General features: G+C 55.1%; 55 protein-coding genes and 1 tRNA gene (2 of these 56 running past the window's edge). 22 read left to right on the forward strand and 34 right to left on the reverse strand.

What is annotated here, in order from left to right; all coding sequences use genetic code 11:
• Together LH23_RS21825 and LH23_RS21830 are read left to right on the forward strand one after the other, a co-directional pair.
• Nucleotides 1-73 (forward strand) — tRNA-Lys (locus LH23_RS21825); it begins 3 nt to the left of the window's first position.
• 128 nt (nt 74-201) lie between these two features.
• Complete coding sequence (locus LH23_RS21830) at nt 202-564, forward strand: FlxA-like family protein (protein WP_039295769.1); 363 nt, start codon at nt 202-204, stop codon at nt 562-564.
• On the opposite strand, the gene LH23_RS21835 is transcribed toward LH23_RS21830, so the two are convergent.
• Complete coding sequence (locus tag LH23_RS21835) at nt 561-1,490, reverse strand: LysR family transcriptional regulator (protein ID WP_039295772.1); 930 nt, start codon at nt 1,488-1,490, stop codon at nt 561-563. The two genes, LH23_RS21830 and LH23_RS21835, sit on opposite strands and share 4 nt — an antisense overlap.
• Nucleotides 1,491-1,580: 90 nt before the next feature.
• On the opposite strand from LH23_RS21835, the gene LH23_RS21840 reads away from it, so the two are divergent.
• On the forward strand, nt 1,581-2,576 hold the full coding sequence (locus LH23_RS21840) for a bile acid:sodium symporter family protein (protein WP_039295775.1): 996 nt from the start codon (nt 1,581-1,583) through the stop codon (nt 2,574-2,576).
• Here the strand turns inward: LH23_RS21840 and LH23_RS21845 are convergent.
• The 3 genes from LH23_RS21845 to zipA all read right to left on the reverse strand — a co-directional run bounded on the left by LH23_RS21845 (nt 2,573) and on the right by zipA (nt 5,830).
• Complete coding sequence (locus LH23_RS21845; protein WP_039295779.1) at nt 2,573-2,788, reverse strand: DUF3820 family protein; 216 nt, start codon at nt 2,786-2,788, stop codon at nt 2,573-2,575. The two genes, LH23_RS21840 and LH23_RS21845, sit on opposite strands and share 4 nt — an antisense overlap.
• Complete coding sequence (ligA, locus tag LH23_RS21850) at nt 2,789-4,807, reverse strand: NAD-dependent DNA ligase LigA (RefSeq protein ID WP_039295782.1); 2,019 nt, start codon at nt 4,805-4,807, stop codon at nt 2,789-2,791.
• Between the two features lie 66 nt (nt 4,808-4,873).
• On the reverse strand, nt 4,874-5,830 hold the full coding sequence (gene zipA, locus LH23_RS21855) for a cell division protein ZipA (protein ID WP_039295785.1): 957 nt from the start codon (nt 5,828-5,830) through the stop codon (nt 4,874-4,876).
• Between the two features lie 232 nt (nt 5,831-6,062).
• Here zipA and cysZ point away from each other — a divergent pair, with 232 nt between their 5' ends.
• The 5 genes from cysZ to crr all read left to right on the forward strand — a co-directional run bounded on the left by cysZ (nt 6,063) and on the right by crr (nt 10,904).
• A complete protein-coding gene (gene cysZ, locus LH23_RS21860; RefSeq protein ID WP_039295788.1) occupies nt 6,063-6,824 on the forward strand; it encodes a sulfate transporter CysZ in 762 nt (253 codons plus the stop codon).
• A 160-nt stretch (nt 6,825-6,984) separates the two neighbouring features.
• Nucleotides 6,985-7,956 (forward strand): cysteine synthase A, encoded by a 972-nt coding sequence (gene cysK / locus LH23_RS21865; protein WP_008459590.1) that lies wholly within the window; start codon nt 6,985-6,987, stop codon nt 7,954-7,956.
• 371 nt (nt 7,957-8,327) lie between these two features.
• Nucleotides 8,328-8,585, forward strand: coding sequence for a phosphocarrier protein Hpr (ptsH, locus tag LH23_RS21870; protein ID WP_002913505.1), 258 nt, complete (start codon nt 8,328-8,330; stop codon nt 8,583-8,585).
• A gap of 44 nt (nt 8,586-8,629) precedes the next feature.
• Nucleotides 8,630-10,357, forward strand: coding sequence for a phosphoenolpyruvate-protein phosphotransferase PtsI (gene ptsI / locus LH23_RS21875; RefSeq protein WP_039295793.1), 1,728 nt, complete (start codon nt 8,630-8,632; stop codon nt 10,355-10,357).
• A 43-nt stretch (nt 10,358-10,400) separates the two neighbouring features.
• Nucleotides 10,401-10,904 carry a PTS glucose transporter subunit IIA gene (gene crr / locus LH23_RS21880; RefSeq protein WP_016537566.1) on the forward strand — a complete coding sequence of 168 codons (504 nt, stop codon included), beginning with the start codon at nt 10,401-10,403 and terminating at the stop codon, nt 10,902-10,904.
• A 51-nt stretch (nt 10,905-10,955) separates the two neighbouring features.
• Here the strand turns inward: crr and pdxK are convergent, their stop codons facing one another.
• Complete coding sequence (gene pdxK, locus LH23_RS21885; protein WP_039295798.1) at nt 10,956-11,807, reverse strand: pyridoxine/pyridoxal/pyridoxamine kinase; 852 nt, start codon at nt 11,805-11,807, stop codon at nt 10,956-10,958.
• A 448-nt stretch (nt 11,808-12,255) separates the two neighbouring features.
• Between pdxK and LH23_RS21895 the strand changes: the two genes are divergently transcribed.
• Nucleotides 12,256-13,467: an oxalate decarboxylase family bicupin gene (locus tag LH23_RS21895; protein ID WP_039295803.1), complete on the forward strand. Its 1,212-nt coding sequence runs from the start codon at nt 12,256-12,258 to the stop codon at nt 13,465-13,467.
• A 52-nt stretch (nt 13,468-13,519) separates the two neighbouring features.
• On the opposite strand, the gene cysM is transcribed toward LH23_RS21895, so the two are convergent.
• The 9 genes from cysM to LH23_RS21940 form a co-directional block, all read right to left on the reverse strand.
• On the reverse strand, nt 13,520-14,431 hold the full coding sequence (gene cysM, locus LH23_RS21900) for a cysteine synthase CysM (RefSeq protein ID WP_039295805.1): 912 nt from the start codon (nt 14,429-14,431) through the stop codon (nt 13,520-13,522).
• 70 nt (nt 14,432-14,501) lie between these two features.
• On the reverse strand, nt 14,502-15,587 hold the full coding sequence (cysA, locus tag LH23_RS21905; protein ID WP_039295808.1) for a sulfate/thiosulfate ABC transporter ATP-binding protein CysA: 1,086 nt from the start codon (nt 15,585-15,587) through the stop codon (nt 14,502-14,504).
• Nucleotides 15,577-16,452, reverse strand: a complete 876-nt coding sequence (gene cysW, locus LH23_RS21910; RefSeq protein ID WP_039295810.1) for a sulfate/thiosulfate ABC transporter permease CysW — start codon at nt 16,450-16,452, stop codon at nt 15,577-15,579. Before cysW ends, cysA begins: the two co-directional genes overlap by 11 nt.
• Nucleotides 16,452-17,285, reverse strand: coding sequence for a sulfate/thiosulfate ABC transporter permease CysT (gene cysT / locus LH23_RS21915; RefSeq protein WP_008459572.1), 834 nt, complete (start codon nt 17,283-17,285; stop codon nt 16,452-16,454). The genes cysW and cysT overlap by 1 nt, the downstream gene beginning before the upstream one ends.
• Complete coding sequence (locus tag LH23_RS21920; RefSeq protein WP_039295812.1) at nt 17,285-18,301, reverse strand: sulfate ABC transporter substrate-binding protein; 1,017 nt, start codon at nt 18,299-18,301, stop codon at nt 17,285-17,287. Before LH23_RS21920 ends, cysT begins: the two co-directional genes overlap by 1 nt.
• Before the next feature lie 157 nt (nt 18,302-18,458).
• Nucleotides 18,459-19,358 carry a Dyp-type peroxidase gene (locus LH23_RS21925; RefSeq protein ID WP_039295815.1) on the reverse strand — a complete coding sequence of 300 codons (900 nt, stop codon included), beginning with the start codon at nt 19,356-19,358 and terminating at the stop codon, nt 18,459-18,461.
• Between the two features lie 128 nt (nt 19,359-19,486).
• Complete coding sequence (locus LH23_RS21930; protein ID WP_039295817.1) at nt 19,487-20,062, reverse strand: RpoE-regulated lipoprotein; 576 nt, start codon at nt 20,060-20,062, stop codon at nt 19,487-19,489.
• 49 nt (nt 20,063-20,111) lie between these two features.
• On the reverse strand, nt 20,112-20,564 hold the full coding sequence (locus LH23_RS21935) for a DUF2919 domain-containing protein (protein ID WP_039295819.1): 453 nt from the start codon (nt 20,562-20,564) through the stop codon (nt 20,112-20,114).
• A gap of 20 nt (nt 20,565-20,584) precedes the next feature.
• Nucleotides 20,585-21,010: a GNAT family acetyltransferase gene (locus LH23_RS21940; RefSeq protein ID WP_008459564.1), complete on the reverse strand. Its 426-nt coding sequence runs from the start codon at nt 21,008-21,010 to the stop codon at nt 20,585-20,587.
• Nucleotides 21,011-21,226: 216 nt separating this feature from the next.
• Between LH23_RS21940 and amiA the strand changes: the two genes are divergently transcribed.
• Both amiA and hemF read left to right on the forward strand, forming a co-directional pair.
• On the forward strand, nt 21,227-22,099 hold the full coding sequence (gene amiA / locus LH23_RS21945) for an N-acetylmuramoyl-L-alanine amidase AmiA (RefSeq protein WP_039295821.1): 873 nt from the start codon (nt 21,227-21,229) through the stop codon (nt 22,097-22,099).
• 5 nt (nt 22,100-22,104) lie between these two features.
• Nucleotides 22,105-23,010 (forward strand): oxygen-dependent coproporphyrinogen oxidase, encoded by a 906-nt coding sequence (gene hemF / locus LH23_RS21950; protein WP_039295825.1) that lies wholly within the window; start codon nt 22,105-22,107, stop codon nt 23,008-23,010.
• A gap of 115 nt (nt 23,011-23,125) precedes the next feature.
• On the opposite strand, the gene maeB is transcribed toward hemF, so the two are convergent.
• Nucleotides 23,126-25,405 carry an NADP-dependent oxaloacetate-decarboxylating malate dehydrogenase gene (gene maeB, locus LH23_RS21955; protein WP_008459558.1) on the reverse strand — a complete coding sequence of 760 codons (2,280 nt, stop codon included), beginning with the start codon at nt 25,403-25,405 and terminating at the stop codon, nt 23,126-23,128.
• Between the two features lie 256 nt (nt 25,406-25,661).
• Here maeB and tal point away from each other — a divergent pair, with 256 nt between their 5' ends.
• Both tal and tkt read left to right on the forward strand, forming a co-directional pair.
• Nucleotides 25,662-26,612 carry a transaldolase gene (gene tal / locus LH23_RS21960; protein WP_039295828.1) on the forward strand — a complete coding sequence of 317 codons (951 nt, stop codon included), beginning with the start codon at nt 25,662-25,664 and terminating at the stop codon, nt 26,610-26,612.
• An 18-nt stretch (nt 26,613-26,630) separates the two neighbouring features.
• The gene (gene tkt / locus LH23_RS21965; RefSeq protein WP_039295830.1) at nt 26,631-28,631 is read left to right on the forward strand and encodes a transketolase; all 2,001 of its coding nucleotides are present in this window, start codon (nt 26,631-26,633) and stop codon (nt 28,629-28,631) included.
• A gap of 58 nt (nt 28,632-28,689) precedes the next feature.
• Here tkt and LH23_RS21970 read toward each other — a convergent pair whose 3' ends face one another.
• The 7 genes from LH23_RS21970 to napF all read right to left on the reverse strand — a co-directional run bounded on the left by LH23_RS21970 (nt 28,690) and on the right by napF (nt 35,146).
• Nucleotides 28,690-29,733, reverse strand: a complete 1,044-nt coding sequence (locus LH23_RS21970; RefSeq protein WP_039295833.1) for a DUF1176 domain-containing protein — start codon at nt 29,731-29,733, stop codon at nt 28,690-28,692.
• 143 nt (nt 29,734-29,876) lie between these two features.
• Entirely contained in the window at nt 29,877-30,452 is a 576-nt protein-coding gene (nudK, locus tag LH23_RS21975; RefSeq protein WP_039295836.1) for a GDP-mannose pyrophosphatase NudK, read from the reverse strand.
• A 324-nt stretch (nt 30,453-30,776) separates the two neighbouring features.
• A complete protein-coding gene (gene napC, locus LH23_RS24135; protein WP_008460173.1) occupies nt 30,777-31,379 on the reverse strand; it encodes a cytochrome c-type protein NapC in 603 nt (200 codons plus the stop codon).
• A gap of 3 nt (nt 31,380-31,382) precedes the next feature.
• The gene (gene napB / locus LH23_RS24140; protein ID WP_039295839.1) at nt 31,383-31,832 is read right to left on the reverse strand and encodes a nitrate reductase cytochrome c-type subunit; all 450 of its coding nucleotides are present in this window, start codon (nt 31,830-31,832) and stop codon (nt 31,383-31,385) included.
• Between the two features lie 86 nt (nt 31,833-31,918).
• A complete protein-coding gene (gene napA, locus LH23_RS21990) occupies nt 31,919-34,405 on the reverse strand; it encodes a nitrate reductase catalytic subunit NapA (RefSeq protein ID WP_039295841.1) in 2,487 nt (828 codons plus the stop codon).
• On the reverse strand, nt 34,402-34,665 hold the full coding sequence (gene napD / locus LH23_RS21995; protein ID WP_039295845.1) for a chaperone NapD: 264 nt from the start codon (nt 34,663-34,665) through the stop codon (nt 34,402-34,404). Before napD ends, napA begins: the two co-directional genes overlap by 4 nt.
• Nucleotides 34,655-35,146: a ferredoxin-type protein NapF gene (napF, locus tag LH23_RS22000; RefSeq protein WP_039295848.1), complete on the reverse strand. Its 492-nt coding sequence runs from the start codon at nt 35,144-35,146 to the stop codon at nt 34,655-34,657. The genes napD and napF overlap by 11 nt, the downstream gene beginning before the upstream one ends.
• 350 nt (nt 35,147-35,496) lie before the next feature.
• Between napF and narQ the strand changes: the two genes are divergently transcribed.
• The 3 genes from narQ to acrD all read left to right on the forward strand — a co-directional run bounded on the left by narQ (nt 35,497) and on the right by acrD (nt 41,127).
• Nucleotides 35,497-37,203 (forward strand): nitrate/nitrite two-component system sensor histidine kinase NarQ, encoded by a 1,707-nt coding sequence (gene narQ, locus LH23_RS22005; protein ID WP_039295851.1) that lies wholly within the window; start codon nt 35,497-35,499, stop codon nt 37,201-37,203.
• Between the two features lie 19 nt (nt 37,204-37,222).
• On the forward strand, nt 37,223-37,864 hold the full coding sequence (narP, locus tag LH23_RS22010; protein ID WP_039295855.1) for a nitrate/nitrite response regulator protein NarP: 642 nt from the start codon (nt 37,223-37,225) through the stop codon (nt 37,862-37,864).
• 152 nt (nt 37,865-38,016) lie between these two features.
• On the forward strand, nt 38,017-41,127 hold the full coding sequence (gene acrD, locus LH23_RS22015) for a multidrug efflux RND transporter permease AcrD (protein ID WP_039295858.1): 3,111 nt from the start codon (nt 38,017-38,019) through the stop codon (nt 41,125-41,127).
• 113 nt (nt 41,128-41,240) lie between these two features.
• Here acrD and ypfM read toward each other — a convergent pair whose 3' ends face one another.
• Nucleotides 41,241-41,300 (reverse strand): protein YpfM, encoded by a 60-nt coding sequence (gene ypfM / locus LH23_RS24145; protein WP_139827443.1) that lies wholly within the window; start codon nt 41,298-41,300, stop codon nt 41,241-41,243.
• Nucleotides 41,301-41,502: 202 nt separating this feature from the next.
• Between ypfM and LH23_RS22020 the strand changes: the two genes are divergently transcribed.
• The 3 genes from LH23_RS22020 to LH23_RS22030 are packed head-to-tail and all read left to right on the forward strand — an operon-like array spanning nt 41,503 to nt 43,207.
• The gene (locus tag LH23_RS22020; protein ID WP_039297079.1) at nt 41,503-41,859 is read left to right on the forward strand and encodes an ArsC family reductase; all 357 of its coding nucleotides are present in this window, start codon (nt 41,503-41,505) and stop codon (nt 41,857-41,859) included.
• A gap of 4 nt (nt 41,860-41,863) precedes the next feature.
• Nucleotides 41,864-42,991 (forward strand): succinyl-diaminopimelate desuccinylase, encoded by a 1,128-nt coding sequence (dapE, locus tag LH23_RS22025; protein WP_039295860.1) that lies wholly within the window; start codon nt 41,864-41,866, stop codon nt 42,989-42,991.
• 27 nt (nt 42,992-43,018) lie between these two features.
• Nucleotides 43,019-43,207, forward strand: a complete 189-nt coding sequence (locus LH23_RS22030) for a YpfN family protein (RefSeq protein WP_008460189.1) — start codon at nt 43,019-43,021, stop codon at nt 43,205-43,207.
• 42 nt (nt 43,208-43,249) lie between these two features.
• Here the strand turns inward: LH23_RS22030 and ypfH are convergent, their stop codons facing one another.
• From ypfH to dapA, 6 genes are all read right to left on the reverse strand, one after another.
• Nucleotides 43,250-43,945 (reverse strand): esterase, encoded by a 696-nt coding sequence (gene ypfH / locus LH23_RS22035; RefSeq protein ID WP_039295863.1) that lies wholly within the window; start codon nt 43,943-43,945, stop codon nt 43,250-43,252.
• Between the two features lie 72 nt (nt 43,946-44,017).
• Nucleotides 44,018-46,051: a tRNA(Met) cytidine acetyltransferase TmcA gene (locus tag LH23_RS22040; protein ID WP_419672596.1), complete on the reverse strand. Its 2,034-nt coding sequence runs from the start codon at nt 46,049-46,051 to the stop codon at nt 44,018-44,020.
• 3 nt (nt 46,052-46,054) lie between these two features.
• Complete coding sequence (locus LH23_RS22045; protein ID WP_039295866.1) at nt 46,055-46,933, reverse strand: neutral zinc metallopeptidase; 879 nt, start codon at nt 46,931-46,933, stop codon at nt 46,055-46,057.
• Nucleotides 46,934-47,197: 264 nt separating this feature from the next.
• Nucleotides 47,198-47,911: a phosphoribosylaminoimidazolesuccinocarboxamide synthase gene (purC, locus tag LH23_RS22050; RefSeq protein ID WP_008460193.1), complete on the reverse strand. Its 714-nt coding sequence runs from the start codon at nt 47,909-47,911 to the stop codon at nt 47,198-47,200.
• Nucleotides 47,912-48,129: 218 nt separating this feature from the next.
• Nucleotides 48,130-49,164: an outer membrane protein assembly factor BamC gene (gene bamC / locus LH23_RS22055; RefSeq protein WP_039295869.1), complete on the reverse strand. Its 1,035-nt coding sequence runs from the start codon at nt 49,162-49,164 to the stop codon at nt 48,130-48,132.
• Nucleotides 49,165-49,180: 16 nt separating this feature from the next.
• The gene (dapA, locus tag LH23_RS22060) at nt 49,181-50,059 is read right to left on the reverse strand and encodes a 4-hydroxy-tetrahydrodipicolinate synthase (RefSeq protein WP_038480336.1); all 879 of its coding nucleotides are present in this window, start codon (nt 50,057-50,059) and stop codon (nt 49,181-49,183) included.
• 146 nt (nt 50,060-50,205) lie between these two features.
• Here dapA and LH23_RS22065 point away from each other — a divergent pair, with 146 nt between their 5' ends.
• Both LH23_RS22065 and bcp read left to right on the forward strand, forming a co-directional pair.
• Entirely contained in the window at nt 50,206-50,760 is a 555-nt protein-coding gene (locus LH23_RS22065; RefSeq protein WP_008460196.1) for a glycine cleavage system transcriptional repressor, read from the forward strand.
• Between the two features lie 15 nt (nt 50,761-50,775).
• A complete protein-coding gene (gene bcp / locus LH23_RS22070) occupies nt 50,776-51,246 on the forward strand; it encodes a thioredoxin-dependent thiol peroxidase (RefSeq protein ID WP_039295873.1) in 471 nt (156 codons plus the stop codon).
• 79 nt (nt 51,247-51,325) lie between these two features.
• Here bcp and LH23_RS22075 read toward each other — a convergent pair whose 3' ends face one another.
• From LH23_RS22075 to LH23_RS22095, 5 genes are all read right to left on the reverse strand, one after another.
• Nucleotides 51,326-52,192 (reverse strand): NmrA family NAD(P)-binding protein, encoded by an 867-nt coding sequence (locus tag LH23_RS22075; protein WP_039295875.1) that lies wholly within the window; start codon nt 52,190-52,192, stop codon nt 51,326-51,328.
• A gap of 58 nt (nt 52,193-52,250) precedes the next feature.
• On the reverse strand, nt 52,251-53,012 hold the full coding sequence (locus tag LH23_RS22080; protein WP_197062498.1) for an SDR family oxidoreductase: 762 nt from the start codon (nt 53,010-53,012) through the stop codon (nt 52,251-52,253).
• An 11-nt stretch (nt 53,013-53,023) separates the two neighbouring features.
• Nucleotides 53,024-53,626, reverse strand: coding sequence for a TetR/AcrR family transcriptional regulator (locus LH23_RS22085; RefSeq protein WP_039295877.1), 603 nt, complete (start codon nt 53,624-53,626; stop codon nt 53,024-53,026).
• A gap of 135 nt (nt 53,627-53,761) precedes the next feature.
• Nucleotides 53,762-55,174: an MATE family efflux transporter gene (locus tag LH23_RS22090; protein WP_197062499.1), complete on the reverse strand. Its 1,413-nt coding sequence runs from the start codon at nt 55,172-55,174 to the stop codon at nt 53,762-53,764.
• 328 nt (nt 55,175-55,502) lie between these two features.
• A complete protein-coding gene (locus tag LH23_RS22095; protein ID WP_039295879.1) occupies nt 55,503-56,579 on the reverse strand; it encodes an AI-2E family transporter in 1,077 nt (358 codons plus the stop codon).
• 202 nt (nt 56,580-56,781) lie between these two features.
• Between LH23_RS22095 and bepA the strand changes: the two genes are divergently transcribed.
• Nucleotides 56,782-56,986 carry the beginning of a beta-barrel assembly-enhancing protease gene (bepA, locus tag LH23_RS22100; protein WP_039295882.1) on the forward strand. 1,259 nt of this gene lie beyond the right edge of the window, so 205 of the gene's 1,464 nt are visible here — the first part of the coding sequence; the start codon lies at nt 56,782-56,784; the stop codon falls past the right edge of the window.

Consider the following 56,986-nt stretch of genomic DNA (forward strand, 5'->3'; position numbering starts at 1 on the left):
TCGTTAGCTCAGTTGGTAGAGCAGTTGACTTTTAATCAATTGGTCGCAGGTTCGAATCCTGCACGACCCACCAATGTAGAAAGGCGCCCTAAAGGCGCCTTTTTGCTATCTGCAATATCTGAAAATCCCATCGTCAAAAAATTATCAACTTCCCCGCTGCCAGGCCGATAACTCCCTTACCATTCCATCAAAGGAGTTATGATGACAACAATATCCAGCAATGCTCTGCAGGGCTCTCAGTTGACAACCAGTACGTCGACAGGCTCTTCTGCTTCCGGCAGCACTGATAACAGCACAGCCGCGCAGATTGCCCAAATCAGCAAAAAAATTACTCAGTTGACGGAGAAACTGAAAGAAGTTTCCGGCACGCCAGATCGCTCTGCTGAAGAGAAGAAAAAACAAGTCGAGATCATTCAGGCCGAAATTAAAATGCTGCAGGCCCAATTGGCACAGCTTCAGCGCAAACAGGCAGAAGAAGCCCAGCAGAAGCAGGAACAACAGCAGATCAAGGCCACTGGCGTAAACAACCCTTCCGACGACCACCAGATTGATATTTATATCTAGTCGTCCTTAAATAGCGGATCGCCAATACGGGCCAGGGTTAACAGCCTGGCCTGCTCCCGCACCTCCTGCCAGATAGCTTCCGCCGCACGGGAAAGCGATCGGTTCTTCCTTCTGACCAACATTAACTGTCGGTTTATGACCGGCGTTAATCGCTTGACCACCAGCGGTCTTCCTTCGGGCAACGGCAACGCCAGCGCGGGCAACACGCTTAAACCTATCCCCGCTTCTACCATCGGGTACAGCGTTGCGGGGTGGCCAATCTGTTGGACAACATTCACCTCGATCCCCTGCCGGACAAAAGCCTCATCAATCAATGGGCGGCTGCCCGAGGCATAATCTTGCAGCACCAGCTTTTGCCCCTGTAGAACATGCCAGTCAATCTGCTCCATCTTCGCGAACGGATGATCGCTGCGGCAAAGCAGCAGAAAAGGCTCAGACAACACCGTTTCACACTCCAGATCGCTGGCCTGCACCGGATCGATAACTACGCCAAAATCAACTTCGCCCTGGCGGATGCTCTGCAAAACCCACTGCTGCGAAGCGTCATGCAGCATAAATCGAATATTCGGATAAGCCTCCGCGCTGGCTGCGATAGATTGCGGCATAAGGTGCGCGGATAGCGTCTGGCTGGCAGCCACGCGAACCGTGCCGCTAAGCTGATGGCCGACCACGCGCGTATCCAGCAGCGTTGTGGTCAGCTCTTCAAGCAGCCGTTCCAGGCGAGGAGCCAGCAACTCTCCCGCAGGCGTGAGCACCACTTCCCGCGTGGTACGGTCAAGCAGCTTAACGCCCAGCTCGGCCTCCAGCTCCTTCAGGCTGTGACTGACGGCCGACTGGCTCAGCCCAATGCTCTCCCCTGCCCGGCTGAAACTGCCGGCATGGGCCACGGCGACAAACACACGAAGCTGACGCAGGGAATAATTCATCTATTTTCTTCATTAATGCATTTAATAAATCAATTTTATTTCTGAAATCAGCGGAAACACAATAGCGCCCTTCACCTTTGAGGAATCGCTATGAAATTGCTCCGCATTGTCGACCCCTTTACGTTAACGCTGGTTTGTACCGTCCTGCTAGCTTCTTTCTTCCCGGCACAAGGGAGCTTTGTCGGCTTCTTTGAAGGGCTGACCACCGCCGCCATTGCGCTGTTGTTCTTTATGCATGGCGCAAAACTGTCTCGCGAGGCGGTAATTTCCGGCGGCAGTCACTGGCGGCTGCATCTGTGGGTAATGTGCAGCACGTTCGTCCTGTTCCCGGTACTTGGCGTGTTATTTAGCTGGTGGAAACCGGTCAATGTCAGCCCTGAGCTTTACAGCGGGTTCCTTTATCTCTGCATTTTGCCCGCCACGGTACAATCCGCCATCGCTTTTACCTCTATTGCCGGCGGCAACGTGGCGGCGGCCATTTGTTCGGCCTCTGCCTCAAGTCTTCTGGGTATTTTTCTTTCGCCGTTACTGGTCGGCCTGGTGATGCACGTTCAGGGGGCAAGCGGCAGCCTGCATCAGGTGGGCAGTATTATGCTGCAACTCCTGGTCCCGTTCGTAGCTGGACATCTGATGCGGCCCTGGATTGGCGCCTGGGTGGCGAAAAACAAAAAATGGATCGGCAAAACTGACCAGACCTCGATTCTTCTGGTGGTCTATTCCGCCTTCAGTGAAGCCGTGACGCACGGCATCTGGCATAAAGTTGGGGCGGGTTCGTTGCTGTTTATCGTGATATCCAGCCTTGTGCTGCTGGCGGTTGTGATCACAGTGAATATTTTTGTGGCGCGGCGCTTTGGCTTTAGCAAAGCGGATGAAATTACGATTGTTTTCTGCGGGTCGAAAAAGAGCCTGGCCAACGGGATCCCGATGGCTAACATTCTGTTTCCGGTGGCTGCCGTAGGAATGATGGTGCTGCCGCTGATGATTTTCCACCAGATCCAGCTGATGGTGTGCGCCGGTATGGCCCGACGCTACCAAAGAAAAGCGGCTGCAGCCGGGGAAAAACAGGCCGCAGCCATCAGAACTTAGTGCCGCTTGAGGGGCCGGACAAGGTTGTCCAGCCCTTCCACTTTAATCAGTAGCGTCAGGGCCATCAGCTCACCGAGATGACCCGCGGGGAATTCACCTTTGCGGGAAAACCACAGTAAATACTCCTCCGGTAAATCAATCAGCATCCGGCCTTTGTATTTACCAAACGGCATGGCCGTGTTGGCTATCTCAATGAGCTGTTCTTTGTCCATTTAGTCACCCAGCAAACGAATCATTTCCGCCTCGTCGATCACCTGGATGCCCAGCTCCTGCGCTTTAACAAGCTTGGAGCCGGCCGCTTCCCCGGCAATGACCAGATCGGTTTTTTTCGACACGCTTCCAGCCACTTTTGCACCGAGCGCGGTCAGCCGGTCTTTGGCTTCGTCACGGGAAAGAATGCTCAGCGAGCCGGTGAGCACCACGGTTTTACCGGCAAACGGGCTGTCAATTTCTTCGGCTTTGACAACCACAGGCGCGGGCCAGTGAACCCCGGCCTCTTCGGTAAGCTGGCGGATAACATCCCGATTGCTCTCTTCAGCAAAGAAGTTAAAGGTATGTGTCGCCACAACAATGCCGACATCCGGCACTTTTTGCAGCTCCTCAATGCTGGCAGAGATAAGCGCATCCAGCGTGCCGAAGTGCGCGGCCAGCCCTGCGGCGGTGGCCTCTCCGACTTCGCGAATACCTAAGGCATACAGGAAACGTGCAAACGTTGTCTCTTTGGCTTTTTCCAGCGCATCAACAACGTTTTGTGCCGATTTAGGCCCCATGCGATCCAGCCCGGTGAGCTTACCCGCCGTCAGCTTAAACAGATCTGCCGGAGTGTGGACGTACTCTTTTTCCACCAGTTGATCGATGATTTTGTCGCCCATGCCATCAACGTCCAGTGCCCGGCGGGACACAAAGTGCTTCAACGCCTCTTTGCGCTGGGCGCCACAGATCAGGCCACCGGTACAGCGGGCGACGGCTTCGCCTTCCACACGCTCAACGTCTGACCCGCAAACCGGGCACTGCGTTGGGAAGATAATTTCCTGAGTGTCTTCCGGGCGTTCCGACTCCACTACGCCAACAACCTGCGGGATAACATCCCCGGCGCGACGGATGACGACTCTGTCACCAATACGTAGGCCAAGACGCTCTATTTCATCGGCATTGTGCAACGTCGCGTTGCTCACCAGCACCCCGGCAACCTGCACCGGCTCAAGACGAGCGACAGGCGTAATTGCGCCAGTACGCCCTACCTGAAATTCCACGTCACGCACTGTGGTCATCTGTTCCTGTGCCGGGAATTTAAACGCAACGGCCCAGCGTGGAGCTCTCGCCACAAAGCCTAGCGTTTCCTGCAGTGCAAGCGAATCGACTTTAATAACCACGCCATCAATATCAAAACCCAGAGTTGGGCGATCGGCCTCTACCTGGTGATAAAACGCCAGTACCTCTTCCGGCGTGTTGCACAGGCGGATGCGGTCGCTGACCGGCAATCCCCAAGCTTTGAACTGTTGTAAACGCGCCATGTGACTGGCGGGCAGTTCCCCCCCCTCCAGCAACCCCACACCGTAGCAGAAGAAGGTCAGCGGGCGTTTAGCAGTAATGCGGGGATCTAACTGACGCAGCGAGCCTGCCGCCGCATTGCGCGGGTTGGCAAACACTTTCCCGCCAGTGCGGCGAGCTTCTTCGTTGATTTTTTCGAAGCCAGCCTGCGGCAAGAAAACTTCGCCACGCACTTCAAGGCGACGAGGAATATTGTCCCCGTGAAGTTTGAGCGGTATCGCGCGGATAGTCCGGACGTTAGATGTGATATTTTCACCGGTTGTACCGTCGCCGCGCGTTGCAGCCCGCACAAGAATCCCATCCTCATACAGCAGGCTTACCGCCAGGCCATCCAGTTTTAATTCACAGCAAAACGTCAAAGCATCGCTGCTTTTGAGCCTGTCCAGCACGCGTTTGTTAAACGCCAGATAGCTTGCTTCATCAAAAACGTTATCGAGGGACAGCATCGGCACTTCATGCCGCACTTGAGTAAACTCACTCAGCGGAGCAGCCCCAACTCGCTGGGTCGGTGAATCCTGGGTAATCAGTTCCGGATGCGCTTCTTCAAGCGCACGGAGTTCGCGCATCAGCCTGTCGTATTCCGCATCGGGAATTTCGGGATTATCCTGCACATGGTACAGATATTCATGATGGCGAAGCGTGGTTCGCAGGTGGTTAAGTTGTTGTTCGATTGAGTCCATATCGCACCATCAATGATAAAAAACCCCCGACAGGCGGGGGTTTAGGGGGAAGATTCAGGCCAAGATTCAGGCGTTGGCTTCAACAACCTCACGGATCCTGTCCTGGTACTCGCGCAGCTTTTGCGGAGTCATCATGCGACGCTGATCGTCGAGCACTACGCCGCCGACTTCATCGGCGATGTGCTGCGCGGACTGCAGCATCAGCTTGAAGTTTTGCGCTGCATTGCCGTAGGAAGGCACCTGCATAAAGATGGTCACACCTGGCGTGGCGAAATCGGCCATATTTTCAGGATCAAAGGACCCTGGTTTAACCATATTCGCAAGGCTAAACAGAACCGGGCCGCTGCCATCCGGGCTGAGATGGCGGTGGAAAATATTCATTTCACCAAACTTGAAACCGGCCTGCTGAATGCTGTTCAACAGCAGCTCACCGTTTAACATCGTGCCAGCATGGGCAGCGACGTTCATCACGATCACCGTTTCTTTTTTCACCGGTGCAGGCTGCGGGGCTGGTTCAGCAACAACAGGCTCAGGCACAGGTTCTGCAGTGAATTGTGGCGCAGGCTGAACGGGTGCAGCCGGCTGCGGCTCAGGCACTGCTGCCGGAGCTGGTGCAGAAGGTGCCACAGGACGCACAGGTTCAACATGCTGAGGAACGGGCTCAACGTGGCGCGGGGTAACCGGCTCAGGCTGGCGCGGCTGCGGAGCAGGACGAGGTTCTGCTGACGCATACGGCGGCTCATAGTTGTGCTGGGGCGCCTGAGGCTGACGTGGCGAACTCGCTTCACGAGAGGCAGACTCTGGCACTGGCGCAGTACGACGCACGCGCACTTCACCGACGCCTTCCTCTTCCTCATCGTCCTCTTCTTCGTATTCGTCACGCTTCGACTTCATACGTTTCAAAGGGCGATCGCGGAACACGGACGAGCGTTCCTTACGACTGGTCCACAGACCGTGTACCAGTAAGGCTATTATGGCGATTGCGCCAACAATGATTAATATCAGACGCAAATCCTGCATCATTATATTCTCTGTTGTTCTAACACCTTGCCACCGCGGCAAACATTTACTCACTAAGAGTATTTGCCCATCTGCTCAAGTGCAAGTGCGAGCACGGTTTTCTCACCATAAAGATAGCGTAAGCGCACCTTTTTGCTGATTTTTCGACCAATTCCTGGCAAGTTTTTCTGAATGCAGTCAGTTATGATAGCGAGGCAGCTAACTGCATTGACCTGATAAGGAGTCTGCTCAGATTATGGTTTCATCTTCCGGAACCCCGCCGCGTAGTGGCGTGTATTATTTTTCCCAGGGCTGGAAACTGGTCCGCGAACCTGGCATCAAGCGTTTCGTTGTGCTGCCTCTGTTGGTCAATATCATCCTGCTTGGCGGCGCTTTTTGGTGGCTTTTCACGCGTCTTGATGTCTGGATCCCGTCGATGATGAGCCACGTACCGGACTGGCTACAATGGCTGAGTTACGTGCTTTGGCCACTGGTAACGCTCTCGGTGTTATTGGTGTTTGGTTACTTCTTTTCGACAATCGCAAACCTGATTGCCGCGCCGTTTAGCGGCCTGTTGGCAGAGCAGCTTGAAGCTCGCCTCACGGGCGCAACACCGCCGGATACAGGCGTGCTCGATATAATGAAAGATCTGCCGCGCATCATGAAGCGCGAGTGGCAAAAACTGGCCTGGTATCTGCCGCGCGCGCTAGTCCTGCTCCTGCTCTACTTTATTCCGGGTATCGGCCAAACCGTCGCCCCGGTCTTGTGGTTCTTATTCAGCGCATGGATGCTGGCCATTCAATACTGCGACTACCCTTTTGATAACCATAAAGTGCCATTCAAACAGATGCGTGTGGCGCTTCGCGAGAAAAAAGTTGTCAACATGCAGTTTGGCGCGCTGGTAAGCCTGTTCACGCTGATCCCTGTCCTGAACCTGTTTATCATGCCGGTTGCCGTCTGCGGTGCGACGGCCATGTGGGTGGACTGCTATCGGGAAAAACACGCCATGTGGAAATAACGACCTCAGGAAGGGAAAGACGCTTATGCCATTGCTTATTCCATGTTGCATTGGCTTATTTCCCTTCCACATATAGATATGCTATTTCCTTACTTCCGCATATTTCCTGAGCGGGTATGCTGGACCGGTATCCCAAAATTCAGACAGTTAAGGACGAGCCATGAGCAAAATTTATGAAGACAACTCCCTGACAATCGGCCACACGCCGCTGGTTCGCCTGAACCGTATCGGCAATGGACGCATTCTGGCTAAGGTGGAGTCCCGTAACCCAAGCTTTAGCGTCAAATGCCGTATTGGTGCCAACATGATTTGGGATGCCGAAAAACGCGGCGTGCTGAAACCTGGCGTGGAGTTAGTCGAACCTACCAGTGGCAACACCGGTATCGCTCTGGCCTACGTTGCGGCCGCGCGCGGCTACAAGCTGACGCTGACCATGCCGGAAACCATGAGCATCGAACGCCGTAAGCTGTTAAAAGCGCTGGGTGCAAATCTGGTGCTGACCGAAGGCGCTAAAGGCATGAAAGGCGCTATTCAGAAAGCTGAAGAAATCGTTGCCAGCGACCCGGCCAAATACCTGCTGCTCCAGCAGTTCAGCAATCCGGCAAACCCAGAAATTCACGAAAAAACCACTGGCCCGGAAATCTGGGAAGACACCGACGGTGAAGTGGATGTATTTATCGCCGGCGTCGGTACCGGTGGTACGCTGACGGGTGTCAGCCGCTACATCAAAAACACCAAAGGCAAAACCTCGCTAATTAGCGTGGCGGTGGAACCAACGGATTCTCCGGTGATTACTCAGGCGCTGGCGGGTGAAGAACTGAAGCCTGGTCCGCATAAAATTCAAGGGATCGGGGCCGGTTTTATCCCTGGCAACCTCGACCTTAAGCTTATCGACAAAGTGGTCACTATCAGCAACGACGACGCCATTGCGACCGCCCGCCGCCTGATGGATGAAGAAGGTATTCTCGCGGGTATCTCTTCCGGTGCCGCCGTTGCCGCCGCGCTGAAACTTCAGGAAGACGAAGCCTTTACCAATAAGAATATTGTGGTTATCCTTCCGTCCTCCGGGGAGCGCTATTTGAGTACTGCTTTGTTTGCCGATCTGTTCACTGAGAAAGAACTGCAACAGTAATGCCAGTATTTGATACATGCTTAAAAAAGCACCCGCGAGGGTGCTTTTTTGTGGCCTACATCAAACTTTCACCCTCATCGGCATTGCGCTTACCCCCGCAGGTCTGGTATTTAACCAGCAATTATTTTGATGCGCGAAATTAATCAAGCTGTGAGATGCACCTGCTGAATCGATTTAACGATTTGGTGCCTATCTGCTTTTCACGGCATAATGATGAAGAATCTGTGAAACGCTGTTGGCGTTTTTTTCACGATTCCCATGCATCCGGTGCCTCGTTCCTTTGATGATGGCGCTAACGATACAGGCTAAAGTGTGGCCGCCAGGCTAGACTTTAGTTCCACAACACTAAACCTATAAGTTGGGGAAATACAATGTTCCAGCAAGAAGTAACTATTACCGCTCCGAACGGTCTGCATACCCGCCCTGCTGCTCAGTTTGTTAAAGAAGCTAAAGGCTTCACTTCCGAAATCACTGTGACTTCCAACGGCAAAAGCGCCAGCGCTAAGAGCCTGTTCAAACTGCAAACTCTGGGCCTGACTCAGGGTACCGTAGTGACTCTCTCCGCCGAAGGTGAAGATGAGCAGAAAGCCGTTGAGCATTTAGTAAAACTGATGGCTGAACTCGAGTAAGTTCTGGGTTCTTCGTAAATATCAGTCACAAGTAAGGTAGGGTTATGATTTCAGGCATTTTAGCATCCCCGGGTATCGCTTTTGGCAAAGCACTTTTGCTGATAGAAGATGAAATTGTCATCGACCGGAAGAAAATTTCTGCCGACAAAGTTGAGCAGGAAGTTGAACGTTTCCTCAGCGGGCGCGCCAAAGCATCCGAGCAGTTAGAAGCGATCAAAATTAAAGCTGGCGAGACCTTCGGTGAAGAAAAGGAAGCTATCTTCGAAGGCCACATTATGTTGCTGGAAGACGAAGAGCTCGAGCAGGAAATCATAGCCCTTATCAAAGACAAGCTGGTCACGGCGGACGCCGCGGCGTACGAAGTGATTGAAGGCCAGGCAACGGCTCTGGAAGAGCTGGATGACGAATACCTGAAAGAGCGTGCGGCTGACGTGCGTGACATCGGTAAGCGTCTGCTGCAGAATATTCTCGGCCTGAACATTATCGATTTAAGCGCAATCAAGGATGAAGTTATCCTGGTTGCCAAAGATCTGACGCCGTCTGAAACCGCACAGCTGAACCTGAAAAAGGTGCTGGGTTTCATCACCGACATCGGCGGACGTACCTCCCACACCTCCATCATGGCGCGATCTCTTGAGCTGCCAGCGATTGTGGGCACCGGTAGCGTCACTTCCGACGTGAAAAACGACGACTATCTGATCCTCGACGCGGTTAACAACAAAGTTTACGTTAACCCAACCAACGAGCAGATCGAAGAGCTGCGCGCCGTTCAACAGCAGGTTGCCTCTGAGAAAGCAGAGCTGGCTAAGCTGAAAGATCTGCCGGCCATCACCCTCGACGGCCACCAGGTCGAAGTGTGTGCCAACATTGGTACCGTGCGTGACATCGACGGTGCTGAGCGTAACGGCGCCGAAGGTGTGGGTCTGTATCGTACCGAATTCCTGTTCATGGACCGTGACTCGCTGCCAACCGAAGAAGAGCAGTTTGCCGCGTACAAAGCCGTGGCTGAAGCCTGTGGCTCTCAGGCGGTTATCGTCCGTACCATGGACATCGGCGGCGACAAAGAGCTGCCGTACATGAACTTCCCTAAAGAAGAGAACCCGTTCCTGGGCTGGCGTGCTATTCGTATCGCCATGGATCGCAAAGAGATCCTGCGTGACCAGGTTCGTGCCATCCTGCGCGCCTCTGCATTTGGCAAGCTGCGCATTATGTTCCCGATGATCATCTCTGTTGAAGAAGTGCGCGCACTGAGAAAAGAGATTGAGATCTTCAAGCAGGAACTGCGTGACGAAGGCAAAGCGTTCGATGAATCTATCGAAATCGGCGTGATGGTCGAAACCCCTGCGGCCGCGACGATTGCTCGTCATCTGGCCAAAGAAGTCGATTTCTTCAGCATCGGCACCAACGATTTAACTCAGTACACCCTGGCAGTTGACCGCGGTAATGATATGATTTCACATCTTTACCAGCCGATGTCACCGTCCGTACTGACTCTGATTAAGCAAGTTATTGATGCTTCTCATGCAGAAGGTAAATGGACCGGTATGTGTGGTGAGCTTGCGGGCGACGAACGTGCTACACTTCTGTTGCTTGGGATGGGCCTGGACGAATTCAGTATGAGCGCCATTTCTATCCCACGCATCAAGAAGATTATTCGTAACACGAACTTCGAAGATGCGAAAGTGTTAGCAGAGCAGGCTCTTGCTCAACCGACAACGGACGAGTTAATGACGCTGGTTAACAAGTTCATTGAAGAAAAAACAATCTGCTAATTCACGAGATGCTGCCCAAATTACTGCTTAGGAGAGAAGGCTAATGGGGTTATTTAGTAAACTGTTCGGTGACAAAAGCAATAGCGACACCGGAACCATTGAGATCGTTGCTCCACTGTCTGGCGAAATCGTTAACATTGAAGACGTGCCGGACGTCGTGTTTGCTGAAAAAATCGTTGGTGATGGGATCGCTATCAAACCAACCGGCAACAAAATGGTTGCTCCGGTTGACGGCACCATCGGTAAAATCTTTGAAACCAACCATGCCTTCTCTATCGAATCCGATAGCGGCATTGAGCTGTTCGTTCACTTTGGTATCGACACCGTTGAGCTGAAAGGCGAAGGCTTCAAGCGCATCGCTGAAGAAGGCCAGCGCGTGAAGAAAGGCGACGTGGTTATTGAGTTCGACCTGCCGCTGCTGGAAGAGAAAGCCAAGTCTACCCTGACCCCGGTTGTTATCTCCAACATGGACGAAATCAAAGAGCTGATCAAACTGACAGGTAGCGTAACCGTGGGCGAAACCCCGGTGATCCGCATCAAGAAGTAAGATTCATGCAGAAAAAAGGCACCTCAGGGTGCCTTTTTTATTGGCTGCGATTCAGCGAGGAAGAATCAGTTCATCTGAGCGCTGCGCCTGAGTCCAGGTCATCACGTCAAACACCCGGTGCGCAGCTTCTCCTGCGGCAACCGCTACTGCCTTGCCCTCCAACATTCGGCTTACCAGCTCGGCGCAGAACAAATCCCCGGTGCCTTTCAGGTCGGTCACCACACGCGCATGGCTGGTCACATCAACCTCATCAGCGGTCACCGTCACCACGGAAATCGTCTCCGCGCTATTCCCCGGCGCGCTGGTTATCACCACCCAGCGCAGCGTTTCAGAGAGAAGGCTTCTGGCCGCGATCACCGCCTGTTCCAGCGTATCGCAGGGCATCCCGGTCAGAATATGCAGCTCAAAGAGATTGGGCGTGATCCCCTGCGCATGGGGCAACAGCGCCGTGCGATAAGCTTCAGGAATACCCGCCTTGACGTAAATACCGCTGTCGGTATCCCCCATTACCGGGTCGACAAGAATCAACAGCTCAGGATGGCTGTCGCGCCTCTGACGCAACCACTCCGCCAGCAGATGGATTTGCTCCGCACTGCCCATATAACCCGTCGTCACGGCCTTCAGTTCACGTAACGCATCCCGTTCTTCTAGCGCTTGCAGATAACCGCTAAACCAGTCAGCCGGGATCACACCGCCATAAAACGTATCGTAGTGTGGCGTGTTGCTGAATAACACCGTAGGAACGGCCATAACCCGCCAGCCATGCTGCTGGATCGCCGGGACCGCGATACTGTTCCCGACGCTGCCGTAAACGACCTGAGATTGTACCGCCACAATATCTGTCTGCAGCGCCCGGCCTGCATCGTGAAACAATACCGACTGTATATCGCTATCCTGACTCATTTTTTCCCCTTGCCCGCCAGACCGTTGAGGCCCGAATTGCTGAGCGGCCATTATAACCAGACCAGGGCTACACAACCACGATAAGTACGGTCGCTTTATTTCGACAATGACCCACATGCGGCTGCCATCATTCAGATTTATCGAATCAATGGCAAAAGTAATATTTTCTTTCCGTCGTTACACTTTGAAAATGTATCACCTGAATGATGAACGAAAACATTATTACCGATTAGTGCTGGATGCCTGAAAACTAATAACATCCACATAAACATTTCATCAACAATATCTTCATCATCGCTGGATAATATATCTTCAGCCCTCATTTTTAACATTATTGAATTCTGCCAGCCTTACAATTTCACCAGGTCAAATATCATAACCTCACCTATAACAAAAGTTCCCTCCGGAGGATAAACCTCACTCTGCATGAATAAAAGGAAGCGATTATATGAAAGATATATCCAGAAGAAGCTTCATGGCATTTGCCGCAGGCGGTACCGTCGTATTAGCGGCCGGGCAGGCCCATGCCCACGATGACAAAGTAAAATCTTACCCGGCAAGCGTGCGCGATCCTGGCCCTCACGACCCCATCCGGGAAGCCGAAAACCCTGATATCGTCAATCCCCCCTCTACCGACAGCGGCACACTGCCAAATCTGCGCTACTCCTTCAGTGACGCTCATGTCAGAAAAGGCACCGGCGGCTGGACAAGGCAGGTGACCAAACGTGAGTTGGGGATTTCAACCACCATCGCCGGGGTGGATATGCGCCTAAATGCCGGAGGCATCCGCGAACTTCACTGGCACAAAGAGGGGGAATGGGCTTATATGACCTACGGCAATGCGCGGGTAACGGCCTTCGACGCAAAGGGAGGCTGGTTTGTGGATGATATCGGCGTCGGTGATTTATGGTATTTCCCGCCGGGCATCCCTCACTCGATTCAAGGTATAGGGCCTGACGGCTGTGAATTTCTTTTGGCCTTCGACGACGGTGGATTTGATGAAGACAGCACGTTCCTGTTATCCGACTGGTTTAAACATATCCCCCCTGAGATATTAGCCAAAAATTTCCAGGTTCCCGTTTCTACATTTTCTAAACTGCCTTCACCTGCCGATGAATATATTTTCGCGGGTACGGTGCCAGGCAGCCTTGCCTCAGACAGTATTAATAGCGCGGCTAAATCAGAAATTAATTTCACCCACCATATGCTGGCGCAGGATCCGATTAAAGCCCCTGGCGGCACGGTCAGAATAACGGACTCATCTAATTTCCCGGTGTCGAAAACGATTGCCGCTGCCCTGGTAGAAATAGAACCCGGCGGACTGAGAGAGCTTCACTGGCATCCAAATAACGACGAATGGCAATACTATCTTGAAGGGGAAGGCAGAATGGGCGTGTTTGCCTCTTCGGGCCAGGCCAGAACCTTTGATTACCGCGCCGGTGATGTCGGCTACGTTCCCTTTGCGATGGGGCATTATATCGAGAATACCGGCACCACGACCCTGCGCTTCCTGGAACTGTTTAAAAGCGACTATTACGCGGATATTTCACTCAACCAGTGGCTGGCCAGCACGCCGCCTGAGCTGGTGAAGCAACATTTACAGCTGGATGATACCTTTATGAAGGCGTTGAGTCTGCATAAAAACCCAGTTGTGAAGTAAGCCTGCTCTCAGGAAAAGATCGCCTCAGGCGACCTTTTCCTGGCTTACAGTGTCAGATGCCCGCGCCCTGAACGTAGCTCTCTTCCCCGAACACGCCGGTAGAAAGATAGCGGTCTCCCCTGTCGCAAATAATAGCGACCACTACGGCCCCCGGGTTAGCTTTGGCTACGCGCAGCGCACCTGCCACCGCCCCGCCAGAGCTCACGCCGCAGAAAATCCCCTCTTCCATCGCCAGGCGGCGCATAGTCTGCTCGGCTTCCGTCTGCGCCATGTCGATGACTTCATCCACCAGCGTCGGGTTGAATATCTTCGGCAACCACTCTTCAGGCCAGCGGCGGATCCCCGGAATGCTGCTGCCCTCTTCCGGCTGCAGCCCGACAATTCTCACCGGCTTGCTTTGCTCGCGCATAAAGCGACTGACGCCGGTAATCGTGCCCGTCGTGCCCATGCTGGACACAAAATGCGTGATACGCCCTTCGGTCTGCCGCCAGATCTCCGGCCCGGTTGTCGTGTAATGCGCCAGCGGGTTATCCGGGTTATTAAACTGATCGAGGATTTTGCCTTCGCCTCGGTCGGCCATTTGCTGAGCCAGTTCACGCGCGCCTTCCATGCCCTGAGCTTTGCTGACCAGAATCAGCTCCGCGCCGTAAGCCTGCATCGCCGCCTTGCGCTCCATGCTCATGTTGTCCGGCATCAGCAGCTTAATGCGGTAGCCTTTGAGCGCAGAGATCATCGCCAGTGCGATACCGGTGTTGCCGCTGGTTGCCTCAATCAGCGTATCACCGGGTTGAATTTCTCCACGCTTTTCCGCCTGAACAATCATCGACAGCGCTGCGCGGTCTTTTACCGAGCCAGCGGGGTTGTTGCCCTCGAGCTTGACCCAAATTTCGCTGCCGTTAGTCAGCCCGCTGCGCTGCAGCCGGACCAGAGGAGTATTGCCAATTGTGCTTTCTAAAGTGATCACTTGCCTGCCCGCAATAAATGAAAAAGCGGCCTCGGTGGGCCGCTAGTGCGTGTCCTGTCGGGGTAAATTATCAGGCGGACTGCGCCAGGTCTACACCCTGAATACGGTTAACCCCTTCGTACAGGCGCGCGTTTTGTAGCCCCACAAACAGGCGCTCGCCGCGCTGTGGAATTTGCTGCTCTTTCAGAACCACCGTCAGCGGTTCGTCATACCAGCCTAGCGGCTGCACAACTAACTGCATGTAATGCCCGCGCGGGCTAACTTCCAGCACCTGCACGGGCAGCGGTGAATCAAGGTTCGTGCGGCGACTAACGTCCACTTCCCACGGACGCAGGAACAAATCAACGTCACCCTGATGGACCGGAGTGAACCCCAGTGGCCAGCGGTGCGCGCCAACGTGAAACTGGCTCCCACGAATCACGCCTTTCAGGCGGTTAACCTCGCCGAGGAACTCCAGCACGAAGCGAGTCGCGGGCTCACGCCAGACCTGCTCAGGCGTATCGACCTGCTCAATATTACCCTGGCTCATCACCACCACGCGGTCGGCGACTTCCATCGCCTCTTCCTGGTCGTGCGTCACAAACACGCTGGTGAACTTTAACTCTTCATGCAGCTCACGCAGCCAGCGGCGCAGCTCTTTACGAACCTGAGCATCAAGCGCCCCAAACGGTTCATCCAGCAGCAGGATTTGCGGCTCCACCGCCAGCGCACGCGCCAGGGCAACGCGCTGCTTCTGGCCGCCGGACAACTGTGCCGGGTAGCGATCGGCCAGATGGGAAAGCTGCACCATCTCCAGCAGTTTCGTCACTTTCTGTTTGATCTCGGCGGCAGAAGGCCGTTCGCGACGCGGCAGCACCGTTAAACCAAAGGCGATATTGTCGAATACCGACATATGGCGGAACAGCGCATAGTGCTGAAACACAAAACCGACTTTACGGTCGCGGGCATGCATCCGACTCACGTCGGTGCCGTGGAAGCTGATGCGGCCGCTGTTCTGGTGCTCCAGCCCGGCAATAATACGCAGCAGCGTGGTTTTACCGGAACCGGATGGCCCAAGTAGCGCCACCATCTGACCAGAAGGGATATCCAGCGAGATATCGTTCAGCACCTGGGTGCGTCCAAATGACTTCTTAATATTGGCAATATCAATGCTCATGATTTTCCTCCTGCTTCAGGCGCTTTTCCTGATTATTCAGACGCCACTGCACCGCACTCTTTAAGAACAAGGTCAGAACTGCCATCAGGGTCAACAACGCCGCGGCGGTAAACGAACCGACGGTGTTGTAATCCTGCTGCAGTAACTCAATCTGTAACGGCAGCGAGAATGTCTCGCCGCGAATCGAACCGGATACCACCGAAACCGCACCAAACTCGCCTATAGCGCGGGCGTTGGTCAGCACCACGCCATAAAGCAGCGCCCAGCGAATATTGGGCAGCGTCACGCGGCGGAACATCTGCCAGCCAGAAGCACCCAGTAAAATCGCGGCTTCATCTTCCTGGCTGCCCTGGCTTAGCATCACCGGCACCAGCTCGCGCACCACAAACGGGCAGGTCACGAAGATCGTCACCAGCACCATGCCCGGCCAGGCAAACATAATCTGCAGGTTGTGGGCATCCAGGAACCCTGCCAGCGGGCCATTAGAGCCGTAAAACAGTAGATAAACCAGGCCCGCAACGACCGGGGAAACGGCAAACGGAATATCCAGCAGCGTCAGCAACAATTGGCGGCCGGGGAAGTTAAAACGCGTCACCAGCCAGGCCAGCAGCGTGCCGAACACCAGGTTTACCGGCACGGTAATCAGCGCAATCATCACCGTCAGCCAGATAGCGTGCAGCATGTCCGGGTCAGCGATATTTTGCAGCGCGGGCATCAACCCTTTAGAAAAAGCCTCAACAAAAATAGAAGCGACCGGCACCACCAGAATCAGGAAAGAGACCAGCACGCCGATAGCAATCAGCGCCCATTTTCCCCAGTTAATGCGGGAGCGGTTATAGTTTTTCAAAGCAGTGACGTCCGTCATCAGTGACCTACCACGCGTCGACCAAAGCGACTCTGCAACGTATTAATGGTGAACAGCAGCAGCAGCGACGCCGCCAGAATCACTGACGCAATGGCGCTGGCCGCCGGGTAATCAAACTCCTGCAGGCGCACGAAGATCATCAGCGAGGTGACTTCTGTCTTCCAGGCGATGTTTCCGGCAATAAAGATAACCGCGCCAAACTCCCCCAGACTGCGGGTGAAGGAGAGAGCCACGCCCGCCATCAGCGCCGGAGAAAGTTCCGGCAGTACTACGCGGCGGAAACTCTGCCAGCGAGTCGCGCCGAGCGTTTCAGCGGCCTCTTCGTATTCTGGCCCCAGCTCTTCCAGCACGGGCTGAACGGTACGCACCACAAACGGAATGCTGGTAAACGCCATCGCCACCGCGATACCCAGCCAGGTGTAGGTCACCTTAATGCCAAACTGCGCCAGCCACTCGCCGTACCAGCCGTTGACGGAAAACAGCCCGGCGAGGGTTAAACCCGCCACCGCAGTGGGCAGCGCAAAAGGTAAATCCATCAGCGCATCTAGCAGGCTGCGCCCCGGAAACTGGTAACGCGTCAGGATCCACGCCATTAGCAGGCCGAACACGCCGTTAAACACGGAAGCCAGCGCGGCGGAAAGCAGCGTGACTTTATAGGCGGCCACCACCTGCGGGTTAGTAATCACATCCCAGTACTGGGAGAACGACATTTGTGCCAGCTGCATCACCAGCGCGCTCAGCGGCAGCAGCAGGATCAGGCAAACAAACAGCAGGCTGGTGCCGAGGCTAAGCGTAAACCCCGGCAATACGCGTTTTGAACGACTGGCAAACATCAACTACGCCCCGCCGCTAACAGCTTGTCCAGCTCCCCGCCGGTAGCAAAATGCGTTTTCATCACTTCCGGCCAGTTGCCGAAGGCATCTTCCACACGGAACAGTTCGGTCTGCGGGAATTTATCTTTCAGCTTGTCCATTACCTGCGGGTTATTCACGCGGTAGTAGTAATCGGTAATGATGGTCTGCGCCTCAGGACTGTAGAGATAATTCAGGTAGGCTTTGGCCGCTTTTTCCGTGCCGTTTGCCTTCACGTTTTTATCCACCCAGGCAACCGGGAACTCAGCCAGGATGTTGACCTTCGGCACCACCACTTCATAGCCGTCTTTGGCGTACTGGTTACGGATGTTATTCACTTCTGACTCGAATGAAATCAGCACGTCGCCCAGCCCACGTTCGACAAAAGAGGTTGTCGCCCCGCGGCCGCCGGTATCAAACACTTCGACGTTTTTCAGGAATTGCGTCATGAACTGCTCGGTTTTGGCTTTATCGCCGCCGTCAGCTTTGTCTGCCGCGCCCCAGGCCGCCAGATAGGTATACCGGGCGTTACCGGAAGTTTTCGGATTCGGGAAAATGAGCTTCACGTCCGGGCGCACAAGGTCGCTCCAGTCGTGGATGTTCTTCGGGTTGCCCTTGCGCACCAGGAAAGCCATGGTGGAGTAGAAAGGCGAGCTGTTGTTCCCTAGGCGGCTCTGCCAGTCCGCCGGGATTAGGTTGCCTTTGTCGTGCAGGATCTGCACATCGGTCACCTGGTTATAAGTTACAACGTCAGCTTTTAAGCCCTGCAAAATGGCCAGCGCCTGTTTTGATGACCCGGCATGAGATTGTTTTATCGTCAGCTTGTCGCCGTTATTCTCCTGCGCCCACTGTTTTTCAAACGGCGGGTTAAGCGCGGCAAACAGCTCGCGGGACACATCATAAGAGCTATTCAGCAACTCTGTTGCGTGGGCAGAGCCTGCCAGCAGCAGAGAGACCGCAAGCGCGTTCCATACTTTTTTAACTGACCTGATTGCCATGCTTCGCCCTTATAAATGTGATGAATGCCATAAAGTCATGACAGTCAGTGTATTTATAACGAGCGATAAAGCTGTAACGCTTTTATATACCGTTTGGCGATTTACAAGAAGAAAGGGATATAAGAAAGCGGCGTAGCAAACGCTACGCCGGAGGGGATTACAGGCTCAGTAATTTATCGAGCGACGGCGCGAAGTAGTAGCCGCCGGTGACCGGCTTAGTGAAGCGCAGCATACCGTCACGCTTGCCGTCAGCGTCGCCAAACATGCTCAGCAGCTGCTGTTCAATGTTATGCAAACGCGCACAATAGGCGATGAAATAGAGACCGTGCACGCCGCTGGCGGTGCCGTAAGGCAGGCTCTGACGCACAATTTTCAGCCCCTTGCCGTCTTCTTTCAGATCGACCCGGCTCAGGTGAGAAGTGGCTGGCCGCGCGTCGCCGTCGATCTCTTCGTTTTCCTGTTTGGTACGGCCGAAGATCATCTCCTGGTCGTGCACGCTCAGGCGGTTAAGCTGCTTGAGGTTGTGTTCCCAGCGCTGAACCAGCACATAGCTGCCCCCGGCATCCACGCCTTCGTTGATCACCGCCACCTGGCGACGATTCTCTTCGCCCTGCGGGTTTTCGGTCCCGTCAACGAAGCCGCTGAGATCGCGCTCTTCTACCCAGCGGAAGCCGTGAATCTCTTCTTCAATTTTCAGCGCATCGCCAAACGCGGCCAGCGCGGCCTGAGCCACGGAGAAGTTCACGTCATGGCGCAGAGAAAGAATGTGGATCATCACATCGTGCTGGGTTGCGGGCGCCAGGCCTTTGCCTAATGGCGTAAAGTTTTTCAGCTCTGCGGCACCTTCGCCTTTGCTGAGATCGCGCCACAGATCGTGCCCGAAGCCAACGGTCGCCCCCAGCATCGCGTCAGGAAATTGTTCCTGGAAAGCGTTCAACGCTTCAATAAAGGTTTTGCACCCTGCGCTAACCGCGCTGAAGTCGCCCTGCACAGTAGCTTCCAGCCAAACGGCGGCACGACAATGTTCCGGCAGAATGCCGCTTTGAACCCGAGACATGATTCCTCCTGAAAAAATGCCACCCAGGGTGGCATCATAGTTACGTACCACCGGAGGTGGCATTTATCGGGCTATTTTAACCTGATTCATTCACGCCGACTTGCGGCGGCGCAAACCCGGCGCAGATTTTATCGACGCCAGATAATTTTGTTAAGCTTCCATTTCTTCAGCGTATCATCCGACGGCATCAAGCCTTCCGGCCCGTGCCATTCACCTGTAAACAGATAGCTGATGTGCTGGCTGTCAGGTGCCTGACAGATAACAGCTTCCGCATCATCGCCGGTGCCTTTTTCGCAAACCCCAAACGCTTTCTGATAAAGCTCACTGAAAGGCGTACCAATTTTCACGCCGCTGGCGGTTTTGATGTCATCATCCATCACATACACGCGGCTCACTGTGCCTTTTTCACCGTTCACCTCCAGCTTCACGTCTTTGTCTTTCATCGCCTCAAAGTAACGCACGATAGTGCCGTTTTCGGTTTTCATGCCGCTGCGCAGGCGGTAATTGTCATTCAATCCCTCGCTCACGGCCTTCTCATCCATCGCGGTAGCTGAAGTCAGTTTCCCCACGCCCTGCTCGCTCACCTCAACGGAAGAGCCAAACCAGTTCCACGGATAAGCCGCAGACCAGTTAACGGAAGACAGCGTGGAGCATCCGCTCAGAACCAGCGGCAGGCCTAGCATCATCAGGCGCAGAGATTTCATTGATCATTCCTTTTCAAAAAATGGTAACGGCCTTTGGAGTCCGGGGATGTCAAAAAGTGCCGCTTAACTCGTTTTTCAGGGCGAAGTAATCCCGCAGCCGGCGGTTAGCCAGCAGCCACCAAAGCGCGAACAGATCGACAATCAGCAGAACAAGGGTGGTACCGGTCAGCGTTTCATCCCCGGCCAACAGCACCAGTTGCCACGCCAGCAGCCCAATCTGAGCCGCAATCAATATCCAGCGAAACGCCCGCCAGAACCGGGGCCAAAGGTGTCGACGCCCGCTAAGCAAAAAGGCCAGCGCAGCCGGAATACCGGGGATCAACCCCAGCCAGAAGTTATCGCGGTCGGGATAAAACAGGCCCAATAGCGCATCGCCTTGCTGACGAGAAGCCCCCGCCAGCACCAGCAAAACCCAGGTGCGGGCCTGTAACAACAACACCGCCCAGAACAGCAGCGGTGCTTTTAAGTTGCCCTGCGAATCATAATCAGCAGGCAAATACATGGCATGAACACATTTGAAAATTAATATTCCTGATCTTCTATCAGCCGTTTGCCGAGCAAAATAGTGTCCTGATGCTCGTAGTCGAGCTTTTCATAGAGGCCGATAACCAGATCGTTCTCTTCGCGCACCATTATGTGGATCTTCGGGCAGCCGCGGGCAATCAGCTTCTTTTCCAGCCGGTTCAGCAAGGCGTTAGCAATGCCACGGCCCCGAAACTCCGGGTGCACGCCCAGGTAATAGGCTGAACCTCGATGGCCGTCATACCCGCCCATCAACGAACCGACTATCTCACCGCCTACCTCAGCGACTAAAAACAGGTCTGCATCGTGATGCAGCTTACGTTCAATGTCCATTTCCGGGTCATTCCATGGGCGCAGTAAATCGCAGCGCTCCCAAAGGGTAATGACCTCTTCGAAATCTTCCTGGCGAAAAACGCGAATTTCCATGGTATTAGCCACCTTAAGCCGTAAAAGGTTGATTATGGCGTTAACCGTCCGTTAAGCCAATAACTGCCGCAAAAGCACGAAAAAAATGGCATAATCTCCGACCAGTCATGAAATGAAACGAATGGATATACATTTCTGACGCCAGAGTGTCGTTTGCATGAAGCCGATACGTTATAACTTCCCATCTGGACTCCATAAGATAAATAATTCATCCGCATGAGCAAAATTAAATCGCTAACGCAACTTACGACGCGCCGCCAGGTCCTGCTCACGGGTTTGGCAGCGTTGACGCTAACCGGTATGAACAAAGCGCTGGCAAAGGAAGAAGCCAAATCGCTGAAAACCACCAATTCCCACAGTAAAGTGGCCAAAAAATCCGGGGCAAAACGCATTGTTATGCTCGACCCGGGCCACGGTGGGATTGATACCGGTGCCATCGGCCACAACGGGTCGAAAGAAAAACACGTAGTGCTGGCTATTGCTAAAAACGTGCGCAGCATCCTGCGCAGCAACGGGATCGACGCCAGGCTGACACGCACCACGGACGAATTTATTCCGCTGTACGATCGCGTTGAGATAGCCCACCAGCACGGTGCAGATCTGTTTATGTCTATTCACGCGGATGGCTTCACCAGCCCAACCGCCGCAGGTGCTTCCGTATTCGCCCTGTCTAACCGCGGCGCAAGTAGCGCCATGGCGAAATATCTATCAGACAGAGAGAACGCCGCGGATGATGTAGCGGGCAGCAAAGTGAAAGACAAAGATCACTACCTGCAGCAGGTGCTGTTTGATCTGGTGCAGACCGACACGATTAAAAACAGCCTGACGCTCGGCTCGCATATCCTGAAGCAGATAAAGCCGGTGCATAAGCTGCACAGCCGCAACACGGAACAGGCAGCCTTCGTGGTGCTGAAGTCGCCGTCTATTCCGTCCGTGCTGGTTGAAACGTCGTTCATCACCAACCCGGGCGAAGAAAAATTGCTCGGCACCACCGCCTTCCGCCAGAAGATTGCCACCGCCATTGCCTCCGGCGTGATGAGCTATTTCAACTGGTTTGATAACCATAAAGTCCACGGTAAGAAGCGTTAATTTTTATGACTGAGCCCGATATCCACGCCGTAAAACAGTTCCTGCTCTCCCTGCAGGACAAGATATGCCAGCAGCTTTCCGCCCTTGATGGCGCTGTCTTCCAGGAAGACAACTGGCAGCGAGAAGGCGGCGGCGGCGGGCGCAGTCGGGTTTTGCGCGGCGGTGCGGTGTTCGAACAGGCTGGCGTTAACTTTTCTCACGTTCACGGCGACGCCATGCCGGCGTCGGCCACGGCCCACCGTCCGGAGCTGGCGGGCAGAAGCTTTCAGGCGATGGGCGTTTCGCTGGTGGTACACCCGAACAACCCTTATGTGCCAACCAGCCACGCCAACGTGCGCTTCTTTATTGCCGAAAAACCAGGTGCCGATCCGGTCTGGTGGTTTGGCGGCGGCTTTGACTTAACGCCTTATTACGGCTTCGAAGAAGATGCGGTGCACTGGCATCGCACAGCGCGCGACCTGTGCCAGCCGTTTGGTAACGACGTCTTCCCTCGTTATAAAAAGTGGTGTGACGACTACTTCTTTATCAAACACCGCAACGAGCAGCGCGGCATTGGCGGGCTGTTCTTCGACGATCTGAATAAGCCAGACTTTGACTACGGCTTCCGCTTTATTCAGGCCGTTGGGCAGGGGTATCTGGACGCCTATCTGCCGATTGTTGAACGCCGCAAAGATACTCCGTTCGGCGAGCGCGAGCGGGACTTCCAGCTCTACCGCCGTGGGCGTTATGTAGAATTTAATCTGGTGTGGGATCGCGGCACGCTGTTTGGCCTGCAAACCGGCGGGCGAACCGAATCGATTTTAATGTCGATGCCGCCGCTGGTGCGCTGGGAGTATGACTACCAGCCAGAAGAAGGCAGCCCGGAGGCTGCCCTGTATCGTGATTTCCTGCCGGTGAAGGAGTGGGTGTAGCTTTAGATTCTTTACCCTCACCCTAACCCTCTCCCTAAAAGGGAGAGGGAACAGATTCCGTACTGTGCTGCCTGTTGTTTTCCCCCTCGCCCCTCTGGGGTGAGGGGGCGTTCAGTCACAGCGGTGCGGTTTGCGCCTCCACAACCGCCAGCGCCACCATATTCACAATGCGGCGCACCGAAGCAATCGGCGTCAACACGTGAACCGGCTTCGCCACCCCCATCAGGACTGGCCCTACAGTCACCCCTTCAGAACTCGACACGCGCAGCAGGTTGTAGCTAATACGCGCCGCCTCAACGTTCGGCATGATCAGGATGTTGGCAGAGCCTTTCAGCGGGCTATCCGGCATACGCTCATGGCGAATACTTTCTACCAGCGCGGCATCCCCGTGCATCTCCCCGTCAATTTCCAGGTCAGGCGCACGCTCGCGCACCAGATCCAGCGTTTTGCGCATCTTGCAGGCCGCTTTGCTGTTGGAGGAACCGTAGTTGGAGTGGGACAGCAGCGCAACTTTCGGCTCAATGCCGAAGCGACGCACCGTTTCCGCCGCCAGCAGGGTGATTTCCGTCAGCTCTTCCGGCGTTGGGTCATCGTTCACATAGGTATCCGCGATAAAGGTGTTGCCGCTCGGCAGCAGCAGCGCGTTCATCGCCCCGGCAGCCTTCACGCCTTCACGGTAGCCAAACAGCTTCTCTACCACGTCAAAGTGCTCGTGATATTCGCCAATTGTCCCGCATATCAGCGCATCCGCTTCACCGCGATGCACCATGATCGCCCCGATCACCGTGGTGTTGCTGATCACCGCCCGCTGCGCCTGCTCCTGGGTAATCCCACGGCGCTTCATGATGTTGTAATACTCGTGCCAGTACTCTTTGAAACGCGGATCGGACTCGTTATTCACGATCTCAAAATCTTTGCCCGGCTGAATTTGCAGGCCCAGCTTTTTGATACGCATTTCGATAACGCTTGGGCGACCAATCAGGATAGGCTTCGCCAGCCCCAAAGTGATCAGCTCCTGCGTGGCATGCAGCACGCGGGCCTCTTCCCCTTCACTTAACACCACGCGCTTCGGCTCTTTGCGCGCCTGGGAGAAGATCGGCTTCATAAACAGGTTAGTTTTGTAGACAAACTCTTCCAGCTTCTCGCTGTAAGCATTGAAATCCTGAATCGGGCGCGTGGCCACGCCGGAGTCCATCGCCGCTTTAGCTACCGCAGGGGCAATTTTCACAATCAGGCGTGGGTCAAAAGGTTTAGGAATGATGTATTCCGGGCCGAACGTCAGTTCCTGCTCGCCGTAAGCAGAGGCCACCACGTCGCTTTGTTCAGCGTGAGCCAGCTCGGCTATCGCATGCACCGCAGCCAGCTTCATTTCTTCGTTAATAGCCGTCGCGCCCACGTCCAGCGCGCCACGGAAGATGAACGGGAAGCACAGCACGTTGTTCACCTGGTTCGGATAGTCCGACCGGCCGGTACAGATAATGGCTTCCGGACGCACTTCTTTCGCCAGCGGCGGCAGAATTTCCGGCTCAGGGTTAGCCAGCGCCAGAATCAGTGGCGCTTTGCCCATTTTCTTCACCATCTCCTGGGTTAGCACTTTCGGGCCGGAGCAGCCAAGGAAGATGTCCGCGCCTTCAATCACGTCGTCCAGCGTCCGCTTGCCGCTGTCCTCGACGGCATAGGCAGCTTTGGTTTCGGCCATGTTCTCTTCACGGCCTTTATAGATAACGCCCTTCGAGTCGCAAACCACGATGTTGTGTTTTTGCATTCCCAGCGCAACCAGCAGGTTCATACAGGCGATTGCCGAAGCCCCTGCGCCGGAAACCACCAGCCGCACATCGGTAATATTCTTTTCAACCACGCGCAGGCCGTTCAGCACCGCGGCGGTACAAATAATCGCGGTGCCGTGCTGGTCATCGTGGAACACTGGAATGTTCATGCGCTCGCGCAGCTTCTGCTCGATATAGAAGCACTCAGGCGCTTTGATATCTTCCAGGTTGATGCCGCCAAAGGTTGGCTCCAGCGCGGCTACCACGTCGATAAGCTTGTCCGGATCCATCTCATCAATTTCGATATCGAAGACGTCGATACCGGCGAATTTTTTAAACAGGACGCCCTTACCTTCCATGACCGGCTTGCCCGCCAGCGCGCCGATATTGCCCAGCCCGAGTACCGCAGTGCCGTTAGAAACCACGCCCACAAGGTTGCCGCGTGCAGTGTATTTGTAAGCGGCAAGCGGGTCCTTTTCAATTTCAAGACAAGGTGCCGCTACGCCAGGCGAATACGCCAGCGCCAGGTCACGCTGGGTAGCAAGGGGTTTGGTCGGAGAAACCTGGATTTTCCCCGGAATTGGAAACTCATGGAAATCGAGGGCACTTTGCTTCAGTTGTTCATCCATTGCATCGTTCCTTTTTGGGTCTTCTTTATTGTTACGTTAGCCGCCTAGTATCACGCGGGCACGTTTCGCAAACTTTGAAGGTAGCCATACTATTAAGATTAGGCGTGATTATTGTTAGCTAACTATAGAACCAATGTTAGCGGCTGCCCCGTCATCGCCCCCATCTGCTATGCTTTTGGGTTATGCAAAGCATTAATTTTCACGGCGAGCGACACGGAACGCTCAGGTAAGACGTTGCTTTTTCAAGGAGATAGTAATGAATCAGTTAGACAGCATTAAACAGTACACCACCGTGGTTGCCGACAGCGGTGATATCGACTCTATTCGCCACTACCAGCCTGAAGACGCCACCACCAACCCTTCACTGTTGTTAAAAGCCGCAGGGCTTGAGCAATATCAGCCGCTGATTGATGATGCCCTGGCCTACGGCAAACAGCGTGGCGGCAACAGGGAGCAAATTGTGGCCGAAGCCAGTGACAAACTGGCGGTCAATGTCGGTGCGGAAATTCTGAAAAGCATTCCGGGTCGCGTGTCCACCGAAGTGGATGCCCGTCTCTCCTACGACAAAGAAAAGAGCATCAGCAAGGCTCGTCGCCTGGTGGAGCTGTACGCCGAGCAGGGGATCGATAAATCGCGCATTCTCATCAAGCTGGCGTCAACCTGGGAAGGCATCCGCGCGGCGGAAGAGCTGCAAAAAGAAGGCATCAACTGCAACCTGACGCTGCTGTTCTCTTTCGCTCAGGCGCGTGCCTGTGCGGAAGCGGGCGTTTTCCTGATCTCCCCGTTCGTGGGCCGCATTTACGACTGGTATCAGGCACGTAAACCGATGGATCCGTATATCGTTGAAGAAGATCCGGGCGTGAAATCCGTGCGCAATATCTACGACTACTTCAAGCAACATAACTATGAAACCATCGTGATGGGTGCCAGCTTCCGTCGTAAAGAACAAATCCTTGCGCTGGCGGGCTGCGACCGACTGACCATCGCCCCTAACCTGCTACAACAGCTGCAGGACAGCGAAGAAGAGGTTGTCCGTAAACTGATTCCTTTCTCACAGGGCTTCCGTCGCCCGGCACCAATGAGCGAAGCGGAATTCCGTTGGGAACATAGCCAGGATGCTATGGCCGTGGAAAAACTGGCCGAAGGGATCCGCCTGTTCGCCATAGATCAACGCAAACTGGAAGACCTGCTCGCCGCCAAACTTTAACAAGACCTGGAGTGAAACATGTCATCACGTAAAGAGCTTGCCAACGCCATTCGCGCCCTCAGTATGGATGCGGTCCAGAAAGCCAATTCCGGCCACCCCGGAGCGCCCATGGGCATGGCCGATATCGCCGAGGTGCTGTGGAATGATTTCCTCAGCCATAACCCGTCTAACCCGCACTGGGCCAACCGCGACCGCTTCGTGCTGTCGAACGGCCATGCGTCGATGCTGCTTTACAGCCTGCTGCACCTGAGCGGCTATGACCTGCCGCTGGAGGAGTTGAAAAACTTCCGCCAGCTTCACTCCAAAACGCCCGGTCACCCGGAAGTGGGCTATACCCCCGGCGTGGAAACCACCACCGGCCCACTGGGCCAGGGGTTAGCCAACGCCGTGGGGATGGCGATTGCCGAGCGCACGCTGGCCGCGCAGTTTAACCAGCCGGGCCACGACATCGTTGACCACTACACCTATGTGTTCATGGGCGACGGCTGCCTGATGGAGGGGATTTCCCATGAAGTCTCTTCCCTGGCCGGGACGCTGGGCCTGGGCAAACTGATTGGCTTCTATGATCACAACGGGATTTCCATCGACGGGGAAACCGACGGCTGGTTTACCGACGACACGGCCAAACGCTTCGAGGCCTATCACTGGCACGTGATCCATGAGATTGACGGCCACGACCCGGCGGCGCTGAAAAAAGCCATTAAAGAAGCCCAGAGCGTGAAGGACAAACCGTCCCTCATTATCTGCCGCACCGTGATTGGCTTTGGTTCGCCAAACAAAGCGGGCAAAGAAGAGGCTCACGGCGCGCCGCTCGGTGAAGAAGAAGTCGCCCTGGCCCGCAAGCAGCTTGGCTGGAAATACCCACCGTTTGAGATCCCAAAAGAGGTTTATCACGCCTGGGATGCCAAAGAGGCTGGCGAAAAAGCAGAAGCCGCCTGGAAAGAGAAATTTGCCGCTTACGCAAAGGCACACCCTACCCTCAGCGCCGAATTTAAACGCCGTACCGAAGGTAAGCTGCCGGATAACTGGCAGAAAACGGCCCAAAGCTACATTGAACAACTGCAGGCGAACCCGGACAAAATCGCGACCCGCAAGGCTTCGCAAAATACTCTTAACGCCTTCGGCCCGTCGCTGCCGGAACTGTTGGGCGGCTCCGCCGACCTGGCCCCAAGCAACCTGACAATCTGGAAAGGTTCGAAGTCGATTAAAGAGGACACCGCCGGGAATTATATCCACTACGGCGTACGTGAATTCGGCATGACCGCCATTGCCAACGGTATCGCGCTGCACGGCGGCTTTATCCCTTACACCGCCACCTTCCTGATGTTTGTGGAGTACGCCCGTAATGCGGCGCGTATGGCGGCGCTGATGAAAGCGCGGCAGATCATGGTTTATACCCATGACTCCATCGGCCTTGGGGAAGATGGTCCGACTCACCAGGCCGTGGAGCAATTAGCCAGCCTGCGCCTGACGCCAAACTTCAGCACATGGCGCCCTTGCGATCAGGTTGAGGCCGCAGTGGCCTGGAAATCCGCGCTTGAGCGCCAGACCGGCCCAACTGCGCTGATCCTGTCTCGCCAAAACCTGGCGCAGATGGATCGTACGCCTGAGCAACTGAAAGCCATCAGCCGCGGCGGATATATTCTGAAGGACAGCGACGGCAAGCCGGATCTCATCCTGATTGCCACAGGCTCTGAGATCGAAATTACCGTTGAAGCCGCGGCAGCATTGAGCAAAGAAGGGCATAAAGTGCGCGTCGTGTCGATGCCATCCACCGACGTTTTCGATTCTCAGGATGAGGCGTATCAGGAATCCGTTCTGCCTTATGCCGTCCGTGCCCGCGTTGCGGTAGAGGCCGGTATTGCCGATTACTGGTACAAATACGTCGGCCTCAAAGGCGGGATTGTAGGTATGACAACCTTCGGCGAATCCGCCCCTGCTGGGAAGCTGTTCCCGTTCTTTGGCTTTACGGTAGAAAACATCGTAGCCACGGCGAAAAAATCACTCGGCAAGAAATAGCCTTACTCTGCCAGCCCTCTCCTTCCGGGAGAGGGTTTTCTTTTTTCAATGAGCCAACCTATTTGGTGACCCACAGCGTCGGCCAGCCGCCCGCTTTATGCCAGCCATCACAGGCGGGCTCTTCCGCATAGCGAACCAGTCGAAAACGCTGCCCATCAAAGCGCCAGCGCGTGGCCACCCCGCAATCGCCGGGCCCGCGCCCTTTTGCCAAAGTCGTTAGCTCTTTGCTGTGCACATCAAATCCAGCATTCATCAGTTCAAGTTCGGTGCTACCGCTGTCCGGCATAAAGGGTAACCGCAGGTGAATCGTCCTGGCGACAAACGGCTTTTGCCGGGAGATGACCCAGGCCAGAGACACCACGTTATAGGCGCCTGCTTCACAGCTGGTCAGCATCAGCGCTTTGTCGTCGGTCAGAGGGAAAACGCGCACTTCCCGGCGCTGTGGATCGAGTGAACACTGGCTGTTATTCATTCGCCATGTGCCGTAATCCAGCAAGTCGTTCAGTTCATCGTGTGAAAGCGGCGTTGATGCGGCCGTTGCTGCAGCCACTTCTTTCAGCGGCGGAGCCGGAGGCACGCTAAGCGGAGGCCCGTCACCTTTTTTAATCCACGCGGTTTCGCTGCCAATACGTTTTTGCTGGCTGTCGATAAACAGCAGCGCCGCTTTGAGTCCGCTGAGTGAAATGATGCCCATGCCGTCGGCAAGCGTAATTTTATCGCCGTTCACAATAGCGTTTAACAGAGCGTTAATCGCCTCCGGATTATTGGTCATCAAATGGTGAGGGGACACTTTCCATTCGTTGGGCTGGATAACGAGGGGCGTATCGTCGAGCCGCAGCCGCGGTGCTACAGGCGGGACTTTGACATCCGCACTCTCCATATTCCCCAGGTCGATGCGCAAACTAGCGTCAGTGCGAGCTCCGGCTCCCCGGGTAATCGTCATCACCAGCCCCTGATGCAGGCCAGTATTACGAGTGCTGCAAAAGTTCTGGTTATTGCAGGTTACCTGCCAGTCGGAAAACTGCTTTTGTGCCGGGGCTGCAAATGCAGCATTCGCCACCAGCAGTGCAAGCATGAGTAAGGAGGATATCCGATAGAACATTGAAGGCTGCCCTAAGAAGCGAAGCGTGAAAAACGTACGATGGTGCGACGTATATTCGGCCCACGAGACAGCCTGCTCAATCGGATTTGTCGGATAGCTTTATCGCAATATTAAAAATCACAATAACCTGATTTTATGGAGTTTTACCCCATAACATTGCGTAACTGTAGCTGTTGCAGCAGTATCACGGTCTTACCGTCGCGAATCTCACCGTTCTTCACCATCGCCATCGCCTGGCTAAACGGAATTTCCAGCACGTCGATATCTTCATCTTCCACGCCGCCGCCGGCCCCTTCTCTCTGAGCCTCGCTGTATTCCGCCAGATAGAAATAGACGATTTCGGTCACGCCGCCGGGAGACATATACAGCTCAAAGACTTTCTCAACTTCACCCACCTGAAAGCCCGTTTCTTCCATCGCCTCTTTGCGGGCGCAGACTTCCGGCTCATCGGCATCCAACAGCCCGGCACAGGCTTCTATCAGCATGCCGTCTTCATTCCCGTTAACCCAGGTCGCGACGCGGAACTGGCGTGTTAGCACCACGCTTTTCTTTTCGCGGTTATAAAGCAGAATGGTCGCCCCGTTGCCCCGATCATAAACCTCGCGCTTATGGCGCACGCTTTCAGCCCCGTTACGAGACAGGTCATAAGTAATATTGCGCAGGATGAAGTAGTTATCAGACAGGACTTTATCTTTGATGACTTCAATACGTAACGACATACGGTCTCCACAAGGCGGTAAGGGAGCCGATAATCATATGATGTTCTGTGAGCGTTGTCGCGCGGCGTTAGGTGTGTTTTTAGTGGGGTGATTTTCTTTATGTTAACCAGGAGTGGTTCCGTTCACTTATCGCTCAGCCCCCCTCACCCCGGCCCTCTCCCCAAAGGGAGAGGGAGAAAACAGGTGACAGAGAGTTTTTTTCCCCTCTCCCTTCCAGGGAGAGGGTTAGGGTGAGGGTAAAAAAAACCAGCAGCGATGTTGCGGTTTAAAACAGTGCTGAACATAAAGCAAGGCACCGTTCCGGCTTAAATCGCCTCAGTTTTCTCAAAACCCCGCCTCAACCTCTCGCATATCCGGCAGCTTATGCGCTATCCCTTTATGACAATCAATACAGGTTTTTCCGTCTTTGATCGCCTCATCGTGCATTTTGGCCGCCACGGTTTTCTGCGCGGTGAAATCCATATAGTCGAAGTTATGGCAGTTTCGACACTCCTGGGAGTTGTTGTTTTTCATCCGTCGCCACTCGTTTTGCGCCATCGCCAGGCGGTGATCGTCAAACTTCTGCGGCGTGTCTATCAACCCAAAAGCCTTAGCGTACAGTTCCTTGCTGGCCTGAATTTTACGGATCATTTTCGGCACCCATTCGTGCGGCACATGGCAATCCGGGCAGGTGGCGCGCACGCCGCTGCGGTTGTTGTAATGCACCGTGCCCATGTACTCCTCATACACGTTATTGCGCATTTCATGGCAACCGATGCAGAACTCTTCGCGGTTGGACATTTCCATCCCGGTGTTGAAACCGCCCCAAAAAATTATCCCGGCAGCAAAGCCGATGAGCAGCAACGTGCCGAGCGCTAACCGGCTCGGCCTGCGCCACCACTGCCACACGCGCTTAATGATGCCGGGTTGACGAGTTGATTTATCCATAACTTATTTCCCAAACCCTTTGGATGGCTCGAAGGTATTTTCAACAATCGGGGCAACATCTGCCTGAGGCACGTGGCATTGCAGACAGAAATAGCGGCGAGGTGCCACGTTCGACAGTACTTTGCCGTCGCTGTCCATAAAGTGCGTTGGGCTGACGCGCGGAGCCCCCGTGGTACGGTAACTTTCAACGCCGTGGCACTGCAGGCAGCGGTTGCTGGTCGGCGTCACCTGGTAGCCGTCCACGCTGTGCGGGATCATCGGCGGCTGGTTAACGTAGTTCAGCGCCATACGTTGCTGCTGCTTTGGCATCAGCACGGCCCCTTCCGGCGTGCCGGACACTTCAGGCGATTGCTTGAGATCCACGCCATTTGCCGCCCAAAGCGCCCCGCTGACAACCAGAGTGAATGCCGCTCCCCATTGAAACAACGCCTTCATCAGGCCTTGGTTATTCATGATTTAGCTCCCAGGCTCCATCGAATTGTTATTCTGAAAACACCCTTCGGACATTTAGCTATGCCGCGACCGAAGGGTATTGCGCGTTACACCTTCGCCAGCTTGACGGCGCACTTCTTGAAATCCGCCTCTTTAGAGAGCGGGTCGGTGGCGTCGAGCGTCAGGTTATTCACCAGTTGCGCGGCGTCAAAGAACGGCATGTAGACCAGGCCCCGGGGCGGCTTATTACGGCCACGAGTTTCGACGATGGAAACCACTTCCCCACGACGAGAAATCACCTTCACCTTGTCGCCACGGCGCAGACCGCGCTCCTGGGCATCCAGCGGATGCACAAACGTGACGGCCTCAGGGAAAGCACGATGCAGTTCCGGCACGCGACGCGTCATGCTGCCGGTATGCCAGTGCTCGAGCACGCGCCCGGTAGACAGCCACAGGTCGTACTCCTGGTCCGGGACTTCTGCCGCAGGCTCGAACGGCAGCGCGAAGATCACCGCTTTTCCGTCCGGTTTGCCGTAAAACTTGAAGCCTTCCCCGGCCTTAACGTACGGATCGTGGCCCTCGCTGTAGCGCCACTGGGTTTCTTTCCCGTCAACCACCGGCCAGCGCAATCCCCTGGCTTTGTGGTATTCATCAAACGGGGCCAGATCGTGCCCGTGCCCGCGGCCAAAGCTGGCATATTCCTCAAACAGGCCTTTTTGCAGGTAGAAGCCCAGCTCGCGGGATTCGTCGTTTAGCTGCTCCGCTGCCAGCTCGGTCAGCGGGTATTGACGCACTGCATCGCTGGCGAACAGCACGTCGAACAGGGTTTTGCCCCGGTATTCTGGTTTTTTCTCGAGAAGATCGGCAGGCCAGACATCCTCTACCTTGAAGCGTTTCGCGAAGGTCACCAGTTGCCAGAGATCCGACTTCGCCTCGCCCGGTGCGCTAACCTGCTGGCGCCAGAACTGCGTGCGGCGCTCGGCGTTGCCGTAGGCCCCTTCTTTCTCCACCCACATTGCCGTCGGCAGGATCAGGTCCGCCGTCAGCGCGCTGATGGTTGGATAAGGATCGGAAACGATGATGAAGTTGCGTGGATCGCGCCAGCCCGGCATACGCTCTTCAGTGATATTCGGCCCGGCCTGCATGTTGTTGTTGCACATCACCCAGTACACGTTGAGCTTGCCGTCTTTCAGCGCCCTGTCCTGCGCCACTGCGTGCAAACCCACTTTGGCTGGAATAGTACCGGCGGGCAGCTGCCAGGTTTTTTCGACGATTGCCCGGTGTTTTTCGTTGGTGACGACCATGTCTGCCGGTAAGCGGTGTGCAAAAGTGCCCACTTCACGCGCAGTGCCGCAGGCGGATGGCTGCCCGGTCAGCGAGAACGGCCCGCAGCCCGGCTGAGAGATTTTCCCGGTCAGCAGATGCAGGTTGTAAACCAGGTTATTCGCCCAGACGCCGCGCACGTGCTGGTTAAAGCCCATCGTCCAGTAGGAGATCACTTTCTTGTTCGGGTCAGCGTAGAGCTTCGCGAGCGCTTCAAGCTGGTCTTTCGGCACCCCGCTCATTGCAGCGGTTTTCTCCAGCGTGTACTCGGCGACAAACGTTTTGTATTCGTCGAAGCTCATCGGCTCGGATGCATCAGACCCCGGATTCTTCGCGGCCTTTTCCAGTGGATGCGTCGGGCGCAGCCCATAGCCAATATCCGTCACGCCGCGTCGCAGGTTAACGTGCTGCTTAAAGAACGACTCGTTCACCGCATTGTTCTGAATGATGTAGTTGGCGATGTAGTTCAGGATGGCCAGATCGCTTTGCGGCGTGAAGACCATACCGTTGTCCGCCAGCTCGAAGCTGCGATGCTGGAAGGTCGACAGTACGGCAACCTTGACGTTTTCATCGGAGAGGCGACGGTTAGCGATGCGCGACCAGAGCACCGGGTGCATTTCCGCCATGTTGGAGCCCCAAAGCACAAAGGCATCAGCCTGCTCAATATCGTCATAGCAGCCCATCGGCTCATCCATGCCGAAGGTGCGCATAAAGCCCACAACGGCAGACGCCATGCAGTGGCGCGCGTTCGGATCGATATTGTTAGAACGGAAGCCCGCCTTAAACAACTTGGCGGCGGCGTAGCCTTCCCAGACCGTCCACTGACCGGAACCAAACATGCCGATGCCGTCCGGGCCTTTCTCTTTCAGGGTGGCTTTGAATTTCTCTTCCATCACGTCGAAGGCTTTTTCCCAGCTTATCGGCTGGAACTCACCCTCTTTGTGGTACTGCCCGTCTTTCATGCGCAGCAGCGGCTGAGTGAGACGATCTTTTCCGTACATGATCTTTGGCAGGAAGTAGCCCTTAATGCAGTTCAGCCCTCGGTTGACCGGTGCTTCAGGGTCGCCCTGGCTTGCAACGACGCGGCCATTTTGGGTCCCTACCAGCACGCCGCAGCCGGTACCGCAGAAGCGGCACGGGGCTTTATCCCATTTAATGGCATCAGGTTTACCTACCACTGCACGAGCCACGCTCGGTGCGCTGAGGCCCGCCGCCGCGGCAGCTGCGGCAACGGCATTTGCTTTCATAAAGCTACGACGACTGAGTTTCATGGTGCTTCCTCACCTTGTTCATTCTGCTGGTGATAAACCAGCGACACCGCCAGCACGCCGGAGATATTGCGTGCCCGCTCAATTTGTTCCAGCAGCGTGTTGCTTTCGGCGGCCTCAATAACCACCGCAAGTTTGCCGCTGTCGATATCGTCAACCGCAACCTCGCTGCCCGGCAGCGAGTTGATCGCGCTGCGTACGGCAGCAACATGTTCAGGTCTGGCCTGAACCACCAGGCCGCATACGTGCCAGTCAGTGTGCATTTTGTGGCCTCAGGGTGATGGCTGACGTTGGGCAACCGGCAACACAAGCGCCGCAGCCGTGACAGGCAGACGAAAAGATCTGTGGACGGGAAACGTCCTGCAGAGTGGGGATAAACCGAATGGCCTGCGGTTCACAGGCATCTTCACAGCTGCGACATTCCACCTGGTGCCAGGCCAGACAGTTTTCGCCGAGCTGTAATGTCAGTGCCCAGGGTTGAGCTGATTGCGGGGCAAAAAGCCGCTGTGGGCAGGCGTCCGCGCACGCATAACAGAAGGTGCACTCACCCCGGTTAAAGTCGATTTCAGGATAGCCGCCCTGGCCACGACGAAGCACCCGGCTCTGACAGGCTGTAACGCAGCTATCGCAGCGCGTGCAGTCCAGAAGAAAATGGTTTTCATCGCCGCTCCACGGAGGGCGAATGGTGGGAGTAGAACTGTGCCAGCCCCCGGTCAGCAGGCCGCGACGGGTCAGTTTAGCCATTGGGCAGATCCTTGCTCAAAATGCCCGGCAAGATCGCCACCGGGTAGAAACGTTATTCTTTTTATCCGCGTATTCTTTGCGGTTATACGGCACTTAAGGTATGCGACGAGGGGTTACAAAAGCATCCCCATAAAGGAGTAAATGCTGTTGTTGGATCAAAGAGGTGAACGGTTTCGGCACGACGGAGATAAGTCCGAAGATGTAAGGCAGACGTTATGATGTGGCAAAGCTTGCGTTAAATACGGCAGCATTTTTCGCGCCGGGGCGAAAAAGTCACCGCCAGGCGTTTGCGTCCAGGGCAGATTCTGGTAGGTTTCGCTCCACCGCATACTTTAAAGGGTTATTCCCCAGTGACAGTCAAACGCTCGGTCTCCACCAGCCTTGCCCGCGCTTTCTTTTCGATCGTTTTACTGTCGTTGCTTTCCACCGGCATCGCGATGCTGACGCTCGCCAGCAGCCTGAAGGATGCGGAAGCGGTGAATATTGCGGGCTCGCTGCGTATGCAGAGCTACCGTCTGGGCTACGATCTTCAAAGTAACCCAAGAGCTATTGCGGCCCATTTACAGCAGTATCAGCAGTCGCTGGACTCCCCAACATTGCAGCAGCTTAATCGGTTTTGGGTGCCCGATGAGGTAAAAAACCGCTATAACGCTCTGCAGCATGCCTGGCAGCAAATGCAGCAGCATATTCTGAACGAAGACATCGACTGGTATCGCTACAACATCGCCGCCTACGTGGAACAAATCGACCTGTTTGTGCTGGCGCTGCAGCATTATGCCGAGCGAAAAATGATGCAGGTTGTCGCGGCTTCGGTGGTGGGTTTTATGGCTATTTTCACCCTGGTTTTCTTCGCTTTGCGTCGCATCCGCCAGCAGGTGGTTATGCCGCTCAATGCCATGGTGGAGGCGAGCAAAGCCATTGAACGCGGCGAGTTTACGCCGCCCAGGCTCGACCGCTCATTACCCAATGAGCTGGGTGCCCTGGCGCAGGCCTTTATCCGCATGACGGATGAACTGCAAAAACTCTATCGCTCCCTGGAGCAGCAGGTGGAGCAAAAAACCCTACGCCTGCAGGAAGCTAACCGCATGCTCGAAGTGCTGTACAGCTGCTCTAAGGCGCTGAACGTCAGCACCATCAATCGCGACTGCTTCGTGCAGATCCTGCAAATCATCCATCAGAATGAGGAAGTCAGCGCCCTGGAAATGCAGGTCGGGGAAAACTGGCGTCTGACGGAAGGCTCCCCGGTAGCTGGCGAGGAATGGCATGCCCTGCCGCTGGTTCAGCAGGACAGCGCTTTTGGCACACTGCGCTGGCAGTCACCGGGGAGCTCCCCTTCCCCACAGCTGATGAAAAGCGTGGCCACCATGCTGGGGCGAGGCGTGTACTTTAATCAGGCGCAAAAACACTACCAGCAACTGCTGCTCATGGAAGAACGAGCGACGATTGCCAGGGAGCTGCATGACTCTCTGGCGCAGGTTCTGTCTTATCTTCGTATCCAGCTGACGCTGCTTAAGCGCGCGGTGCCCGAAGAAAACCAGCCTGCGCAGCGAATTGTCGGGGACTTTTCCCAGGCCTTAAACGACGCCTATCGCCAGCTACGCGAGCTGCTCACCACCTTCCGCCTGACGCTGCAGCAGGCGGATTTACCTGCTGCACTACACGAGCTGCTGGAGCCGCTGCGCGAGCAAACCCAGGCAGAGATTAGCCTGAAATGCAGCCTGCCGACTCAGGTTCTGGACGCTTCCCAGCAAATCCACCTGCTGCAAATCATCCGGGAGGCGGTACTGAACGCAATTAAACATGCCAATGCCAGCCACATTGAGGTTGTTTGCCGCTCAGAAAACGGCGGGCATTACGCTTCGGTATTTGACAACGGGTACGGCATTGCCAGCCTTGAAGAACCCGAAGGTCACTACGGGCTGAATATCATGCACGAACGCGCAGAGCGGCTTGGCGGCCAACTGACGATATCCCGCCCGCCAGAGGGCGGAACGCGAGTAGAAGTCCACTTTACCTCTGCGACTTCGGCTGCCGCCGGGAGCCATAACAATAATTAGCTTTATTCAGGAGTTAGCAATGTCTGAGAAAACGGTATACCAGGTTTTAATCGTGGACGATCATCCGCTGATGCGGCGTGGAGTGCGTCAGTTGCTTGAACTGGACAGCACGTTTACGGTCGTAGGTGAAGCCAGTAGCGGTGCGGAAGCCATCAGTTTAGCGAATCGACTGTCGCCGGATTTGATTCTGCTCGACCTGAACATGAAAGGCCTGAGCGGCCTCGATACGCTCAACGCCCTGCGCCGGGACGGGATCAGCGCCCGCGTGGTTATTCTGACCGTGTCCGACGCCCGCAGCGATATCTTCACGCTGATTGATGCCGGGGCTGATGGCTATTTGCTGAAAGACAGCGATCCGGAGGTTTTGCTGCAGGACATTCACCGCTGCCTGACGGGTGAGAAAGCATTTAGCGAGCAGGTACGCGAGTACCTGAACGACCGTGGAAGCAAGCGGCAGAGCAGCGATCCGTTTGCTATTCTCACTGAGCGTGAGCTGGACGTATTGTCTGAGGTAGCCCGCGGGCTGTCGAATAAGCAAATCGCCAGCGGGCTGCATATTTCTGAAGAGACGGTAAAAGTGCATATCCGTAACCTGCTTCGTAAGCTGCAGGTGAGGTCACGCGTCGCGGCCACGGTGCTATTTTTGGAAAGTCGGGGTTAAAACGACCCAATAAACGGTATGGTTACAAATCCTGCCAATTCCAAAGCATATTTACACTATCTCCTAAATTTCTCCACGTTTGACTAAGCGGTTAAAGCTACAGTGATGCGGTTATTGATAACAATTAGAAGCTTTTAAGGGGTCCTGACCGCATGGCGAATTTTTTCATTTCTCGCCCCATTTTTGCCTGGGTGCTGGCAATTTTGCTTTGCCTGACCGGGGCACTGGCTATTTTTTCACTGCCCGTCGAGCAATATCCCGACCTTGCGCCGCCCAACGTAAGGATCACCGCCAACTATCCGGGTGCTTCCGCGCAAACACTGGAAAACACCGTCACGCAGGTGATAGAGCAAAGCATGACCGGCCTGGACAACATGATGTATATGTCGTCCCAAAGCAGCAGCGCCGGTCAGGCCACCATTACCCTGAGCTTTAAGGCCGGGACAGACCCGGATTCTGCGGTACAGCAGGTGCAAAACCAGCTGCAGTCTGCGGTAAGAAAACTGCCGCAGGACGTGCAAACTCAGGGCGTCACGGTGAACAAAACCGGCGACACCAACATTCTGATGGTGGCCTTTGTTTCTACCGACGGCAGCATGGATAAGCAGGACATCGCCGACTACGTCGCCAGTAACGTGCAGGACCCGATGAGCCGCGTGAACGGCGTCGGCAGCGTTGATGCTTACGGCTCGCAGTATTCCATGCGTATCTGGCTCGACCCGAATAAGCTCATCAACTACCAGATGACCACCCAGGATGTAGTCACCGCCATCAAATCCCAGAATGCGCAAATTGCCGTGGGTCAGCTTGGCGGCACCCCGGCGCTGGACAAACAGGCGCTGAACGCCACTATCAACGCCCAGTCGCTCCTGCAAACACCGCAGCAATTCAAAGACATTACGCTGAGGGTGAATCAGGATGGCTCTCTGGTCACGCTGGGGGATGTGGCAGATGTAGAAATGGGTGCGGAGAAATATGACTTCCTGAGCACCTACAACGGGCAGCCCGCTTCCGGGCTGGGCATTAAGCTGGCTTCCGGTGCCAACGAAATGGAAACCGACAAGCTGGCCCGCGCCAAAATTGAAGAACTTTCGCAGTTTTTCCCGCATGGCCTGGAAGCCAAAATCGCCTACGAAACCTCCCCGTTTGTTAAAGCCTCAATCACCGACGTAGTGAAAACGCTGCTGGAAGCGATTCTGCTGGTGTTCCTGGTGATGTACCTGTTCCTGCAAAACTTCCGCGCCACGCTGATCCCAACGATTGCCGTGCCGGTGGTGCTGCTCGGCACCTTTGCCGTGCTGTATGTCTTCGGCTACAGCATTAACACGCTGACGATGTTTGCCACCGTGCTGGCTATCGGCCTGCTGGTGGATGACGCCATCGTGGTGGTAGAAAACGTCGAGCGAATTATGAGCGAGGAAGGCCTCTCCCCTCGGGAGGCAACGCGTAAATCGATGGGGCAGATCCAGGGCGCGCTGGTCGGCATCGCCATGGTGCTGTCCGCCGTGTTCGTGCCGATGGCCTTCTTCGGCGGCACAACCGGGGCGATTTACCGTCAGTTCTCGGTCACCATCGTAGCCGCCATGGTGCTGTCAGTGTTGGTGGCGATGATCCTTACGCCAGCTCTGTGCGCAACCATTCTTAAACCGCTGCATAAAGGCGAACATCACGGCCAGAAAGGTTTCTTTGGCTGGTTTAACCGCACTTTTAACCGCAGCGCCGAACGCTACGAAAATGGCGTGGCCAGAATCCTCGCCCGCAGCCTGCGCTGGATGCTGATTTATGCCCTGCTGCTTGGCGGCATGGTGTTCCTGTTCCTCAAACTGCCGACGTCATTCCTGCCCCAGGAAGACCGCGGCGTGTTCACCACTTCAGTGCAGCTTCCGAGTGGCGCAACGCAGCAGCAGACAACCAAAGTGGTGCAGCAGGTAGAACAGTATTACCTCACCAAAGAAAAAGACAACGTCGTGTCGGTGTTCTCCACCATTGGCGCAGGCCCTGGCGGGAACGGGCAAAACGTGGCGCGCATGTTTATTCGCCTGAAAGACTGGGACGAACGCAGCGCCGACGGCAGTTCGTTTGCCATCATCGAACGGGCAACTAAAGCCTTTAATAAGATCAAAGAAGCGCGCGTCATTGCCAGCAGCCCGCCAGCGATTAACGGTCTCGGTAACGCCGCAGGTTTTGATATGGAACTGCAGGATCACGGCGGCGCGGGGCACGATGCACTTATGCAGGCACGTGACCAGCTGTTGGAGATGGCCGGCAACAACCCGCAGCTGACGCGAGTCCGCCACAACGGTCTGGACGACAGCCCGCAGCTGCAAATCGATATCGATCAGCGTAAGGCTCAGGCGCTGGGTGTCTCCATTGACGACATCAATAACACCCTACAAACCGCCTGGGGCTCAAGCTATGTGAATGACTTTATGGATCGCGGCCGCGTGAAGAAAGTGTATGTCCAGGCCGCGGCCAAATACCGCATGCTGCCGGACGATATCAACAGCTGGTATGTCCGTAATAAAACCGGCAGCATGGTGCCGTTCTCCGCCTTTGCCACTTCCCGCTGGGAAACCGGCTCGCCTCGTCTGGAACGCTACAACGGCTATTCCGCGCTGGAAATTGTCGGTGAAGCGGCACCTGGGTTAAGTACCGGCACCGCGATGGACATTATGGAACAATTGGTCAGCAAGCTGCCTAACGGTTTCGGTCTTGAGTGGACAGGCATGTCCTACCAGGAACGCCTCTCCGGCGCACAGGCACCTGCCCTGTATGCTATTTCACTGCTGGTGGTATTCCTGTGTCTCGCGGCGCTGTACGAGAGCTGGTCCGTACCGTTCTCCGTCATGCTGGTCGTGCCGCTTGGGGTGATTGGCGCCCTGTTCGCTACCTGGATGCGGGGCCTTGAGAATGATGTTTACTTCCAGGTCGGGCTGCTAACGGTGATCGGGCTTTCGGCAAAAAACGCTATTTTGATCGTCGAATTTGCCAACGACCTGAACGCCAAAGGCCAGGACCTGGTTGCCGCCACGCTTGAGGCCTGCCGCCAGCGACTCCGCCCGATATTAATGACGTCCTTGGCGTTTATTTTCGGGGTTCTGCCGATGGCAACCAGCACCGGGGCGGGCTCCGGCAGCCAGCATGCGGTAGGCACCGGCGTGATGGGCGGGATGATCTCCGCCACCGTGCTGGCCATCTTCTTTGTGCCGCTGTTCTTTGTGCTGGTGCGCAGACGCTTCCCGCTCAAAGAGCACCACGACTAAACTCGCGGGCAATAAGCCACAAAAAAGGCGGCCTTTTCAGGTCGCCTTTTTGCTGATGTTCGCAGAGTATTCAGTACCAGAATATCGCGCCGTTGCTTTTTATGCCGGAACGCTTATTTGCGCAACATACCTTCGATAAAGTCTTTCCACTGCCCTAATTCGTGCTCGATCATAACCGCCTCTCTTGATGTTGGCGCAAGTATACGCGGATATATCCTGCAGTTGAACTTTTTTTGAGCGGTCAACTGTTGAGCAACATCACAAATATATCGTTAGCAGAATAACGGTTTAGCGCTGAATCGTGGCTCGATAATTCCCCTCACCTGCGGCAAAATGGTTGCCCTCTGGCAAACTAAAACGGAACCGACCGCCACTATGATCACCATGTACGGTATTAAAAACTGTGACACCATCAAAAAGGCGCGCCGCTTTTTAGAAGCTAATGGCGTGGATTACCAGTTTCACGACTATCGAGCTGACGGGCTGGATGCAGCGCTGCTGAACAGTTTTATCGCTGAGCTTGGTTGGGAAGCGCTGCTAAATACGCGTGGTACAACATGGCGCAAGCTGGATGAAGCCCATCGCGCATCCATTAATGACGCACAAAGCGCGGCGGCGCTGATGCTGGAGATGCCGGCAATCATCAAACGCCCATTGCTCTGCGCGCCCGGTCAGCCTATGCTGCTGGGTTTCAACGAAACTCATTATCAGCAGTTTATCAACGAGGTATAGTCTTATGTCCTGCCCGGTTATTGAGCTGACGCAACAGCTTATTCGTCGTCCTTCCCTGAGCCCCGATGATGCCGGTTGCCAGGCGCTGCTGATTGAGCGCCTGCGCGCGATTGGTTTTACCGTTGAACACATGGATTTTGGCGACACCCAGAACTTCTGGGCCTGGCGTGGGCAGGGTGAGACGCTGGCGTTTGCCGGGCATACCGACGTGGTGCCATCAGGGGATGCCGACCGCTGGATCAACCCGCCGTTTGAACCCACGATTCGCGACGGGATGCTTTTTGGCCGCGGCGCGGCGGACATGAAAGGTTCGCTGGCGGCGATGGTCGTGGCGGCTGAACGTTTTGTCGCCCAGCACCCCAATCATAAAGGCCGCCTGGCGTTTCTGATCACCTCCGATGAAGAAGCCAGCGCGACCAACGGCACCGTGAAGGTTGTTGAAGCTCTGATGGCGCGACGCGAGCGTCTGGACTACTGCCTGGTTGGCGAGCCGTCCAGTACCGAAGTCGTTGGCGACGTAGTGAAAAACGGCCGTCGCGGTTCCCTGACCTGTAACCTGACCGTTCATGGCGTCCAGGGCCACGTTGCTTATCCGCATCTGGCAGATAACCCGGTGCATCGCGCAGCGCCAATGCTGGCAGAGCTGACGGGCATTGAGTGGGATAAGGGCAATGAGTTCTTCCCGGCCACCAGCATGCAGATTGCCAACGTGAAGGCTGGCACCGGCAGCAACAACGTTATTCCGGGCGACATGTTTGTTCAGTTTAACTTCCGCTTCAGCACCGAGCTGACCGATGAGGACATCAAGCAGCGCGTCGTCGCCCTGCTGGATAAACACGATCTGCGCTATACCGTTGAATGGTGGCTCTCCGGCCAGCCGTTCCTGACGTCACGCGGTAAGCTGGTCGATGCGGTAGTGAACGCCGTTGAGCACTATAATGAAATTAAACCGCAGCTGTTAACCACGGGCGGTACATCAGACGGGCGCTTTATCGCGCGCATGGGGGCTCAGGTTGTTGAACTGGGGCCGGTGAATGCCACCATTCATAAAATCAATGAATGCGTCAACGCCGCCGACCTGCAGCTGCTGGCCCGGATGTATCAGCGCATTATGGAACAGCTTGTCGCCTGACGGGCAGCCAACTGAAGAGGTATCAGCATGGAATGGCTATCGCATTACTGGTGGATTATCGTCCTGGTGTTATTGCTGGGGATTTTTATTAACGTCATTAAAGACCTGAACCGAATCGATCCGAAGAAGTACATGGCAGACAAGCCTGAACTTCCGCCACATCGTGATTTTAACGATAAGTGGGATGACGAGGACGACTGGCCTAAGAAGAAATAGCAGTATGCCTCACTCCGGGCGATTCCGGAGTGAGGCGAATATTTACAGCAGCTCTATCAAATCATCATCTTTCGGTGCCGCGCCACCGCTCAAAGCCTCATCGAAATAGTGCTTCGGCACGGTGTAACGCAGGTGATCCAGCGCCGCCTTCATGCTGCGGTCATCGATCGCATGCCCCAGATCGTCAATCAAATCCAGCGTTACGTCCCCGCCCAGGCTAAGTAGCTTCTCGGCGGCGTCCACCGCGTGTGTCGCGTGGATCACTTTGTCGTTGTCGCCGTGAATCAGATGGATCGTGGTGCTGGTCGAGGCCTGCTGCGGCAGTTCCGCGTAACGCCCGCTAAAGGCGATAACTCGTGCTGCAAGGCCAGGCTGAGTCTTAATGCTCTCCAGCGCCATAATGGCCCCCTGCGAGAAGCCAATCAGCGCCGTAGCCGTTGGCGGTACACCGCTTTGCCGCTGCCAGTCATGCACTGCTTCAATAAATCCCGGCATCGCGGCATCCACGCGCTGCTGACGGTTTTCTTCCGTTACGCCAGCCACGGAAAACCACTCCCGACCTGCACCGCTTAGACCAGGGCCGCTAATACTGACCACCAGTGCGTCAGGAAACTCTGGCGCAAACCAGCTCCCGATTTCGCCCATGGCTTTAGCCGTGTCGCCTACACCGTGGAACAGCAGTATCAGTTGGCTGGCCAGCGCTACGGGGCTTTGGACAACAAAATGGTCATGTTTCATGGCTTTCTCCTGGTTAATGGAGACAACTATACGCCGACGCATGGGGATGACCATGCCGTTTCATTGAACAAGTTAGTGGAATTTTTGCAATTGCATAATGCCGTTGTGCAGCTCAGCCGTGCGATCCCGATCGAGATTTTCTAACGCGCTTTGGGCTTCCTGACGCATCAGCGCAAGCAAGGCTTTTTTACCGGAAAGCCCCAGACGCTGGCTGAGTACCTCGTTGTTTTCATGTTGCTGCAGCCGCCCTCGAAGCGCATGCAGCGGTAAAACGGACGCCAGCAAAAGGCGATTCAACGCCCCCAGGCAGGCTTCCAGCGGACGATGGGCGAAGGCAAAACCGGATAACTCTTCCCAGTCCTCTGGCAGCAAAGCAGGCGGAGAACACTCAGGCAAAGGCAAAGACAGCTCGAGCCACGCTTTCTGCCACGGCCAGTCTCGCTGTAACCGTTGCTGCTCATTTTCCATCAACGACTGGCCTTCTCGCGTCAGCGGCAATAACGCCATGGCGCTGTAGCAACCGCTGCTGGCTTCTTTGTGGCTACCGATTCGCACCAGCTCAAACCCGCAGCGCTGCCAGAAACGCAACAGTTCATCGGTATAGCCGAAGCTGACCGAGAGATAATCATAACAATGATTTACGGCCTGCCGTGCATGTTCAATCATGCTGGCCCCAATATGCTCGCGCTGGCGCAGAGGGTGAACCGCAATGCGGCTGACGCGCAATCCACGCAGAGTGGCGGCCAGCGGGCTGCCACCGTGCGCCGCCAGTGATTGCGCCACAAGATTACCTCTCGGGCGCCGGAACCCGGCCCACACGCTGCGGCTTAGATTTTTATCGAGCCCGCCCTCTTCGACCAACCACAAGGCACCTGCGCACTGTTCTTCGATATTGGCCGCGATAAAACTCTGGCCGGGCGCATCAAGCATCCGCCGCCAGTCGAGCGGCGTGGTACGGTAATGCGCGCCTGAAAGCAGCCGGTACATCTTCTTTAATTGCTCAGGCTTTCGCCGCCAGTCGGCCTGCTCAACAACTTGTAAAACAGGATCGCCTTGCGGGAATTGATCCAGATCCGGCTCATCGAAAAGCATGATCCTGTCAACCATCAGCTCCAGCGGATCGTTCAGCGCCCAGCGGATCGGCGTATTCAGCGTGAAGCGCTTGAGTGACGGAAACGCCGCGCAGAACTTCAGTAAAAAACCTCGCCCGGTTCCCTCATACCCTTGCACCGTCGTGGTCAGCAAAACGCGAGGAAAACGCTCAATTAGCTGGCGTAGCAACGGGGCCGGAATAGCGGCGGCCTCGTCCACAATCAGCCAGTCATATGCCGCTAATTCACGCTCTGCGGCCAGCGCGTCCGGGGCCATAAAGTGAAATGATTCGCCCGCATAGCTTGCCAGCACGTCGGTGGCAGCCTTCGCAGGCGCTGTCACAAGACAAGCACCTGGTGTCCGGCCAACCAGCATGCCCGCCAGAGCCGATTTCCCCCGGCCTCTGGCCGCCGTCACCACCGCTACGCCGCTCAGCATCCCGGACAAATTATCAAGAATAGCGGCCTGCTCTTGCTCCGGCGCACCGCTGGCGGGCTGCCAGACCGGGCGGTGAGCAAAAGGATTCAGGGAGAGTGACTCATGCTGCTGCCAGAGTACGACTTCTGAGTCCTGGTGTATGCAGTACTGAAGATGGGCAACAAAATGGGGGGTCGGAATCGCCTGCGGCACATCGCTCCAGCGGCTGGAATCTTCGTCCGGCAGCGAAGCCCAGCGCGACCAGTCCGGCGTCAGCAGCAGCAGCCAACTGCCCGCTTTGAGCATCCCGGAAAGCGCAGCGAAGGCGGCAGCGTCCAGCCCTCGCCTGGCATCAAAAACGGCATGCTGAAACTCACGCCCAAGCATGCTGCGAACAGCCGAGGGCGCGCAATGCAAAGGCAGCTCGGGTGAAGGGCCAACCCACAGCCAGTCTCCGGGCAAAGAAGCCGATAGCGTAACAACCTGCTCGCTGCTCCACTGGCTATGACCGGCCAGCACCATCAACCGGCGGATGCCCGCCAGCTGCATATGCGCCGTCGCCTGCTGCATCGGCGCGATGAAAGTTGCTGCGGTCATCGATTAACGGAGCGTATTGCCGAAGGTGTTGCACTGGGCAGGATCGCCGCTGTCAAAACCCCGTTTGAACCAGGTATAGCGCTGCTCGGAAGTACCATGGGTAAAGCTGTCTGGCACCACCCGGCCCTGGCTTTGCTGCTGCAGGCGGTCGTCACCAATGGCTTCGGCAGCATTGAGTGCTTCTTTCAGGTCACCTGAATCAAGCACCTGCTGTTTCTGCATGCTGTTACCCCAGACACCGGCGAAACAGTCGGCCTGAAGTTCCATTTTCACCGACAGGCGGTTAGCTTCGGCCTGAGAGGCATTCTGCTGAAGCTGGCGTACTTTCGGTTCAATGCCCAACAGCTTCTGCACATGGTGGCCGACTTCGTGAGCAATGACGTAGCCCTGAGCGAAATCCCCGCTCGCGCCAAGCTTGTCGCGCATGTCGTCGTAGAAAGAGAGGTCGATATAGACGGTGCTGTCCGCCGGGCAATAGAACGGCCCCATCACGGACTGACCGGTACCGCAGCCGGTGCGCGTTGCCCCGCGGTACATCACCAGCTTAGGCTGCTGGTAGGTGCGTCCCATTTTCTGGAAAATCTCACCCCAGGTATCTTCGGTTGTCGCCAAAATGACCGAGGTAAACTTTGCCGCTTCATCATCTTTCGGGCTGATGGAGCGCTGCTGGGAAGACTGCTGAGAAACCGGCGGCTCGCCGGACAGGAAGGAAGTAAGATCGACGCCGTAATAGCTTGCCACAATAACCACGACCAGCAGCACCAGGCCACCTTTTCCGCGTGGGATTCGGAAACCACCACCGCCCATACTCATGCCGGGGCCGGAGGCGTCATTGCGCCTGTCTTCTACATTGTCGCTTTCGCGACGTCCTTGCCAACGCATACGCTCGTCCTCACTCACAATTCACAACGTGTAATGGAATACTCGTCATACTTCAAGCCGCAGCTGCGTTGGCCGCACCCGTTCACCTCAGTCACATAGTTAGCTATGCTCCTGAGGACTCACGGCCTTGCCGCCTTGCTGCAACTTGAATTAGTTAGAGTATAGATCGTAGGTGGTTACCGGCAGGATTACCATAAGAACAGGCAGCGAAAAAACAGGGTGCGCAAAAACGCACCCCATTGCGCAACGTAAACGATTGCGTGGTTAGTCTAATTTAACGCCGAGACGGTGAGCAACTTCCTCATACGCTTCAATCAGGCCACCCAGGCTCTGGCGGAAACGGTCTTTGTCCATTTTATCAAGCGTTTGCTTGTCCCACAGGCGGCTGCCGTCCGGGGAAAACTCGTCACCCAGCACCACTTCGCCTTTGAACAGCCCAAACTCCAGCTTGAAGTCAACGAGGATCAGGCCAGCGTCATCAAACAGCTTGCTCAGCACGTCGTTAGCTTTGTAGCTCAGTTCACGCATGCGGGCCAGATTCTCTTTGCTCACCCAGCCAAAGGTTTCGCAGTAAGATTCATTGACCATCGGGTCATGCATGGCGTCGTTTTTCAGGAACAGATCGAACAGTGGTGGGTTCAGCTCAATACCTTCTTCAATACCAAGGCGCTTAACCAGTGAACCCGCGGCGCGGTTACGAATCACGCATTCTACCGGCACCATGTCGAGCTTCTTCACCAGCACTTCGTTATCAGACAGCAGCGCTTCCATCTGGGTTGGGATGCCCGCTTCTTCCAGCTTGGCCATAATGAAATGGTTAAACTTGTTGTTTACCATGCCTTTACGGTCGAACTGCTCGATGCGCGCCCCATCACCTGCTGACGTATCGTTACGGAATTCGAGCACCAACAGATCCGGGTTTTCCGTACTGTAAACGGTCTTCGCTTTGCCGCGATACAACTCAGCTTGCTTTTGCATCTTTCTTACTCCAGGTATAGCGATCGCTTGCGCAATCGAAGGGGTTTACCCGTCATACTTCAAGCTGCATGTGCGTTGGTTGCACCTGTTAACTCCGGTCACATAGTTAGCTATGCTCCCGGAGATTTCCAGGCTTACCGCCTTCCTGCAGCTCGAATTATTTAGGGTATCTACATAGGCCTAAATAAGAAGGGCCGGAATTAACCGGCCCTTCTGTGTTACTTGCTGAATGCTGCCTGGAAGACAGCGACCAGCGCATCGTTCTGAGACTGCGTCAGCGGGTGCCCTTTCGGATCGATGAACTGCAGGCTACTGCGGTTATCGAGGTCGCCAACCTGCAGCTTATAGTCGCCGTTGGTTAAACCTGGGTCTTTCGCCCCCAGGTCGCTCCAGCTGCTGTCAGACAGTGCTTTATAGGTCACTGCGATATTGCCCTGAGAACGGGTGGTATCGGTGACTTTCATGCCCGCTTTTTCAAGCGCAGCCGGCAGGCGGTTCCACACCACGTTAAACGGCGCGCGAACAACCAGCATTGGCAGCCCGGTATCATCCGCGGCGCTCTGCACATCAAGCTGCGCTGCGCTGCGGTTGTCCTGCGCATTCTGGCGGGTCGTTTCAGACTTATCGAGACCGGCACTGATGATATTCAGCATTTGCGCGCTGTAGCGCTGCAGAGATGAAGCATCCGCCACTGGCTTGCCGCCCTGCTCCAGATTCAGCAGCTTAACGACAACGGACTGCTGGTAACCCTGAGGCTGCACGCTAATCTGGTAACGCCCACGGTATTGCACGTCTTCGTCAGCGCGGTTCCACTGAACCCAGTCAGTTGTCAGGGTCTGGCTGGCATCGTTGCGTTGCGCAATAGCGTAGTTCCCTGATTGCAGGATACTCACCACCTGAGGCCACAGCCCGCTCGCCTTGTTAGCTTCAACCTGCAGCGTGGCGGTATCACCGGTGAACTGAGTGCGAGCCCCGTTTACCAATGCCAGCGCCTGCGCCGGTGGGCGAATATCCAGCTGCTTGCCTACAGCACCGCTGCCGTTGGTGACCGGAACGTTGTAGTCGCCATTCTGAATCGGCAGGATCATCCCGGCCGGAGAGTGAATTTCCGCGAGTGGGGTTGCATCCAGGTAGGACTCATCGCCGCTAACCTGACGCTTGTAACGCTGATCGGAACTGCACGCCGCTAACAGCATGGCGAGCGAAACAACAGCAACTTTTGCCACCGTCGACTTCTGTACTGAGTAAGCCATCAAATCTCCCTAAGCTTTACAGCAGACCGGCATGCTTAAGCGCGCTGATAATCACCGGGCGACTGGCGTCGGTCAGCGGCGTCATCGGCAGGCGTAAGGTATCGGTTGCCACAAGACCCAACTCCCTCGCGGCCCATTTCACCGGAATAGGGTTAGGTTCTACAAACAATTTATGGTGCAGCGGCATCAGACGCTGGTTAATTTCGCGAGCCTGTGCAAATTGCCCTGAGGTGGCCAGTTTACACATTTCTGCCATTTCACGCGCGGCTACGTTTGCGGTTACGGAAATCACGCCGTGGCCGCCAAGCTGAATGAAGTCCAGCGCGCTGGCGTCATCACCGCTCACCAGGATGAAGTCATCTTCAACCAGCTCTTTGATCTGGTTTACGCGGCTTAAGTTCCCGGTGGCTTCTTTGATACCGATAATATTTTTGATTTTCGCCAGGCGGCCAACAGTTTCCGGCAGCATGTCACAGCCGGTACGCGACGGCACGTTATACAGCATCTGCGGCAGATGGGTGCTTTCAGCAATCGCTTTAAAGTGCTGGAACAGCCCTTCCTGAGTAGGACGGTTGTAATACGGGGTGACCGTCAGGCAGCCCACAATGCCGCTGTCCTGCAGGTGATGCGTCAGGGAAATTGCTTCGGAGGTGGCGTTAGCCCCGGTACCGGCAATGATCGGGATACGCCCGTCCGCCAGTTCCACGGTAAGCTTCACTACGTCGACGTGTTCGTCGTGGCTTAAGGTAGCCGATTCGCCGGTAGTCCCTACCGAGACAATCGCCGATGTTCCGCTGGCGACATGGTAATCAATCAGTTTTTTCAGGCTGGACCGGCAGACATTACCTTTCTCATCCATCGGCGTAATTATCGCGACAACACTTCCCGTAAACATTAGCCACCCTCTGTGCAAACATGTTCTCCAATGTTACGTTTGGTGCCATAGCAAAAGCAAGCCGCCAGAAGGCGCTAAGCGGTTGGCAGCTTACTTTTTTTATGCTTTCCTAATGTGAATCTCACCGATTGACAGGAAGAACACGTTTGACACCCTCATCACACCATTATTTGGTTATCACAGCCCTGGGGGCGGACCGTCCGGGTATCGTCAATACCATCACTCGTCACGTAAGCAGCTGCGGCTGTAATATCGAAGACAGCCGTCTGGCGATGCTGGGTGAAGAGTTCACCTTTATCATGCTGCTTTCCGGCACCTGGAACGCGATAACCCTGATCGAATCCACTCTGCCGCTGAAGGGCGCCGAACTCGATCTGTTAATTGTGATGAAACGCACAACCGCGCAGGAAAGACCGGCCACGCCGGCCACGGTCTGGGTGCAGGTTGAAGTGGCAGACTCGCCGCACCTGATTGAGCGATTTACCCACCTGTTTGATACCCATCAGATGAACATTGCCGAGCTTGTTTCCCGCACTCAGCCTGCGGAGAACGGCGTGGGGCCGCGCCTATATATTCAGATAACGGCCCACAGCCCCGGTTCTCAGGATGCGACAATTATCGAGCAAGCGTTTAAAGCCCTATGTACAGAACTGAAAGCAGAAGGCACTATTAACGTGGTTAACCCACAGCAAGATGATTAAAGACGGAGAGTAGTGATGAGCCCACTGAAAGCCGGTGATATTGCACCGAAATTTAGCTTGCCCGATCAGGACGGCGAACAAGTAAATTTAACCGACTTCCAGGGACAGAGAGTTCTGGTTTATTTCTATCCAAAAGCAATGACACCAGGCTGCACCGTGCAGGCATGTGGTTTGCGCGACAACATGGATGAGTTGAAAAAGCGTGGCGTGGAAGTGCTGGGCATCAGCACCGACAAGCCGGAAAAACTTTCCCGTTTTGCCGAGAAAGAGCTGCTTAACTTCACCCTGCTTTCTGATGAAGACCACCAGGTTTGCAGTCAGTTTGGCGTGTGGGGCGAGAAATCTTTTATGGGCAAAACCTATGACGGCATTCACCGTATCAGCTTCCTGCTGGACGGCGACGGTAAAGTGGAGAAGGTGTTTGACGATTTCAAAACCAGCAATCACCACGATATCGTTGTGAACTGGCTGACCGAAAACGCCTGAGAACAGATAAAAAAGCCGACATCTCCGTCGGCTTTTTTCTTATCGAGTATTCCGCTTCGTAAGGCAGCGATTTTCTCAGTTATGAAGCAAGTAGGTCATAATGCTGTTCAATGAATTGGGGTAAAGTCGTTAAAGGTTGCCCAATAATTTCTATCCCCACCTCATCCAGCCCCTCAAGCAATCTCTCGCGCTGATCCTGTTTGATAGCCAGGAAATGCAAACGCAGAAAATCATTCTCGGGTATGCCGAGCTGCGTTAAGAATTCATCCACCGAAACATGTTCAAATTGAATATCTTTGCCTAAGGTATCTGCCAATACCTGCGCTATTTCGGCATGGCTGTATTCTACAGGCCCATGAAGTGAATAAATTTTTCCGACATGTTTTCCGGGTTCTATCAGCATACTGGCGACAACGCGGGCAATATCTGCAGCAGCGATAGGGGCAAAACGGCTGTCTGGATCAAACGGCGTCACATAGCGGCCACCGCGAATTAAATGGGCTGAATATAATAGCCACTCGGCAAAAAGGGTGACCCGGAGATGAGCCGTCGGAATGCCCGACCAGTCTAATACCTGCTCCGCAATCCAGTGTTTGAGGGTTTGAGGACTCGTGGCATCAGGTCGCGACTGCTTCTGAGACATATTAACGATCAGTTTAATTTTTGCCTCTTTGGCTGCCTGGGCAAAAATTGCCGTCGCCTCCACAAGCCCTTCCGCTAAAGGGTAACAAAAATAGGCTGCTGTCACGCCCTCCAGCGCCTGGCGCATTTGCCGAAGCTGGAGCATATCAGCGACCACGACTTCAGCCCCTGACGCACGTAATTTTGCGGCACGCTCATCCTCACGGCGAACCAAAGCCCGAACTTTATGGCCCTTTTCAAGCAGGAATTTTACCGTAGGGGATCCCGTATCACCTGCCGCAGCGGTAACCAAAAATGTGTTCATTTTTTCTTTCCGAAAGTCCAGGCGCGTTGCCCGGTAAACCAGATGTGGACAGCCCTGATTACAGGGTGGCGAAATGGTGCTCCAGCCCCTTAGGATTGCTTTCCCAGAAGCGTGAAACCTGCACCGAAACAGGATCAGGATAAATATCTTCCCGCTCTTCAAGCAGGCCTTTCACAATCTCTTCTGCGGCAACGGTTGGCGATGTTTTTTCCGCATGCCGATCGGACGCCATATCGGTATCAATAGGGCCAGGGAAAATACCCACCACGTTAATATTCTGGGATTTCAATATAACGCGCGCGGCCTGGGTTGCTGAAAGCAGTGCGGCCTTAGAGGCGGAATACCCCGCAGTTTGGGACATAGGCGCCAGCGCCAGCACGCTCAGCACATTGGCAATCACGCCCACCTCTTTTTTGCCCATAAACGGCGCAAAAGCTTGAAGAACCCGCACCGTACCGTAATAGTTGACATCCATATCAGTCATCAGCTCGGCAAAAGTCGCCGTCAAAATCGTATTGTCATTCATCACCCCGGCGTTATTAACCAAAATATCAAGCTCACCGATTTTCTGAGCCGCGGCATGAACACTCTCCGGCTTCGTCACATCCAGCTGCACAGCAATCACACGATCGTCGCCATAGTCCCGCAGCGCTTGAGGATCGCGAGCACCAGCATAAACCTTGCCCGCTCCGTGCCTGAGAAATGCACTCACCAATTCAGCGCCAATCCCCCGGTTTGCACCGGTAACGAAAACTGTTTTGCCTTGAATATTCATATCAATGACCTTTTGGGTTAATTCACCTTCTGGTGATGTCTTCATACGCGCAGAATTTATCCTGTACGCTTCGTTTCTATTTCAGAGGCAAGCCGTAACGCATTGGAAATGCCGTCCTTGAGCAACTGCGTAGACAAAGCCTCATCGGTAACAATACGAGAAAGCTGAAGCGTGCCGACCATGACGGCCCAAACAGCACCGGCGACTCTCATTCGGGCCTCAGCCCCGGCCTCAACCGGCAGACAATCAGCTATACGCTCAATAAAGCTGAGCGTTTTTCTCGTTATCATTGACCGGGTGTCTTCCGGTCGATTTTTCAATTCCGATGCAAGCGAGGCGAACACACATCCCTTGTCGGGATTATCGCGATGCCCTGGACTCAGGTAGCGCGACAAAATATGCTCCAGACTGACCGGCGAACTGCCGTCCCCTTCAGCAAAAATGCTGCAAAAAGTTTCATCTGCGGCAATCCCCACCGCTTCCTGAATCAACTCTTCTTTAGATTTGAAGTGACTATAAAATCCACCAACGGTCAGCCCTGCATGCTCCATCAATGCAGCGACGCCAACTTTTTCAATGCCTTCCTCACGGAAACGTTGTGAAGCAACCTTAACAATGTGCTTGTGCGTTTCCTCTTTATGCCCTTTTGCATAACGCATGAAACTGCCCTCTTTTTAGCGTGCTTAGTCAGCATTAAATTATATTTATAATATAACCACTCGTCGCACAGCCAACATCTCTTTTGATGTCGGGTTATCCGTTATCCTGCAAAAGGGAGAAAACCGGCAACAGCCTCAGCCCTGAACCACGTTGGCGGTGGCTGACGTACTGTCAGAAACTCGCGGCCACATGGCGCCAGACAACTCGGTCATTACGCAAATCACCGCTGAAACCACGATGGCCACTGCAACAATCGAGAACACCCCCACCAAAGAGAGATGGAAATACGTGACGCCCAGCCACCCGCCACCGGCTGCAATCAACAAGCGCGCCGTGCCGGCCAGGAAAATACGCCACATATAGCCACTTCCCTGCGCGGCAAAGCTCAGCGCGAAAACAATCCCACTCGCAGCATAGAATGGGGCAACAATTTCCAGATAGAGCGAACCCGTTTTCATAATCGCCGGATCGTGGGTGAACAGCCCCATCCACAGCGCCGGGAAAAGAGCCACAATTACACCAATGACTTCGACAATCGTGACGCTTACCGCCACCCCAACCCACGCAATTTTTCTGGCGCGGGCAATCTGACCTGCGCCCACGTTCGTCCCGACCATAGTGAGGATCGCGGTTCCCATTGCGAATAAAACAGGGATAAGAACGTAGTCCAGTCGGGATGCTGTGCCATAACCGCCGATAGCATCGAGGCCAAACCGCCCGACAGCGCCGGTCACGAGCAGAACCATGACATTCAGTTGCAGTGTCCCAAGCGCGGCCAGCACGCCCACCTTGAGAATGTCGCCGAATAACCGACCACGCAGAGGAGAGAGCCTCAAACGTAGCCCGGAACGCCCGCTGGCCATGTAGCGCAGCAATGCCAGGGCAGCCAGCCAGTAGTAGAGGCTCACGGCCACACCGGCCCCCGCGATGCCAAGGCCTTTGATCGGGCCAAGGCCGAAAATAAACAGCGGCGAGAGAGGAACCAGCACAATAGCGCCGATAAACGTCACCAGGGCCGGCACTTTCACGTTCCCGACGCCCCTGAGAACAGCAGAAAGCAGGTTAACTATCCAAATCGGTACCGCCGCAATAAAAACAAATATTGAGTATGTCTGCGCGGCATGAAGCGCCTCGCCGGACCCACCGAGAGCAGCATAAAGCACCGGCCCAAAGCCGATAACGCTCACAGTAAAAAGCAGGCCAAAGGCCACTGCCACCACGACCGCATGCAGGATCAGGGCATTCACATCATCATGCCGGCCAGCACCAGCCGCCCGTGCAACCGCAGAAGCCACTCCTCCTCCAATGCCCCCGGCAGCCATCATTGTCATTAACATCCACAGGGGAAACACCATCGACACGCCAACCAAAGCTGACGTTCCGAGGAAAGAGACATAATAGGTCTCAGCCACGTTGACCAGAGTTTGTGCCGCCAGCACAGCAACGGTGGGGAGAGCAAGGCGCATCATTGTTGAAAACACTGGCCCACTCAGCATTTGTTCCCGCATGTGCCGTTTGGCATTCTCACGATCGTTCTGAATCTTCATGTTGCCCTCTCTGCCGCCGCTCATTAACCCAGTCACGGTCGATTCGCGTAGCCTTAATAATGATTACATTATGATCATAATACTATGCAGCAAAAAAACGGAATACAAGAGGGATCGAAACAAATAGTCCATCGATCGTTTTCCAGGGGAAGATTACAGACGCCTTCGTGTAGTCGCCCCCGTAGGCAGGAACTGAACACGAATAGCGCGTGAGAATTTGAAGCTTGGGAAGGGTCATGCAGTAAGGCATCAGGCAGAAAGAGGCCGCCTGACGGGAGGGGCGACCGGCGACGGAGGATATCTAAATACCGCCGCCAATCCCTTATCGCTACTCGCGATTCACCGCGTCATCCACCACCGAAGCATCCGGCCAGGCATGAACCACGGCTTTAATCAGCGTTGCCAGCGGAATAGCAAAGAACACGCCCCAGAATCCCCACAGCCCGCCGAAAATCACCACTGACAGAATAATCACCAGCGGATGAAGATTCACCGCCTCCGAGAACAGCACCGGCACCAGCAGGTTGCCATCCAGCGCCTGAATAATCAGGTACACGCCAAACAGCGTCCAAAACTCAGTGCCCAGGCCAAACTGGAACAACGCCACGCCAATAACCGGAATAGTGACCACAAACGCGCCGATGTAAGGGATCAGCACCGAGAAGCCAACCAGCACCGCCAGCAGCAGCGAATAATTCAACCCGAAGACAATAAAGCCGATGTAGGTCGCCACGCCCACGACGATCATCTCCAGCACTTTACCGCGAATATAGTTGGTGATTTGCTGGTTCATCTCCAGCCAGACTTGCCCGGCCAGACCGCGGTTGCGCGGCAAAACACGGCGCACGGCATTCAGCATCTGCTCTTTGTCCTTCACCAGGAAGAACACCATCAGCGGCACCAGGATCAGGTAAATAGCCAGCGTCAACAGCCCAACCAGCGACGCCAGCGAGAACTTCACCACCTGGTCGCCCATGCCGGAAAGCCGACTGCGAACGTTTTCGGCCATGGCGTCAATGATGCCCGCATCTACCAGCGCCGGATAACGCTTCGGCAATGTGGCAGCAAAATCGGAAAGCTTGTTAAGCATTCCTGGCATATCGCGAATCAGGTTGATGCCCTGCTGCCAGGCAACGGGCGCCACAAACAGCACCATCAGCAGCAAAATGCCGACAAACAGCACCAGCACAATGGTGGTGGCCCACGTTCGGGAACAACCGATACGCTCGAGGCGCACCGTAGGCCACTCAAGCAAATAGGCCAGAACGATGGCAACCAGCAGCGGTGCCAGCAGACCATGCAGGAAGAACAGGATGCAAAAACCCGCCACCAGAATAACCAACAGGGCAATCGCCTCCGGGTCGCTGAAACGACGGCGATACCACTGCAACAACATGTCGAGCATACATCCCTTCCGTGAAGTTTTTTTTGATGCCGAATTGTATCGAAATGTCACCGCAAAGACTTTGCTTTTTACGGCGGATTACAAAGGAGAATCCACCAAATAAAATCTTCGCAGCTTCAACGCCCTACAGTACACTTCTTTAAGCGAACAAACTTGTACTCATCGTGTCAAAATCTGACAACGACTCAACGGGACAGTAGTTATGGTTAGGCAGTTGAAAAAGACCCTGATTGCAACACTTACGGCCTCGCTGCTGGTAGGAACCCTACTGCCAGCGCGCGCAGATGTGGCTGACCAACTCCCTGATATGGGAACCTCCGCGGGCAGCACGCTCTCTATTGCGCAAGAAATGCAGATGGGCGATTTTTACGTCCGTCAGCTGCGTGGCAGCGCCCCGCTGATTAACG

This window comes from Cedecea neteri (assembly GCF_000758305.1).
Lineage (GTDB): Bacteria > Pseudomonadota > Gammaproteobacteria > Enterobacterales > Enterobacteriaceae > Cedecea > Cedecea neteri_C.

Excerpts from the sequence above, each read along its gene's own strand:
- tkt (WP_039295830.1), top strand. The coding sequence starts at position 26,631 with ATGTCATCACGTAAAGAGCTTGCCAACGCCATTCGCGCCCTCAGTATG.
- LH23_RS22085 (WP_039295877.1), bottom strand. The coding sequence starts at position 53,626 with ATGCGTTATGCAAAAGGGCATAAAGAGGAAACGCACAAGCACATTGTT.
- napC (WP_008460173.1), bottom strand. The coding sequence starts at position 31,379 with ATGGATAAATCAACTCGTCAACCCGGCATCATTAAGCGCGTGTGGCAG.
- napD (WP_039295845.1), bottom strand. The coding sequence starts at position 34,665 with ATGCACACTGACTGGCACGTATGCGGCCTGGTGGTTCAGGCCAGACCT.
- nudK (WP_039295836.1), bottom strand. The coding sequence starts at position 30,452 with ATGTCGTTACGTATTGAAGTCATCAAAGATAAAGTCCTGTCTGATAAC.
- bamC (WP_039295869.1), bottom strand. The coding sequence starts at position 49,164 with ATGGCTTACTCAGTACAGAAGTCGACGGTGGCAAAAGTTGCTGTTGTT.
- LH23_RS21920 (WP_039295812.1), bottom strand. The coding sequence starts at position 18,301 with ATGGCAATCAGGTCAGTTAAAAAAGTATGGAACGCGCTTGCGGTCTCT.
- cysK (WP_008459590.1), top strand. The coding sequence starts at position 6,985 with ATGAGCAAAATTTATGAAGACAACTCCCTGACAATCGGCCACACGCCG.
- dapA (WP_038480336.1), bottom strand. The coding sequence starts at position 50,059 with ATGTTTACGGGAAGTGTTGTCGCGATAATTACGCCGATGGATGAGAAA.
- tal (WP_039295828.1), top strand. The coding sequence starts at position 25,662 with ATGAATCAGTTAGACAGCATTAAACAGTACACCACCGTGGTTGCCGAC.
- LH23_RS21930 (WP_039295817.1), bottom strand. The coding sequence starts at position 20,062 with ATGAAATCTCTGCGCCTGATGATGCTAGGCCTGCCGCTGGTTCTGAGC.
- ypfH (WP_039295863.1), bottom strand. The coding sequence starts at position 43,945 with ATGAAACATGACCATTTTGTTGTCCAAAGCCCCGTAGCGCTGGCCAGC.
- LH23_RS22095 (WP_039295879.1), bottom strand. The coding sequence starts at position 56,579 with ATGCTCGACATGTTGTTGCAGTGGTATCGCCGTCGTTTCAGCGACCCG.
- bcp (WP_039295873.1), top strand. The coding sequence starts at position 50,776 with ATGAGCCCACTGAAAGCCGGTGATATTGCACCGAAATTTAGCTTGCCC.
- LH23_RS21970 (WP_039295833.1), bottom strand. The coding sequence starts at position 29,733 with ATGTTCTATCGGATATCCTCCTTACTCATGCTTGCACTGCTGGTGGCG.
- napB (WP_039295839.1), bottom strand. The coding sequence starts at position 31,832 with ATGAATAACCAAGGCCTGATGAAGGCGTTGTTTCAATGGGGAGCGGCA.
- acrD (WP_039295858.1), top strand. The coding sequence starts at position 38,017 with ATGGCGAATTTTTTCATTTCTCGCCCCATTTTTGCCTGGGTGCTGGCA.
- ligA (WP_039295782.1), bottom strand. The coding sequence starts at position 4,807 with ATGGACTCAATCGAACAACAACTTAACCACCTGCGAACCACGCTTCGC.
- napF (WP_039295848.1), bottom strand. The coding sequence starts at position 35,146 with ATGGCTAAACTGACCCGTCGCGGCCTGCTGACCGGGGGCTGGCACAGT.
- maeB (WP_008459558.1), bottom strand. The coding sequence starts at position 25,405 with ATGGATGAACAACTGAAGCAAAGTGCCCTCGATTTCCATGAGTTTCCA.
- cysT (WP_008459572.1), bottom strand. The coding sequence starts at position 17,285 with ATGTTTGCCAGTCGTTCAAAACGCGTATTGCCGGGGTTTACGCTTAGC.
- cysZ (WP_039295788.1), top strand. The coding sequence starts at position 6,063 with ATGGTTTCATCTTCCGGAACCCCGCCGCGTAGTGGCGTGTATTATTTT.
- LH23_RS22075 (WP_039295875.1), bottom strand. The coding sequence starts at position 52,192 with ATGAACACATTTTTGGTTACCGCTGCGGCAGGTGATACGGGATCCCCT.
- LH23_RS22030 (WP_008460189.1), top strand. The coding sequence starts at position 43,019 with ATGGAATGGCTATCGCATTACTGGTGGATTATCGTCCTGGTGTTATTG.
- LH23_RS21925 (WP_039295815.1), bottom strand. The coding sequence starts at position 19,358 with ATGTCTCGGGTTCAAAGCGGCATTCTGCCGGAACATTGTCGTGCCGCC.
- LH23_RS22040 (WP_419672596.1), bottom strand. The coding sequence starts at position 46,051 with ATGACCGCAGCAACTTTCATCGCGCCGATGCAGCAGGCGACGGCGCAT.
- ptsI (WP_039295793.1), top strand. The coding sequence starts at position 8,630 with ATGATTTCAGGCATTTTAGCATCCCCGGGTATCGCTTTTGGCAAAGCA.
- cysA (WP_039295808.1), bottom strand. The coding sequence starts at position 15,587 with ATGAGCATTGATATTGCCAATATTAAGAAGTCATTTGGACGCACCCAG.
- LH23_RS21895 (WP_039295803.1), top strand. The coding sequence starts at position 12,256 with ATGAAAGATATATCCAGAAGAAGCTTCATGGCATTTGCCGCAGGCGGT.
- LH23_RS21845 (WP_039295779.1), bottom strand. The coding sequence starts at position 2,788 with ATGGACAAAGAACAGCTCATTGAGATAGCCAACACGGCCATGCCGTTT.
- LH23_RS21940 (WP_008459564.1), bottom strand. The coding sequence starts at position 21,010 with ATGGAAATTCGCGTTTTTCGCCAGGAAGATTTCGAAGAGGTCATTACC.
- LH23_RS22020 (WP_039297079.1), top strand. The coding sequence starts at position 41,503 with ATGATCACCATGTACGGTATTAAAAACTGTGACACCATCAAAAAGGCG.
- hemF (WP_039295825.1), top strand. The coding sequence starts at position 22,105 with ATGACTGAGCCCGATATCCACGCCGTAAAACAGTTCCTGCTCTCCCTG.
- LH23_RS21840 (WP_039295775.1), top strand. The coding sequence starts at position 1,581 with ATGAAATTGCTCCGCATTGTCGACCCCTTTACGTTAACGCTGGTTTGT.
- narP (WP_039295855.1), top strand. The coding sequence starts at position 37,223 with ATGTCTGAGAAAACGGTATACCAGGTTTTAATCGTGGACGATCATCCG.
- zipA (WP_039295785.1), bottom strand. The coding sequence starts at position 5,830 with ATGATGCAGGATTTGCGTCTGATATTAATCATTGTTGGCGCAATCGCC.
- amiA (WP_039295821.1), top strand. The coding sequence starts at position 21,227 with ATGAGCAAAATTAAATCGCTAACGCAACTTACGACGCGCCGCCAGGTC.
- LH23_RS22045 (WP_039295866.1), bottom strand. The coding sequence starts at position 46,933 with ATGCGTTGGCAAGGACGTCGCGAAAGCGACAATGTAGAAGACAGGCGC.
- napA (WP_039295841.1), bottom strand. The coding sequence starts at position 34,405 with ATGAAACTCAGTCGTCGTAGCTTTATGAAAGCAAATGCCGTTGCCGCA.
- LH23_RS22080 (WP_197062498.1), bottom strand. The coding sequence starts at position 53,012 with ATGAAGACATCACCAGAAGGTGAATTAACCCAAAAGGTCATTGATATG.
- purC (WP_008460193.1), bottom strand. The coding sequence starts at position 47,911 with ATGCAAAAGCAAGCTGAGTTGTATCGCGGCAAAGCGAAGACCGTTTAC.
- LH23_RS21935 (WP_039295819.1), bottom strand. The coding sequence starts at position 20,564 with ATGTATTTGCCTGCTGATTATGATTCGCAGGGCAACTTAAAAGCACCG.
- pdxK (WP_039295798.1), bottom strand. The coding sequence starts at position 11,807 with ATGAGTCAGGATAGCGATATACAGTCGGTATTGTTTCACGATGCAGGC.
- dapE (WP_039295860.1), top strand. The coding sequence starts at position 41,864 with ATGTCCTGCCCGGTTATTGAGCTGACGCAACAGCTTATTCGTCGTCCT.
- crr (WP_016537566.1), top strand. The coding sequence starts at position 10,401 with ATGGGGTTATTTAGTAAACTGTTCGGTGACAAAAGCAATAGCGACACC.
- LH23_RS22090 (WP_197062499.1), bottom strand. The coding sequence starts at position 55,174 with ATGAAGATTCAGAACGATCGTGAGAATGCCAAACGGCACATGCGGGAA.
- cysW (WP_039295810.1), bottom strand. The coding sequence starts at position 16,452 with ATGACGGACGTCACTGCTTTGAAAAACTATAACCGCTCCCGCATTAAC.
- LH23_RS21830 (WP_039295769.1), top strand. The coding sequence starts at position 202 with ATGACAACAATATCCAGCAATGCTCTGCAGGGCTCTCAGTTGACAACC.
- ptsH (WP_002913505.1), top strand. The coding sequence starts at position 8,328 with ATGTTCCAGCAAGAAGTAACTATTACCGCTCCGAACGGTCTGCATACC.
- LH23_RS21835 (WP_039295772.1), bottom strand. The coding sequence starts at position 1,490 with ATGAATTATTCCCTGCGTCAGCTTCGTGTGTTTGTCGCCGTGGCCCAT.